Genomic DNA, 57,671 nt, shown 5'->3' with positions numbered 1-57,671 from the left:
GTCGCCGGCAAACTGGCTTTCTGGGGCCCGAAAATGGGCGCCGATGTGCCAGCGAAAACCATCGTGCCGGGCGTGCTCAAGGGCGACAGCCTGATGCTCGAAGGGCAGAAATTGCAGGTGGTCGGCCTCGACGGCAAACAGCCGGATCGCAGTTTTGTGTGGATTCCGTCGCTCAAAGCCGTGGTCGGTGGTGTGGTTGTCGCCGAGAACATCCATGTGTGGATGGCCGACACCCAGACCGCGCAATCCCACGCCGACTGGCTGCAAACCCTGCACTCGATCGAAACCCTCAAACCGGACACCGTGGTGCCAGGTCATTACCTCGGCAACAGCAGCCGTTCGCTGGCCAGCGTGAAATTCACCGCCGACTACATTAAGACGTTCGACGCTGAAACCGCCAAGGCCAAAGATTCCGCCGCACTGATCACCGCGATGAAAAAACGCTACCCGAAACTGGGTGAAGAAAGCTCGCTGGAGCTGAGCGCGAAAGTCGCCAAGGGCGAAATGCAGTGGTAAGCCGATTCTGAAAAACGCAGCACTCTCAAGCCAACTGGAGAATGTCATGAGCAAGATCGCAATCATTGGTGCCACCGGCCGCGCCGGTAGCCAATTGCTGGAAGAAGCCCTGCGTCGAGGCCATAGCGTCACCGCTATCGCCCGCGACACCTCGAAGATCGGCGCCCGTGCCGGTGTGGTCAGCAAGAATGTCGATGTGCTGGATGCCGCAGCGCTGCAAGATGCGGTGGCCGGTCATGATGTGGTGATCACCGCCGCGCATTTCGCCACCGTGCCTGCGGCGGCGATTGTCGGGCCGGTGAAGCAGGCTGGGGTGAAGCGTCTGTTGGTGGTGGGCGGTGCCGGTTCTTTGTTGCTGCCGGACGACACACGGGTGATCGACAGCGCGGGTTTCCCGGCAGAGTACAAAGCTGAAGCCAGTGCTGGTGCGGCGTTTCTAGATGCGTTGCGTCAGGAGCAGGATCTGGACTGGACTGGACCTTCCTGTCGCCGTCGGCAGAGTTTGTCGACGGGGAGCGCACGGGTACTTTCCGCGTCGGTCAGGATCATTTGCTGGTGAGTGCCGAGGGGCGTAGCTGGATTACTTTTGCCGATTACGCGATTGCGCTGTTGGACGAAGTGGAAACGCCGAAGCATTCGCGTCAGCGGTTTACTGTAGGTTACTGATTGACGTAACGCTGAGTGATGGGTCTGGCTTCAGATCTTTCCCCCTCACCCCAGTCCTCTCCCGGAGGGAGAGGGAACCGAGTTGTCTGGCGTTGTACATCGATCTGAGTGATCGAGTCGATTATGGATTCAACACAGTAGTTTCACGTCGGCGTATTTCTATAGCATCCCCCAATCAGTCCCCTCTCCCTCTGGGAGAGGGTTAGGGTGAGGGGAAAAAGCCTCACCGCAAATGCGCCTGCTCAACCAACCAGATCATCAACTCTTCAAGCGGCGGCGATGCTTCAATCCCCGGTGGCAACACCACGTAATACGCCAACCCCGTCTTCACTTTCAACTCAAACGGCATCACCAGCCGCCCCGCGCGCAAGTCATCACCAATCAACGACCAATCCCCGATCGCCACTCCCGTCCCATGCGACGCCATCGACATCGCCTGATCCAGCGTCTCGAAATGCTGGCCGCTGCCGATGTTGTTCAGCCTTAGCTCAGCGGTGTTGAGCCAAACCGACCAATCGTGAATGTCGTGCGTCGGGTGCAGCAACAGATGCTGTTGCAGATCCGCCGGCGTATGCAGCGCCGGTGAACCCTTGAGCAACAGCGGCGAACACACTGGCGTCAGTTGCTCGTCGAACAAGTGCAGTGCGCCCGGCGAGTTGTCCGGGGGCGGGCCGTAGATCACTGCCGCGTCGAACTGCTCACGCTGAAAGTCCACGCCGTGTTGCAGCGAGGCGGTGAGTTTCACCGGCACGTCCGGGCGTTCTTTTTGCCATTGCAGCAAGCGCGGCAGGAGCCAGCGCATCACGCAGCTCGGTGCTTTGAGTTGCAGGGTTTGCCGCTGCAGGCCGATTTGCTCGGTCGCTTCGCTGATCAGGCCGAAGACTTTTTCCACACGCGGTAGCCATTCACGTCCTTCGGCAGTCAGCGCCAGGCCACGGGCCAGGCGGATGAACAGCGGATAACCGAGATGCGCTTCCAGCCCGGCGATCTGCCGGCTCACTGCACCCTGAGTGATGTGCAACTGCTCGGCGGCGCGAGTGAAGTTGCAGCACTGCGCGGTGATCAGAAACGTGTGCAGAGCGGGGAGGGGAGGCAGGCGTTTCATGGGGAACCAAGGTATGACGTGAGGACATGGCTAGTATGACTTTTAATCGATTGTTGCGGCTACCTGTCGACCGTTCAATGAGCCCATTCCCGGAATCATTGTGGGAGCGAGCTTGCTCGCGAATACGGTTTTCAATTCAGCATTGATCTAGCTGATACACCGCTTTCGCGAGCAAGCTCGCTCCCACATTTGATTCGGCGTATCGATCAAATATGAAGGGCAATCGACATGGCGACGTGTGGCGAAGTACTGGTCAAGTTACTCGAAGGTTATGGGGTCGAGCAGGTGTTCGGCATTCCCGGGGTGCATACCGTGGAGCTGTATCGCGGGCTGGCGCGTTCGAGCATTCGCCACGTCACCCCTCGGCATGAGCAGGGCGCCGGATTCATGGCCGACGGTTACGCGCGCACCCGCGGCAAACCGGGTGTGTGCTTCATCATCACCGGCCCGGGCATGACCAACATCACCACCGCCATGGGCCAGGCCTACGCCGATTCGATCCCGATGCTGGTGATCTCCAGTGTGCAATCGCGCAGTCAGTTGGGCGGCGGTCGCGGCAAGCTGCATGAGTTGCCGAATCAGAGCGCATTGGTCGCAGGTGTCGCGGCGTTCTCGCACACTTTGATGTCCGCCGCTGAATTGCCGGGGGTGTTGGCACGTGCTTTTGCGTTGTTCCAGGCCGGCCGTCCGCGTCCGGCTCACATCGAAATTCCGTTGGATGTGCTGGTCGAAAATGCCGATGAATTGCTCGCCTGCGTACCGGTCAATATCGACCGCGCCGGTGCCGCGCCCGGTGCGGTCAAGCGCATGAGCGAATTGCTCGCCGCTGCCAAACGTCCGCTGATTCTGGCTGGCGGCGGTGCCATCGACGCAGCGCCCGAGCTGACCAGACTCGCCGAACTGATCGACGCTCCAGTGGCACTGACGATCAACGCGAAAGGCATGCTGCCGGGCAACCACCCGCTGCTCATCGGTTCGACCCAAACACTGGTCGCCACCCGCGCGCTGGTTGCAGATGCTGACGTGGTTCTGGCCATCGGCACCGAGCTGGCCGAGACCGATTACGACGTCACGTTCGCTGGCGGTTTCGAGATTCCCGGCAAACTGTTGCGCATCGATATCGACGCCGATCAGACCGTGCGCAACTACCCGCCGCACCTGGCGCTGGTGGCCGATGCGCGGAACGCCGCGCAAGCCTTGCTGGATGCGCTGTCGCAGGAAAAACTCGACGAGCGCAGCAGCGATTGGGGCCCGGCCCGCGTCGGCAAACTGCGCGCTGGACTGGCCGCGAGCTGGGATGCACCGACCCTCGCGCAAACCCGTTTCCTCGACACCGTGCTCGATGAATTGCCGAACGCGGTGTTCGTCGGCGACTCCACGCAACCGGTGTACACCGGCAACCTGACGTTCAACCCGGATCACCCGCGCCGCTGGTTCAATGCCTCGACCGGTTACGGCACGCTCGGCTACGCCTTGCCGGCCGCGATCGGTGCGTGGCTTGGTGGCCAACACGACAAAGGTGCGCGTCCTCCAGTGGTCTGCCTGATCGGCGATGGCGGGCTGCAATTCACCCTGCCGGAACTGGCCAGCGCCGTCGAAGCGCGGGTGCCGGTGATCGTCCTGCTGTGGAATAACCAAGGCTACGAAGAGATCAAGAAATACATGGTCAATCGTGCCATCGAGCCGGTCGGCGTGGATATCTACACCCCGGATTTTGTCGCTGTGGCGAAGGGCCTCGGCTGCGCGGCTGAAGCGATCAGCAGCATCGAACAACTGCGCACTGCGTTGCGTAGTGCAAGCGATCGTCAGGGCCCGACCCTGATTGAAATCGATCAGAGCCAATGGATGCAGGCGGTGGCGCAATGATCAGTTTTCCAACCACTCTCGACGGCCTTTACATCAACGGCCAATGGTCGGCCGGCCGCGAACATCTGCGGGTGATCAACCCGGCCACCGAAGCGTTACTGACCACGGTCAATGGCGGTGACGAGCACGCCGTCGACCAAGCTGTTGCGGCCGCCAGCGAAGCCTTCAAAAGCTGGTCGCAAACCAGCGGCGCCGAGCGCGGCGCGATTCTGCGCAACATCGCCAATGGGGTGCGCAACGGTCGCGAGCACTTGATGAAACTGCAATCGAGCAACAACGGTAAACCGCAATTCGAAGCGGCGATCGACGTCGACGACGTGATCGCCACATTCGAGTATTACGCCGAACTCGCCGAAGGCCTCGACGCCCAGCAGGACGGAAACGTGCCGCTGCCCAGCGATGATTTCAGCGCACGCCTGCGCCGCGAGCCGTGCGGTGTGGTCGGGCTGATCGTGCCGTGGAATTTCCCGATGGTCACCACGGCATGGAAGCTTGCACCCGCGCTGGCGGCCGGTTGCTGCGTGGTGCTCAAACCTTCGGAAGTCACGCCGCTGCCGGAGCTGGAACTGGCGGCGATCATTGCGGAATCGGGTCTGCCAAACGGTGTGTTCAACCTCGTCTGCGGCACCGGGCTGGCGGTCGGTGCGCCATTGTCGGCGGATCCGCGTATCGCCAAGATCTCCTTTACCGGCAGCAATGCGGTTGGCGTGGAAGTGATGCAGCGCGCAGCGGAAACGGTGAAAGGCGTGAGTCTGGAGTTGGGCGGCAAATCTTCGCTGCTGGTGTTGGCGGATGCTGATCTCGATCTGGCGGTTGAGCTGGCCTGCGGCGGCGCATTTTTCAACGCCGGGCAGATGTGTTCGGCGACCAGTCGTGTGCTGGTTGCGGATGAGCTGGAAGAGCAATTCCTCCGCCGTCTGCAGAAACGTGCGCAGGCCATTCGTGTGGCCGATCCGTTCGATGCGGAGGTGGAAATGGGTGCGCTGGTCAATCAGGCGCAGTACCAGCGAGTGCTTGGGCACATTGACCGTGGACTCAGCGCGGGTGCGCGTTTGCTTTGCGGCGGCAATCGTCCGGCGAATCTGCCGCGCGGCTATTTCTTGCAGCCGACCGTATTCACCGACGTACCGCTGGACAGCGCGCTGTGGTGTGAAGAGATTTTCGGGCCGGTATTATGTGTGCGCAGTTTCAGTAGCGAAGCCGAGGCGATTGCGCTGGCCAATGACACGCCGTTTGGTTTGGTGGCGAGCGTGGTGACGGCCGATGCCGCTGCGGCAGACCGCGTGGCCAATGCCTTGCAGGCGGGGATGGTGTGGATCAACGCGCCGCAGGTGATTTTCCCGCAGGCGGCGTGGGGTGGGTACAAGCAGAGCAGCATTGGTCGCGAGCTGGGGCCATGGGGCCTAGCCGCGTTTCAGGAAATCAAGCATGTGATCCGCGCGGTGTAAAAGCCGACCCTCACCCCAGCCCTCTCCCAGAGGGAGAGTGAGCCGATCGCGGTGTCTGGCGATGTCCATCGACCTGAAAAATCCGGTCGATTATGGATTGGTCAAAGTACTTTGAAAGCCGACCCTCACCCCAGCCCTCTCCCGGAGGGAGAGGGGGCCGATCGAGGTGTCTGGCGGTATCCACCGACCTGAAAAATCCGGTCGATTATGGATTGGTCAAAGTACTTTGAAAGCCGACCCTCACCCCAGCCCTCTCCCGGAGGGAGAGGGAGCCGACCGAGGTGTCTGGCGCTATCCATCGACCTGAGAGATCGAGTCGATTATGGATTCGGTGAAGCATTTTCAGGTCGGTGTATTTCCTGAATATCCCCCAATCAGTCCCCTCTCCCTCCGGGAGAGGGCTAGGGTGAGGGGCTTCTAACGGTCACACCGAAAGCCGCAACCGCGCCAGATCCCTTAACGGCGGTGCACCGAACAACCGACTATATTCGCGACTAAACTGCGACGGACTTTCATACCCCACCCGATACCCCGCCGCCGACGCTTCCAACCCTTCGGCGAGCATCAAGCGCCGCGCCTCTTGCAAGCGCAACTGCTTCTGATATTGCAAAGGACTCATCGCCGTCATCGCTTTGAAACGGTGATGCAGAGTCGAAACGCTGAGGTTCACTTCTCTGGCCAGATCATCAATGCGCAATGGCTGTTCAAAGTTGCCGTTCAACCATTTGATCGCCTGACTGATGCGATGACTCTGGCTGTTGGCAATCGCGATCTCATACAGGCGATGACCCTGCGGACTGCGCAGCAGGCGATAGAGAATCTCCCGGCGAATCAGCGGCGCAAGCATGGCGATGTCTTTCGGCGCATCGAGCAAACGTGCCAGACGCAGCACCGCATCAAGCATCGAACTGTCGATCTGCTCGACATACAAACCACGCCCGGTCGGCCGGGTCGGCACGCCCATGGGGCCGGCGTCAGCGATCAGCGCGGTGATTTCTGTCGGGTCAATATCCAGACGCACGGCGAGGATCGGCTCTTCCGGCGAAACGTTAACCACGCGCCCGCTCAGCGGCATCGAAACCGAGACCACCAGATAATTCAGCGGGTCGTAATTGAAGTACTCATCGGCCAGCCGCACCTCTTTGCGTCCCTGCGCCATGATGCACAGCGCCGGTTGCGCGAGCACCGGGGCAAAGTCGTGGGATTTTGTGTGGCGCGACATGAACAGCGAGCCGATGGCGGTCTCGTAGCTGCCATCGTCAGTGGTGTTGCGGCGGATGATCGCCGCCAGTTCCGCACGCTGTTTTTCCATGTCAACGCTGGGTTCGGCTTGAAAACGATCGAATGACGTCATGCACGGCATCCTCGGCAGGGGAGGTGGAATGGAGCAGAGCATATGTTTGTGCAAGCGCCAGCGGTAGACACATCCTGCGAAATGCTTGCCTGATTCTGCCCCGGGGTGTTTCCGCGCCTGCCGCGATCCAACCCTGTAGGAGCTGCCGAAGGCTGCGATCTGTTGATCTTCAAGGCAAAATCAAAGGATCCCAGCCTTCGGCAGCTCCTACACAAAACGCGTATGACAGACGTGTGACGCAGTTTTACAGGTTGTTACAGGTTCTGGATGCAGTCTCGCAGGATTGTGCAACGCGGCGGCAGGAATCGACTAACGGCGGCGGGCGTCAGGCCCTTAACCTTTGATCCTGTCGCAGCCCGTCCCCGGCTGCCACGCGACTCCCTGGGAGGGTTGAACATGTCCAAGCAGATTCCCGTCAGTCATATGGCCTTCGTTCGAGCGCGCGCCGGGCGTTCGGCGGAACTCGGTGTACGCCTGAGCGCGTTGATCGAGCCGTCCCGCGCCGCCCCCGGTTGCCTGAGCTTTGCCTTGCAGCATTCGCAGTGTGATCCCGAGTTGTGGCTGGTCTGCGGGTTCTGGAGCAGCCAGCAAATGATGACCAACTATTTCAACAGCCCGTCGATGGAAATCTTCGCCGAGCTGGTGCAGGAACTGGTGGTCAACAGCCTCGACTTCCACACCTTCAAGGACGTATCGGCGGCACAAGCCCTCGGTCAATGCCCGGCACCGGTACACAAACTCGTCGGTTGAGGGTTTAATGTCCGGCTTGTTTGTCTGAGCCGGGATATGTGACATGGCACGTAGAGAGTTCGAACACTTCGAAGCAGTTTCCGCAGTCGTCCCCGTCGAGTTGGGCGGCAACAAGGGCTATCACGCGGCAATCGGGGTCAAGGCCCTGGTCGATGGCGGTGCACCACGCTTTCACAAACTGCTGAATGATCAGGTTTTCCCCGGCGCCATTGCTGCCGATGAAGCGGCCATCAATGAGCTGGATAACCTCAAGGGCGTCACTGAAGACGCCGAGTTGATCTGGTAACGCGTTACTTGTTTGCGCCCGGACGCCACATCTTGAACAGGGCCTCAGGCCCCAGCTGGAAATAATCCGCTGGCCCGCCGCCGCGCAGAATCGGTTCTGCTGCGGCGGTGTCGTAGATGCCGTCCTTCAACAGCCACTTGGCGATGTGCACGGCGACCACTTCGCCGAGGATCAGCCAGCTCGGCACCGTCTCGCCATCGGCACGCTGCAACTGAATGATCTGCGTGACCTTGCACTCGAAGGACACCGGGCTTTCGGCGACCCGTGGCACCGAAATCACTTTGGACGCGACCGTCGTCAATCCCGCCAATTCAAATTCGTTGACCTCAGGCGCGACCATCGCGCAGCTCTGATTCATGTGCTCGGCCAGCGGGCGGGTGGCGAGGTTCCAGACGAATTCACCGGTCTGCTCGATGTTGTTCAGGCTGTCTTTGCGCCCGACGCTGGAAAAACCAATGATTGGCGGAATGTAGTTGAAGGCGTTGAAGAAGCTGTATGGCGCCAGGTTCAACCGGCCGTTGGCATCCCGCGAGGAAATCCAGCCGATCGGGCGTGGGCCGACGATGGCGTTGAACGGATCGTGGGGCAGACCGTGGCCGTTGGCGGGTTCGTAGAAGTGGATGTCATCGGGCATGGCGGGTGGTCCTGGAGAGTGCTGGGTCAGGTGCCCAATAGTGCAAGCAGACGCTGCATATTTCCAGCCAGACACCGATATTCCAAACTATGAAATTCCCCTGTGGGAGCGAGCCTGCTCGCGAAAGCGTCGGGTCAGTCGCATTGATATCGCCTGACATGACGTCTTCGCGAGCAGGCTCGCTCCCACAGGGTTTGATGTGAACTCAGGAAATTGTCATGCCCCAGAAATGACTAAGCCCGGCCGAAGCCGGGCTGTGAGAGGACTGCTGATACTTAGCTGATGGCAGCGGCAGTACCGGTTTTATCGAAGCCGTCAGCCGCGACGGTTTTACCCAGGTTGGTTTTGTCGAAACCATCGGCAGCGACAGCTTTGCCAATGTTGGTTTTATCAAAACCGTCAGCGGCATAAGTGCCAGAGTGGCTGGTTTCGATGGCGGCGCTGGCGCCGTTGATGAAGTCTGCGGATTTGGTGCGATCCGAGCCGTCGGCAGCAAAGGTGTTGGCGGCCAGTACGGACAGGGTCAGGGCGAGGATCAGTTTGGTTTTCATGTCGTTTACTCCAGATTCGTTGGCGGTGTGTCTTGCATGGGTTTAATGCTACGCCAACTAAATTGATTAAAAAGCGCAAATTAATGCTAAAAACAATCGATTAAATTGATATTAAGGGCGGCGCAGAATATTCGCTTTCGTCGTCGCAGCGAGCGTCGCGCAGGTCATCGATCAGGTGATTGGAGAATGAGCGGGCAGCATTAATTAGCGATTAATCGCTTGGCGGCGGATGTGAGGAATTTTCATGCAGGTCTGGATCAAGTGGTGACCCCAATCGGGAGCAGGCTCACTCCTACAGAGGGAAAACATTCCAAATGTAGGAGTGAGCCTGCTCGCGATAGGGCCAGAACAGCCACCATTGCAGTGGCTGTGAACACCCGATCAGTCAGTGACGATGCGCGAATGCTTCTGGGTGTCCTTCATGGTGATGTACACCAGCAACGACACTGCGATGCACGCCGTCACATACCAGTAGTAACCGGTTTCCATGCCGATGCTCTTGAACCACAGCGCAATGTATTCAGCGGTGCCGCCGAAGATCGACACGGTCAGTGCGTACGGCAGGCCGACGCCCAGGGCGCGGATTTCAGTGGGGAACAATTCAGCTTTCACCACGGCGTTGATCGAGGTGTAGCCGCTGACGATGATCAGTGCCGCCATGATCAGGAAGAATGCGCCCCACCAGGTCTGAATGGTGTGCAGGGTCATCAGGATCGGCACGGTGAAGATCGTCCCCAGCACACCAAAGGCGATCAGGATCGGACGCCGACCGATCTTGTCCGAGAGGCCGCCGATGATCGGTTGCAGGCACATGAACAGGAACAGTGTGGCGGCAGAAATGGTGGTCGAGTCGGAGATGCTCATGCCGACGGTGTTCACCAGGTATTTCTGCATGTAAGTGGTGTAGGTGTAGAACGCCAGGGTGCCGCCCATGGTCAGACCGACCACGGTCAACAGCTCTTTGGGATGGCGCATCAAGGTGCGCATGGCGCTTTCCTTGGACTTTTCTTTCTTGGTGAACGACTCGGTTTCTTCCATGCCGCGACGCAGGTACAGCGCCACGACTGCACACAGCGCGCCGATGGCGAACGGAATACGCCAGCCCCACGCGTACAACTGTTCAGTGGTCAGCACGTTCTGCAGCACGATCAATACACCCAGCGCGATGAGCTGGCCGGAGATCAGGGTCACGTACTGGAAGCTGGAGAAGAAGCCGCGACGTTCCTTGGTCGCCATCTCCGAGAGATAGGTCGCCGAAGTGCCGTATTCGCCACCGACCGACAGGCCTTGCAGCAAGCGAGCGAACACCAGCAGGATCGGCGCACCGATGCCGATGGTTTCGTAGTTCGGGCTGAGGGCGATCAGCAGCGAGCCGAAGCACATCAGATAGACCGAGGCCATCAGGGCTTTTTTACGTCCGACCTTGTCGGCGTACATGCCCATCAGCCAGCCACCGATCGGACGCATCAGAAAGCCGACGGCGAAAATCGCGGCGGTGTTCATCAATTGGGCGGTGGTGGAACCGGCAGGGAAGAAAGTTTTCGCGAAGTACAGGGAGAAGGCGGCATACACGTACCAGTCGTACCATTCGACCATGTTGCCGACGGAACCGCTGAAGATCGATTTGATCCGGCTGGCGGTGGTTCTTTCTTTGGCCGGCACGGCAGCCGACCCAAGAGGCAGGGCGTTGGAGTTATCCATTGAAGGATCCTTCGTTTAATTGTTTTTGTGGAGCGCGTTGGAACGCAGCCTGCGAGGGCTATAGCAGGAGGTGTGCCAACGGGGGGAGGGCCGGTTTAGAGGGGGTGGTGGGATTGGGTGAGCGGATTTGTGCCGATGGAATGGATTGTGTGAGCGGATTTCCGCTCATTGGGGCAGAGATCAAAAGCCCCTCACCCTAGCCCTCTCCCGGAGGGAGAGGGGACAAATCGAGGTGCTTTTGATAGTTACGCCGACCTGAGATATCGAGTCGAACTCAGGTTTTGAAAAGCATGGAGATCGGCTCCCTTCCCCCTCGCCCCCTGGGGGAGAGGGCTGGGGTGACCGAGTGGATTGTTCGAGTTACACCGACCTGAGATATCGAGTCGAACTCAGGTTTTGAAAAGCATGGAGATCGGCTCCCTTTCCCCCTCGCCCCCTTGGGGGAGAGGGCTGGGGTGAGGGGGAAAAGATCTCAGCCACACAGAAAATCCCAAGCCCGACTCACTCGCTCAGAAACATCTCCCGACTCAACCCATGCCGCTGCAGCTTTTCATTGAACGTGCGGCGCGGCAGTTGCAGTTCTTCAAGCACCGCTTTCACATCGCCCTTGTGCCGGGTCAGCGCTGCACGCAAACACTGCGCTTCAAACGCCTCCTGCTGCGCCGCCAGCGATTGGCCCGGATCGATCCCCGGCGCCGGCTCATCCAGCCCCAGCACCTGGCGCTCGGCGACGTTCGCCAGTTCGCGCACATTGCCCGGCCAGTCGTGGCTGAGCAGATGACTCAACTGCGCGCCGCTCAAGGGTGGGAAGGTACGGCCCAAGCGTTCAGCGGCATTGTGGGCGAAGGTTTCGAACAGCAATGGAATGTCTTCGCGACGATCACGCAATGGCGGCAAACGCAGTTCGGCGACGTTCAGACGATAGGCCAGATCCTCGCGAAAACGTCCGGCCCGGGCTTCATCGAGCAGATCCGGTTTGGTCGCCGCGACAATCCGCAGGTCAACGCGGATGCTCTGGTTCGAGCCCAACCGCTCAAGCTTCTGCTCCTGCAACACCCGCAGCAGTTTCACCTGTTGCGCCAGCGGCATGCTTTCGATTTCATCGAGAAACAGCGTGCCGCCATCGGCGTATTCCAGCTTGCCGATGCGCTTGCCCGAGGCGCCGGTAAACGCGCCGCTCTCGTGGCCGAACAACTCGGCCTCGAACAGCTGCTCAGGAATTGCCGCACAGTTCAGCGCCACAAACGGCTTGGCCGCGCGCGGGCCGAAATCATGCAGGCAACGGGCGACCAATTCCTTGCCGCTGCCGGTTTCGCCACGGATCAGCACATTGACCGGCAGCGTCGCCAGATCCAGTACTTGCCGGCGCAACGTCTGCAAACCACGGGACACGCCGAGCAACGTCGCATCAAGTTTGGCGCGGTTGTCGGCCTGCTCGTGCAGGGCGCGGTTTTCCAGAATCAGCCGGCGTTTGTCCAGCGCCCGACGCAAGCTGCCGAGCAGGGTTTCCGGGCTGAACGGTTTTTCCAGAAAGTCGTAGGCACCGTCGCGCATCGCCTCGACGGCCATCGGTACATCGCCATGGCCGGTAAGCAGAATCACCGGCAGATCGGCATCGCGTTTCTGCACTTCGGCCAATAACGCCAGCCCGCCCATGCCGGGCATGCGCACGTCGCTGAGGATCACCCCGGCAAAGTGCGCGGGCAGGGCGGCGAGGCATTCCTCGGCGCGGCTGAACAACTGCACCTCGAAGCCCGACAGGCTCAGCCACTGTTCGACGGCACTGCGGATGCTGCTTTCGTCATCGACTACCATCACCGAGTTGAGCATCAGATGTGTGCCTCCAGATCGATTGGCAAAGTCAGGCTGAACACGGCGCCGCTGTCGCCATTTTCGGCGCTCAGACGTCCGCCGGATTCATGCACGATAGCGAAGGATACCGCCAGCCCGAGGCCCAGGCCGTCACCCACCGGTTTAGTGGTGAAGAACGGGTCGAAGACCTGGCCCAAATGCTCTTCGGCAATGCCGCCGCCATTGTCGCTGACGCTCAGGCGCCACAGTTGTTCATCGGCTTCCAGACGGATTTCCAACCGTTTGCATTGCTTGCCCTGCATCGCATCGAGGGCGTTGCGCAGCAGGTTGATCAGCACCTGTTCGAGGCGAATCGCATCACCGCGCACCCACGCCGGACGCGTCAGGTGTAGCACCAGACTGACCTGTTCGTCGCGCAGCCGTGCATCGAGCAACTGCAAGGATTGATCGACCACCGTCGCCAGATCCAGCCGCTCACGCAAGCCGCTGGGGCTTTTGCGCGCGAAGGTCTTGAGGTGGCCGGTGAGGGCGGCCATGCGCGTGAGCATTTCATCCACCGGTTTCAACGCTTTATAGGCATCGTCGACACGGCCATGCTCGAGCAGCAGGCGCAGGGTCGCCAGTTGCATGCGCTGAGCGGTCAGCGGCTGATTGATTTCGTGGGCCAGCGCCGCGGACATCTGGCCGAGCGCGGCGAGTTTGGCCGATTGCACCAGACCGTCCTGCGCAGTGCGCAAGTCGCGGGTGCGTTCTTCCACCAACTGTTCAAGCTCTTCGCGGTTGCGCTGGCGGATTTTCGACAGGCGCCAGCGCTGGTTGAGAAACAGCAACAGAAACACCAGCGCCAGCCACACCCCGGCGGCGGCCAGCCCGGCATTGCGCAGATCTTCGAACGCCACTTGCGGATGACGCAGCAGGTGCAGGGTCCAGCCTTCGGTGCTCAGTGGCAGCGATTCCCACAGATAATCGGCCGTGCCTTGCGGGCCTTCGACGCGACGCAGATCGCTGTTGTCATCGAAGCGGCGCAGCGATAAATGAGTCAAGGGCTGCAGCGATTGCTTGTCGTACTGCCGGGTGGCTTTGATCTCATCCATGTCGCGGGCGCTCAACGGCCGCAGCGCGCGATAACGCCAGCCGGGCTGGTTGGCGATGAAGATGATTCCGCGCGCATCGCTGACCAGCAGCGTGTCATTGCCCTGACTCCATTCGCGTTCCAGCTCGGGGAATTCCAGCTTGACCACCATTGCGCCAAGGAACTCGTCGTTATCACCAAGTACGGCGCTTGAGAGGAAGTAGCCGGGAATCCCGCTGGTCACGCCCACTGCATAAAAGCGCCCGGTGCCCTGGGTGCGGGTCTGGCTGAAGTAGGGACGGAAACCGTAATTGTGGCCGACGTAACTGCTGGGCAGGCGCCAGTTGCTTGCCGCCACGGCGAGGCCCGTGTGGTCGAGCAGTTCAAGGGTCGAGGATTGCGCTGCGCCGTTGATCTTTTCCAGCTTGAGATTCAGCGCCGACTGCTCTTGGGCATCGACCGGCCCGGCCAGCGCCGAACGCAATTGCGGGTCCAGCGCGAGCACGGCGGGCAGGGCGCGGTAGCGGTCGATCAGGGTGTGCAGGGAGTTGGCGTACAACGCCAGTTGCTGGTTGGCACGGGCGGCGTCTTCCTCCAGCGCCTGACGTTCGGCGTGGCGGATCGCAAGCGTAGCGGCAAGCGCCGTGCCGGCAATGATCAGCAGGGTATACAACGACAGACGCAGGATACGGGAAGTCGGCAGCATGCTGGGCGCAGGAATAAGGACGGGCAGGCACCTTACCATGAGCACTGTTCAGGCCAGGAGTCGCGTCGTCACCTTTTCATACGGCAGTAAAAGTCGTCGAATTGGAATGAAGTACGGTCCTCAGGTTTCGAAGCCTTTTTATTCGCTGTCCAGTTTCGTTTTCAATGCGATCAATGCGTTTAGCGGTGTCAGTAGGACCTAGGATCTTGACCGTTTCGATTAAACGTTCCGAGCGATACTGCAGCATATTAATCGTGTCGGTAATGTCGGCATCCAGTGCAGTCACCTCATCCTCGGTAAGATCATTTGCGCTGGTTGCTATTTCATTCAAGAGATCGAGGGTGTCCGGAATCACCTTGATGGCCGGCCCGACGTAGGGGATCTTGCCAGCGCCTGCCAGCGCCAATTCCTTGCCAGCCGCGATGCCGCCTTGTTTGATCTCTTGCCGTCCTTCGGGTTTGAGCGGATTGTAATCGGCGATAGCTTTAAAGTTAACCACGGGCCCTTGTTCGGCCTGTGTTTGCTTTAACAGCCTGGTTCCTTTCAATCGATCCGGTTGCAAGCTGATGGAGGTGTTCAAACCGGTTTTTCTGCCGATCGCTTTCGTCGTTTTACTCACGGTTTTTCCGACTACGAAACCTAGAACCCCGCCAATCAGCATTCCCAGAGGGCCGCCAGGGATTCCCAGTGCTACCCCGGCTGCGCTCATGCCTATGCCAACCGCGTTGGATGTGCCCTTTTCCGCAAGAAAAAAACCTGTTCGTTTCGCGGTTGATACCCTGCTGTTGGGCTCAGAACGATGATTGAGTATTTGCGTGGTGACATCCCTGACAGCCAGATCGACGGCTGAAAGCAGCTCGCTATGGAAGGCCAGTTGCTTCTGCATACGCTCTGTGGGCGTGTTTCCGGTAATAAATGCCAGAACGCCTCCGCTTGACGGTTGGGCTACTTCCGTTTCGTTGCCTGTCCGGTCGAAGTAAGTCATGGGATTGTTGCGCACAAACCCATACAGGTTCAGCCCATCCACATCTCCTGCCGGGTCGGCACTGACCCAACGCTGCAGCCACGGCGCGTAATAGCGGGCGCCGTAGTAGTACAACCCGCTGACATCCATCTCCTTGCCCGAATAGCGGATGAACTTGTAGCTGACCTCGATCTCCGAAGGCGCGGTCATCCATGCCGTGGCGCCGAACGGGTAGAAACCTTCCTCGCTGATCAGCTGCGCCTGCTGATCCAGCTCCATCACGCAGGAGCCGAGGTGATCTTCGAGGCTGTAGCGCAGTTGATCAGTGGCGATGCCGTTGGGTTTTTTCTCTGCCCAATGCAGGCAGCGGGCGTTGCCCAGAGTGATGACGTGCAGTTCTTCGCCGTTGTCGCGGGTGCGGATTTCAAGCCCCGGCAGGTAGCGCACCTGATGGAAATGTTCGGCGTTGGCAGCGAAGGTTTCGTGGCGTTTGAACACGCGCACGCCCTGACTGTAGCGGTAGTGCTCGGCATCATTGAGGCCGCTCTCGCGCTGGATCAGGGTCACATTCTCCAGCTCATCGCGGGCGTTCCATTGCAGCGGTTGTCCTGGTTGTACGGTCAGTTGATTGCCATGAAGATCGAACAGGTCGTCGAATACAGGTGTCGGATGGCCTGTTTTCCAACGCACGCCACGATTGCTCTTCGGGTCGATGAACATTTTCTGGGTGGAGTTGTTACCGTCTCGCACATGACACAGCTCGATCAGATTGCCACCGTTATCGTACTGGTAAGTCTGGGTGTAATTGAGGCGATTGTTCGGCTCGATCGCTTGCGGCAGGCCGGGAATATCTGACGGCGGCGCGTCGTCGTAGCCGGTGGCGCTGGTCAGCCGATAGAGCGAGTCGTAAGTGAAGTCGCGGTGGCCGTCGACGAGTTGGTTGGCGAAATATCGCGGCTGAAAAGCGTGGTCTTCGATGCGAGTGATGTTACCGACGCGGTCGTAGAAGTACTCGAGGTCTTGCAGGGTACCGCTGCCGTCCTTGTGGCTGGACTGGGTGTGCAAACGACCGTCCGCCGGGTCATACGTCCACGTGCTGAGTATGTGATTGCCAGCCAGTTGCTCGACGATCTGGTCATGGGCGTTGTACTGCGCGTCGAGCAACACCGGCTGCCAGTCAGACGTTTTGCTGATCAGCAGTTCCGCTTGTTTGAGTTGCCCGGCCAGACCGTAGCGCGAGCGCCGCCGATGGCCGCCGGCGTCGACCTGTTCCAGCAGCGCACCGAGCGGGCTGAACACTTGGTGGCTGGTAAACGGTTCTCCGTCGTGGAAGGTACGGGTTTCGCACATCGGCGGGCCGGTCAGGGAAAAACTGTCAGTAAGCAGCGAACCGGCACGATCTTTTTGCTCCAGCAACTGGCCGCGCTGGTTGAGCCCCGCCTCGGTCGAGGCGTCGGCGTAGATAAAAACATCCACGTTGGGTTTGCCATTTTCCTCGACGGCGACCACTCGCAGCTGTTGATCGAAGATCGTCTGCCAATAGCTGCCGCGCTGGTCCCAGCGTCGCAACGGTTCACCGGCCAGTCCCGGTAGGGTCAGGCGCCAGCCGGCGTCGACGCTGTCGATTTTCAACGGCTCGCCATTTAGTGAATAGACGGTGGCTAGGTTCGCAGTGGGCAGACGCGGATCCTGCTGCGCCACCAGACGGCCGGCCATATCGTGTTGCTGACGTGACACGAGTGCTTTTGGTGTGTCGTCGGCCAGAGTGCGCAAGTAATTGATCTGACGGATCGGGGAGCCCCGGCTATCGATCACCGCCACCGTTGGAGTGCGCCTATGAACGGGGTCGTATTTCATGTGAATTTGTGTTTGGTGAAGGGCCGGAAAAATTTCTGAAATCTCGACGCTGGTTTCGCTTGTTCGCGCAAAAATCTGTTGTCTGTCAGCATGTCCTCTTTGTACCACTTCAAGGTGGTCTGGCTGCTTTCGATATATCCCAGGATCGCACTGGTCTGCTCTCGCAAGGTATTGAGCCGAATGGTCTTGGCAGCCATCAAGCGGCTTTTGTCAGGTATCACGTCAGCCGAATTGATCGTGTTTTGTCCTACGCGTCTGAAAGCTTTCTCAATGTCGGCCATTCGCGAAGTGAGTGCTTGTTGCCAGTCGGCGAGCATCGTTTCGATTTTTTCAATCTTGACCGGATCCAGACCCTGTTTAATGTCCTCCACCTCCTGCACCCGCGCACCGATATTAAGTGTCGCGCCTACGCCTGGAAGATATGCTCCGACGCCGCGGGCCAGTAAGGTGTTGGCTGCGTCGGCCGGCGTGAAACTCGATGAACGCTCTGTGATGCCGACTTTTTGATCAATGGCTGCGACGCTCATTGCCGAAGTTTGGGGAATCAATGGGGCTGTCAAATTTGCAAAGGACGTGTATTTGCTGGCGATCGCCTCGCCGATATCGCCGCTGACGTGCATGGCAATCATCTCGGACAAGTAGCCGATGGCGGCGGGCATGCCGGCGGTAAGTGTCGAGCCGGCGAACCCGCCGCCGAAATAACCAGCGAAGAAGCCGGCAGTGCCTATCAGTGATTCTGCAACAACATTCGCCAGCAGGTCAGTCCCGTACTGTCCACTTGATACTTTCAGCATCCGGTCAAGCGTTGTGGCGGAGTAATCACCGAGAATGGTCACGAAGTTTGAGAAATTGACGATATCGAATTTCTCTTGGCTGTTGCCGTGCACATCCACAAAAGTTAACGGGTTGTTCCCGACGAATCCGTAAAGATTCAGCCCATCTACATCCCCCGCCGGATCGGCACTGACCCAACGCTGCAGCCACGGCGCGTAATAGCGGGCGCCGTAGTAGTACAACCCGCTGACATCCATCTCCTTGCCCGAATAGCGGATGAACTTGTAGCTGACCTCGATCTCCGAAGGCGCGGTCATCCATGCCGTGGCGCCGAACGGGTAGAAACCTTCCTCGCTGATCAGCTGCGCCTGCTGATCCAGCTCCATCACGCAGGAGCCGAGGTGATCTTCGAGGCTGTAGCGCAGTTGATCAGTGGCGATGCCGTTGGGTTTTTTCTCTGCCCAATGCAGGCAGCGGGCGTTGCCCAGAGTGATGACGTGCAGTTCTTCGCCGTTGTCGCGGGTGCGGATTTCAAGCCCCGGCAGGTAGCGCACCTGATGGAAATGTTCGGCGTTGGCAGCGAAGGTTTCGTGGCGTTTGAACACGCGCACGCCCTGACTGTAGCGGTAGTGCTCGGCATCATTGAGGCCGCTCTCGCGCTGGACCAGGGTCACACTCTCCAGCTCATCGCGGGCGTTCCATTGCAGCGGTTGTCCTGGTTGTACGGTCAGTTGATTGCCATGAAGATCGAACAGATCGTCGAATACAGGTGTCGGATTGCCTGTTTTCCAAAGCACGCCACGATTGCTCTTCGGGTCGATGAACATTTGCTGGGTGGAGTTGTTACCGTCTCGCACATGACACAGCTCGATCAGATTGCCACCGTTATCGTACTGGTACGTCTGGGTGTAATTGAGGCGATTGTTCGGCTCGATCGCTTGCGGCAGGCCGGGAATATCTGACGGCGGCGCGTCGTCGTAGCCAGTGGCGCTGGTCAGCCGATAGAGCGAGTCGTAAGTGAAGTCGCGGTGGCCGTCGATCCGCTGATTGGCAAAGTAGCGCGGCTGAAAAGCGTGGTCTGCGATGCGGGTGATATTGCCGACGCGGTCGTAGAAGTATTCGAGGTTTTGCAGGACACCGCCGCCGTCCTTGTGGCTGGACTGGGTGTGCAGACGACCGTGCGCCGGGTCATACGTCCACGTACTTCGCACACGATTACCGGCCAGCTGTTCGACGATCTGGTCGTTGGCGTTGTACTGCGCGTCCAGCAACACCGCTTGCCAGTCAGACCCATCCTTGATCAGCAGTTCCGTTTGTTTGAGTTGCCCGGCCAGGCCGTAGTGCGAGCGTCGCCGATGGCCGCCGGCGTCAGTCTGTTCCAGCAACGCGCCGAGCGGGCTGAACACCTGTTCGCTGGTGAACCGTTCACCGTCGTGGAACGTGCGGGTTTCCTTCAGCGGCTGGCCGGCCAGGGAAAAACTGTCGGTGAGCAGCGAACCGGAACGATCTCTCTGCTCCAGCAACTGGCCACGCTGGTTGAACTGCGTCTTGGCCGAGGCGTCGGCGTAGATAAAAACATCCACGTTGGGTTTGCCATTTTCCTCGACGGCGACCACCCGCAGTTGCTGATCGAAGATCGTGTGCCAATAGCTGCCGCGCTGGTCCCAGCGTCGCAACGGTTCACCGGCCAGCCCCGGCAGGGTCAGGCGCCAGCCGGCGTCGACGCTGTCTGACTTCAATAGCGATCCGTTCAGGCTGTAAACCGTGCTCAGGCAAGGTGCCGACAGACGCGGGTCCCATTGCTCGACCAGACGCCCGGCGGAGTCATGCTGCTGACGGGTTACCAGAGCTTCGGGGATGTCGGCCGTCACAATGCGCAAGTACCCGACCTGCCGCACCGGCAGGCCACGCGCATCGCTCACGGCCAGTGCGGGTGTTCGGCGATGCACGTTGGCAGTCACGACCGTGGCGCCTGCGTTGGAGATGACGACTCGGCGGTGTCGTTGAAATCTTCGGAGATTTGAAACCACGGGTAGTAGGACACTCGGGAAAAGTGGCCCTTGGCATTGATCACTCGAACCTGCCGGTCCTTGACGTCATAGAAAAACTTGTCGTGATGACCCAGTTTGCGCAGGGACTGATCGTTGACGTAAATATAGGTGTCGGCGAAAAACGCCCGGAACTGACGAACCGGCAAGCCCTTGTTGTTGTATTCGACCCGCTCGCTGATACGCCAGCGCGGGTCGGCATCGACCTCTTTGATCTGACCATCCTCGATGATCAGCGAGCCGTCGGCATCCACGGCATAGGCCTTGCCCGGGTCAACTTTTTGCTGGGTTTGCAACGCCCGGCCAAAGCCGTCGACGCAGGCTTTGATGATCTGGATTTGCACCGCCGGGTCGCCGGGGTAGCGGTCAGCACTGAGGATCACGCTGTGGACCGGTTCGCGATGCACGGCTGCGATGGCGGCTTGCAGTGCCTGTTCATCAGGCGTCAAGGCGCTACTGCGCTGGGCCAGTTGTCGGCGTGCGCTGGCCCTGATATGCCCGCTGGGCAGCAGATAACCTTGGGCAATCCATGCCATGGCGACGTGAGTGTCGTTGGCAATCTGCCCCATCCAGCTGAACAGATCCTTGCGCAGGGTACTCGCAGCTTCTTGCACGGCATCGGCCGGGTGGGCAATCGCGGTAGCCGGGCTCCGGTCCTCGGGAGATTTGTATAAGCAGAGTGGCTGGAACCCCGCCTTCGTCCCGTTCTCGGTGCCATGAAAGCTGGTGGCCAGTGGCTGTTTGGAGGGATCGCTGATCGCTTCGTGAATGTTGTCGTTGGCATCGATGATTTTCAGCGGTTGCAGCGCGTGGTAGTCGTACTCAATGTGCGTGGTGCAGCCATCCGGCAGTTCCACGAGGGTGACGAACAGCGCATAAACGTCGTATTCGGCCCGGGTGAAGCCATGGCTGAGAGTCTCGCGATAGCGGCATACCTTGTAGAAACCGTCGAGGCCGGCGTATTCGGCGTAGCCGAAATTCGCCGACCACAGGTCCTGTTCTGTACTGCCCAAAGGATTTACCCAGAACAGAAACGGCATCGGTGTGTAACCGATTTTCGCCAGTTCAGTGCGCACGTTGAAATTCGACAGAACGCTGTAAGCGTCCAGCGCCGTCTTGTCCAGTTGTGCCACTTCCAGTGGGCCGACCAGGGCTTCGAAGCCGGCAATGCCATCGTCCAGCAGTTTGCCGTCGGCACTCACGTAACGCTGCACGGACTGCGTGGTCAGCACTCGTTCGGCATTCCAGTACGCCGAATCCTCATGTTCCATCAGGCACTCATAGGACACCTGCGCAGGGGTAAGCCCGGTGGGAAGTGTGCCCTTGGACGACAAGACCAATGCATTGCCACGCTGTTGATAGGGCAAACCAAGACGCCAATGCTGCGGATCCTCGTCCAGATCGATAAACGCAAAACGGCTTTCATTCAGGTAGAACGATCGTTGCGCCGGGTCATGGGCGTCGTACCACCACTGCCGTTCATCAGGATCGTCGAACGGTGGCGTATCCGTTTCGGTGAGCCGCCGGGCGTAGCTCACTGTGATTGCATGCGTCGCTTGGCCGTAAAGGTTGTAGCGCAGGCTCAGTTCATGGCTGCACAGGGGGTCAGCGACGAAACCGTCGTACTGGTAGCTGATCTTTTCCACCACCAGCGGCAGCAAGACTGCGGCGGCGTAAGCGCCTTGCTCACGTACCTCACGCACCCGATAGCGTATCTCTTCGACCGCGTAAGGCGTGGCGATCCCGGGGCCACCCTCACCAGTATCGGCATAAGTCTCAATGCGTGTGACCGAGCCGACCAGCGCCCGCGAGATCTGGTAGCGAGTGTCTGCGTCAGGAGAATCCAGCTGTTCCTCGAAATCGTCCGCCTCGTGATATCGGCTGAACAGCGTATCGCCCAGCGCCTCCGCTTGTGCGTCATGCTTGAAATAGTCATCACGCGACCGGTCCATCGATTGCCCGGTATGAAACCAGGTGAAGACCCGCATCGGCTCGCTGAAGCCTTCGCCCTCATCGTCGCTGGCGCTCTCACTGTCGGTTTGCTGCAATAAGCCGAAACCGCGGAACTCGCGCTCGCGGCTGTCGTAGAAACCTTCCCACCAGGTGAAAAGCTGCGTCAGGCAGTTGCCGGTGATTTCATCCAGTTGCTGCTGTTTTTTGACCACCGCCACCGGGAACGGCAGGTGGCAAGCCGGAAAACGTCTCAGAGTGGGCAAGCGGCGTTTCTCATCCAGCCATTCCTGCGCCGAACTGCGGTAGACCACGCTGGCACTGCAACCCATATTGTTGTTGCTGCTGGTCAGCAGATACGGCTTGGCCGGAACGAAATCGTAGCGCCAATGCTGCGGCTGCATGTGCGTCACCGTCAGGATCAAACTGGCGCAGCCCAGGCCTTGCAGGTCGGCGAAACTTACCTGACAGAGACGGTCGTAGCGCACGCCGTCGGGCCACGGCACGCTGATCGGTGTTTGTTCCAGACCATTGCCGCCGCGATTCAGGTAGATCTCGAAGAACTCCGATTGCAGATAAATCAGCGACGCGGCTCCGGAGCCGTCGAGGTCGGCAAGGCGCACCCGTGACGAGTCGAATTGTTCATAGCTGAACGGCAATTCGCTGATCTTGCGACCTCTGCCAAACCGGCCGTGGCCCAGGTTCGGCCAGCAGCGAATTTCGTCGTGACGTATCCGGCACAACTCGGGCATATCGCTGCCCATCAGGTTGCCCAACAGCACCAGTTCCGTGCGGGAGTTGCTAAGCAGTGGCAAGCGGTCGTCGTCGGGCTCGTGCGGCACCTCTTCAGGCGCCGCGAAGCCTTGTTCGCGCTCATTGGCATACAATCGCACCGAGTCCGGCCCGATCAATGCCAGGCTACTCAGGCCATCTCCACTCAAGTCGCCGAGTGTCGAGAGAGCGTTGAAAAACTCCGGTGGGAATTTGCCGAAGGGGACGAAGTCGGCAAACGTGCGTTGTTCTGTCAGGGTGCGAAAACCACTGATGCCCGGTTGCGCGGTGACCCAGTCGAGCCGACCGTCACCCGTCAGGTCGGTCAGCAGTTGCTGTACCGGACGGTTGCGATCAGCAAGCGGAATCTTGTCCAGCGCGATCCATGGCCCATAGCTAATTTCATCGGTTCCTTTCGTCGCGCGCCGTGGTTCACGGTAGTACCAACTCTGGTCATAGCGGCAGAGAAACCCCGGCACACCTTCGCCATAAAGATCGACGCACTGGTAAAAACCTCCGTCCTCGATACCCGGCTGCGTATCAAGTTCAAGGAAGCGACGTGGGGTTTTATTGATGTCGAAAGGGGTGTAATCGAACTCGACTGGTGGTGTGTTTTCGACGATGCCGTAGGTATCGAATGCCTGATAGTGCGCTGCGCTGATCTGGCTGTAGGTCCATTGTTCGTCTTCCTGCGCCTGGCGATACTCCAGTAGCAGCCGGTTCACCAGTTTCGGTTTGTCTGTCGATTGCTCGGAGAACTGATGAAACAGCAACGCCTGTTGGCAGAGTCTGCGAGTGCCCAGTTCAAAACCCTGACCATGAGTTGAAAAACGATCCGGGCGGACCGTCCAGGGTTTCAGGGGATCTTCGTCGTACGCAGGGATATCGGTCAGTGACGTGCTGCGTTCGCCGTAATCGAACAGCAGATGAAAGTGCCAGTCCAGTTCGGTGGGATTGTCCGTGCTCCAGCTGTACAGATCGCTGCTGGCGGTGAAGTTGCCATAACACACACGGCGCAGATACCGCTGGGCGCGGTAGTCATGCAGCGGGTCGGGATCCTGATCGTCGGCCTTGTAATCGAAACAGATGTGTTCGCCGCGCGCGTTCATGCTTTCGCAGAGCAGCCATGTGGCGATGTGTCCGGGGGCGTCAGGATCGGCAATTCGTGTGGCTTCGGTTTTGCCGTAAAGGTGCAGCGAGCCGTCGGCGCCGTGTATCAGCCAGAATACCGGTGGATCGGCTTCTCGGGTCTGCCGCTGCCAGCGCTCGCGCAGGGCGAAGTCGCTCTCGACTTGAGGCCAATAACGCACAACTCTGTGCGGGCCAATGTCTATGCCGTTGTAGACGCTTTCCTCACGGAACTTCAGTTCACCGTGCTCATCGAGCTCCGGCATCCACACTTCGCCATCGACACCGACGATCTCGTCATGATCGGTATAGCGCGGCACACCTTTTTGGGTGCGGCGGCTGATCTGACCCGCGCCGGCCAAGTGCCAGAAAAGCCCGAATGAACCGTTGCCACTCTGACTGCTGTAACTCAGCGAAAACTGCGGGTCCCAGCCTCGCCCGGCGGACGTCGGAATCGGCAGTTCGAACGAAGCCGCACCGGTCGGCCCCACGGCGCCCCAGCTTTTGCCGATGGTGGCAATCGAAGCGCTTTTGGCGATGGAGGGAGTGGTGATGCTCAGCTCTTGTTGATCAGGCATGGTCGAATCCATTGCGCGCGGGGTGGCGTGAATGGACTGACGCTAACAAGATTCGCGTTGAAATGAACCTGTCAGATCTGACAGGTGCGCAAGATCATTTTCTATGCATCGACGGGTTTTTTATCGCGACTGGTTTGCACATGCAAAAACGGCCGGGTCATCACTGCGGATGAACCGGCCGTTTTCATGGAGGTGAAGGGCTTACTGCACTTCTACCGCCAGGCTTTCGCTGATCTTCTGTTGCCAGATCGCAGGACCGGTGATGTGTACCGACTCACCTTTGCTGTCCACCGCAACGGTGACCGGCATGTCCTTGACCTCGAACTCGTAGATCGCTTCCATGCCCAGTTCGGCAAACGCCAGCACCTTGGACTTCTTGATCGCCTGAGCGACCAGGTAAGCAGCGCCGCCGACGGCCATCAGGTACACGGCTTTGTTGTCCTTGATCGCTTCGATCGCAGTCGGGCCGCGCTCGGATTTGCCGATCATGCCCAACAGGCCGGTTTGCTCGAGGATCTGCCGGGTGAACTTGTCCATCCGCGTTGCGGTGGTCGGGCCAGCCGGGCCAACCACTTCGTCACCGACCGGATCAACCGGGCCAACGTAGTAGATGAAGCGACCCTTCAGGTCTACCGGCAGGGTTTCACCCTTGTTGAGCATCTCGACCATGCGCTTGTGCGCCGCGTCGCGACCGGTGAGCATCTTGCCGTTGAGCAGGACGGTTTCGCCCGGCTTCCAGCTCTGTACGTCTTCCGGGGTCAGGGTGTCGAGGTTGACGCGACGAGCCGACGGGCCGGCTTCCCAGACGATTTCCGGGTAGGCGTCCAGCGGTGGTGCTTCCAGCGAGGCCGGGCCTGTACCGTCGAGCACGAAGTGCGCGTGACGGGTGGCGGCGCAGTTCGGGATCATGCACACCGGCAGCGAAGCGGCGTGGGTCGGGTAGTCCATGATTTTCACGTCGAGCACGGTGGTCAGACCACCGAGGCCCTGGGCGCCGATGCCCAACTGGTTGACCTTCTCGAACAGCTCCAGACGCATTTCTTCGATGCGGTTCTGTGGGCCACGGGCCTTCAGTTCGTGAATGTCGATGGATTCCATCAACACTTCCTTGGCCATGACCGCGGCTTTCTCGGCGGTGCCGCCGATGCCGATGCCGAGCATGCCCGGTGGGCACCAGCCGGCGCCCATGGTCGGAACGGTCTTGAGTACCCAGTCAACGATCGAGTCGGACGGGTTGAGCATGGCCATTTTCGACTTGTTCTCGGAACCGCCGCCCTTGGCCGCCACGTCCACTTCCACGGTGTTGCCCGGGACGATGGAGTAGTGAATCACGGCAGGGGTGTTGTCCTTGGTGTTTTTCCGAGCGCCCGCCGGGTCGGCGAGGATCGAGGCACGCAGGACGTTTTCCGGCAGGTTGTAGGCGCGACGCACGCCTTCGTTGATCATGTCGTCCAGGCCCATGGTGGCGCCATCCCAACGCACGTCCATGCCGACGCGCACGAACACGGTAACGATACCGGTGTCCTGGCAGATCGGGCGGTGGCCGGTGGCGCACATGCGCGAGTTGATCAGGATCTGTGCCATCGAGTCACGGGCCGCTGGCGATTCTTCGCGCAGGTAGGCTTCGTGCATCGCCTGGATGAAATCCACGGGGTGGTAATAGGAAATGAACTGCAGGGCGTCGGCAACGCTCTGAATCAGGTCGTCTTGCTTGATCACGGTCATGAGTCGCGCTCCTCTAAAAGACGGGAACATTCAATAAGGTGCCTGCGGCTTGGGTGCATCGGTCGGTCGCAAGCACCTTTCAAGGCACGCCGGGGCTGCTGGCGCGACGCTAAAAAGGCGCGGCAGTATACCGCGCCTCGGTGGGGCATACACGCGTCGGCAGTCATTCGTTGGTCGCATGGGTGGGCGAATATCGGACAGCGGGTTTGCACTTCAAAACCTACCCCCTCACCCCAGCCCTCTCCCCCAAAGGGGGCGAGGGGGAAAGGGAGCTGATCTTTATGTTGTTCAAAAACTAAGTCCGGCTCAGAAAGGGATCTGATGTTCATGCTGTTCAAACCTGAGTTCGGCTCAGGAAGGGAGCCGATCTTCATGCTGTTCAAACCTGAACTCGACTCCGGAAAGGGGGGGCGATGTTGATGCTGTTCAAACCTGAGTTCGGCTCGGTATTTCAGGTCGGCGTATCGCCAACAATCGACTCGGTCAGTCCCCTCTCCCTCTGGGAGAGGGCTAGGGTGAGGGGCTTTTGGCGGTATAAGCAGGCCACACTTTTGACGTCAAATTTCGAGCCCGAAAATCGGTGGTCATTTATCGACTACGCCTCTAAAGTGGCAGCCGGTCTGTAGAGTAGGACACTCGGTCAGCCTCCTATCGCACGGTGAGTCAACGATTGACCCATAACGCCATTCAACGTCTTTTGCTCAAACGCTTTGCCCTTGCTGCGGCCACCTATGGATTGGCTTTGCTGCTGCTGTGGCTGGCGTTTTTCACCGGTCATTACGACCAGTCACTGAGCTCCGTGGCCATCGGCAGTGCGCTGGTGGTGATCAGTCAGTCGGTGCTGTTCGCGCTGTTCTGGAGCGGGCGCAATCTGCGTTTTGCCGATCCCAGCCTGACCGAAGCACAAGTGCTGCTCGGTCTCGGCTGGCAGACCTGGCTGATCGCCCATCTGGATGAAGCTCGCGGCGCCTTTTTGGTGTTCTACGTGTTGATCCTGCTCTTCGGCCTGTTCCATCTCAGTCGGCGGGCGTTTGTCCGTTGCGCACTGTTGGTGTTTTTCAGTTTCTGCGCGATCACGCTGTGGGACGGTTACCACTTCCGCTTGCGCGAGCCTGCGCTCGCGGCTTTGCAGGTGTGCATTCTGGCGATGGTGCTGGCGTGGCTGGTGCTCTATGCGCGTTTCGTCCAGGTGTCGCGACAACGCCAGCGGCAAAGACGGTTTGCCCTGCAGGCGCATCAGGACACCCTGCGCGGGATGATGCGTCAGCTGGAAGACCTGGTCGCCACCGATGAGCTGACCGGGCTGTTCAATCGTCGGCATTTTCTGCGTCTGGCCTCGCGTGAGCTCAATGCAATGGACGACGACGTCGTGCACGGCCTGGCACTGATCGACCTCGACCACTTCAAACGCATCAACGACCTGCACGGTCACGCGGCGGGCGATCAGGTGTTGCAGGCGTTTGCCGGCGTTGCTCAAGCATGCCTGCGCGACGGCGATGTATTGGCGCGTTATGGTGGTGAGGAATTCGTCGTGTTGCTGCCCGATTGCGACGCCGAACGGCTGACCGCCTGCTGCGAGCGTCTGCGTATTGCCTTCACCGACGTCGAACTGGTGGGCCTGAATGTGCGCAACCTCAGCCTGTCGGCCGGCATGACGCTGTTGGCGTTGGGCGATGATCTGGACGACGCCTTGCAGCGCGCCGATCAGGCCTTGTATCGAGCCAAGCGTGACGGGCGCAATCGTTGTGCGGCCGCGTGGGAGAACGTTGATGCCTGAACTACGCGTCGGTGAACGACAATGGTCGGTGGCCCCGGGCAGCAATCTGCTCGACGCCCTCAATCAGCATGGCGTCGCCGTGCCTTACAGCTGCCGCGCCGGCAGTTGCCACGCGTGTCTGGTGCAATGCGTGCAAGGCCTGCCCGCTGACAATCGCCCCGACGCCTTGAGCGTCGGGCAGCGTCAGGAGGGCTGGCGCCTGGCCTGTCAGTGTCAAGTCGTCGAAGACTTGCAGGTGCATACGTTCGATCCGGTCACCGACGGTAGCCCGGCGGTGGTCGAAGCGCTGGACTGGCTCAGCGACAGCGTGCTGCGCTTGCGTTTGACCCCGCAGCGGCCGTTGCGCTATAGCGCCGGGCAACATCTGGTGCTGTGGATCGGGCACATTGCGCGGCCGTACTCGCTGGCGAGCCTGCCGCAAGAAGACCGTTTTCTCGAATTCCACCTCGATTGCCGCCAGCCCGGCGAATTCAGTGATGCCGCGCGAAAATTGCAGATCGGCGATCCGATCCGTCTCGGCGAACTGCGTGGCGGCGCCTTGCATTACGACCCCGACTGGCACAGCCGGCCGCTGTGGCTGCTGGCCGCCGGCACCGGTCTGGGCCCGCTGTTCGGCGTACTGCGTGAAGCTTTGCGCCAGGATCACCAAGGGGCCATTCGTGTCATTCACGTGGCCCATGACGCCGAGCAGCACTATCTGGCCAAACCTCTGGCCGCGCTGGCCGCACAGCGGGAAAACCTCAGCGTCGAGCTGTGGACAGCGGCCGAGTCAGCCGCCGCTTTGGCGCAACTGCGCCTTGTTTCCCGGCAAACCCTGGCCTTAGTCTGCGGCTCGACGGCCACTGTCGACGCTTTCGCAAGGCGTCTGTACCTGGCCGGATTGCCGCGCAATCAACTGCTGGCCGACGTGTTTTTGAGCCGTGGTTGAGCGCTGAAATTCAGACGCGAGACACGCCATGACCGAAGCCATCCTGCTGGAACGCGAACGCGGTTTATTGACCCTGCGCCTCAACCGCCCGGACAAGAAGAACGCCCTGACTCGGGCCATGTACAGCCGCCTCGCTGAGGCGTTGAAACAGGCTGACAACGACTCTGAAATCAACGCCGTGCTGATCACCGGCAGCGCCGAATGCTTCACCGCCGGCAACGACATCGCCGACTTTATCCAGCAACCGCCGAGCGATCTCGACAGCCCGGTGTTTCACTTCATGCTCAATCTGCTTGAATGCCGCAAACCAGTGATTGCCGCTGTGGCCGGCGCAGCGGTGGGCATCGGCACCACGTTGTTACTGCACTGTGATCTGGTTTACGTGGCCCGCGATGCGCGTTTGCGCATGCCGTTCGTTAATCTCGGTTTATGCCCGGAGTTTGGCTCCAGCCTGATCCTGCCGCGTTTGCTCGGGCAGGCCAAAGCGGCGGAGCTTCTGTTACTGGGCGAAGGCTTTACCGGTGAACAGGCTGCGCAGTGGGGGATTGCCACCGAAGCATTGGGTAGCGGCGCTGCGGCGCTCAGCAAGGCGCGGGAAATGGCGCTGCGTTTCGATGAGTTACCGGCCGAAGCGGTGCGCATCAGCAAGCAATTGATGAAGGCGCCGGATCGCGAGTTGATTCGTGAGGTGATCGAGGAGGAGGGCGTCCTGTTCACCCAGCGCCTTCGTTCGCCAGAAGCATTGGCGGCGTTGACCGGGTTTATCAAACGGCATTGAAAAGCCAACCCTCATCGGAACGCCGCCCGCCCAGCCCTCTCCCAGAGGGAGAGGGCTGGGGTGAGGTTAATGCGTTATCCATCGACTTGAAAGAACCGGTCGGATTCAGCGCTGAGCTATCAGGTCGGTGCAATTCTGCAATATCCCTCAATCGGTTCCCTCTCCCTCTGGGAGAGGGCTAGGGTGAGGGGCTTTCGATTCAACGCAGACAACAAAAAGCCCCGGCACTCACATGCCGGGGCTCTTGTTTTTCAGCGCGTCACTCAGACCTGCGGGTCGCCAACGTGCAGGATCTTCATGCCGTTGGTGCCGCCGGTGGTGTGGTAGCTGTCGCCCTTGGTCAGGATGACCCAGTCGCCTTTTTCCACAACGCCGCGCTTGACCAGCTCGTCGATCGCCTTTTGGCTGACTTCGTGCGGTTCCAGCGAAGCCGGGTCGAACGGTACGGTGTACACGCCACGGAACATCGCTGCGCGCGCCTGAGTTTCACGGTGCGGCGAGAACGCATAGATCGGCACCGAGGAACGGATGCGCGACATGATCAGCGGGGTGTAGCCACTTTCGGTCAGGGCGATGATCGCTTTGACGCCCGGGAAGTGGTTGGCGGTGTACATGGTCGCCAGCGCGATGCTTTCGTCGCAGCGGGTGAATTCCTTGCCGATACGGTGGCTGGAGGTTTTGCCGGTCGGGTGCTTTTCAGCGCCGACGCAGATGCGCGCCATCGCCTGCACGGCTTCCAGCGGGTACTGGCCAGCGGCGGATTCGGCCGAGAGCATCACGGCGTCGGTGTAGTCGAGCACGGCGTTGGCCACGTCGGACACTTCGGCGCGGGTCGGCATCGGGTTCTGGATCATTGACTCCATCATCTGGGTCGCCACGATTACAGCCTTGTTGTGGCGGCGTGCGTGCAGAATGATTTTCTTCTGAATACCCACCAACTCGGCGTCGCCGATTTCCACACCGAGGTCACCACGGGCAACCATCACCGCGTCGGACGCCTTGATCAGGCCGTCGAGGGTTTCGTCGTCGGCCACGGCTTCGGCACGTTCGATCTTCGCCACCAGCCAGGCGGTGCCGCCGGCTTCGTCGCGCAGTTGACGGGCGTATTCCATGTCGGCAGCGTCACGTGGGAAGGACACCGCGAGGTAGTCGACTTCCATTTCGGCGGCGAGCTTGATGTCGGCCTTGTCTTTTTCAGTCAGGGCTGGTGCGGTCAGGCCGCCACCGCGACGGTTGATGCCTTTGTGGTCGGACAGCGGGCCGCCGATGGTCACGGTGCAATGCAATTCTGTTGCGGTGGCGGTATCAACGCGCATCACCACACGGCCGTCGTCGAGCAGCAGCTCGTCGCCCACGCCGCAGTCCTTGACCAGGTCCGGGTAGTCGATGCCGACCACTTGCTGGTTACCTTCGGTCAGAGGATGGCTGGTGGAGAAGGTGAACTGGTCACCGATCTTCAGCTCGATCTTCTTGTTGGCGAATTTGGCGATACGGATTTTCGGGCCTTGCAGGTCACCGAGCAGGGCGACGAAGCGACCGTGCTTGGCAGCGAGGTCACGCACCAGCTTCGCGCGAGCCTTGTGCTCGTCGGGGGTGCCGTGGGAGAAGTTCAGACGGGCAACGTCCAGACCAGCCAGAATCAGCTGTTCGAGAACTTCCGGCGAGTTACTGGCCGGGCCAAGGGTAGCGACGATTTTGGTACGACGGACGGACATGCAAAGACTCCTGAGTTCAAGCGCTAGCGAAGGCTACTATGCTCGAAGGGTGTAGTCATTGTTCGTTTGCACTACTTAATGGTTTCTTTATTGAACCGGCAACTTTGGGACAAACGCGCCTGAAGATTTCTCGGCAAGGGTCGATAAAGAGCACAAGACAGGAGAACCCTCATGCGATTCGTACCCATTGCCGCCCTTGCCCTCAGCGTCCTCGCCGTCACGGGCTGCACCCGTTGGTCGATGAACCATCATTTGAACAACGCCTACAGCGCCTATGACCGCGGCAACTGCGAGCAGGTCATGCTCGAACTGTCCAAGGTCGAACGCGCCAGCCGCGCCCGCCCGTACGTATGGCCGGAAGTGTCGATGATGCGCGGCCAGTGCCTGGAACGGCAGAAAATGTTTGTCGACGCGGCGCAGACCTATCAGTTCATCATCGCCTCGTACCCGAACAGCGAATACGCCTACCGCGCCCGCGCGCGTCTGGAAACCTTGCAGAGCCTGGGTCATTACCCGACACGCAGTGCCGCTGCGGTGGTGCGCCCGACCCGTTTCTGATGACAGTTGTCATACAAAATCTGGCCGTGTGTACAAGCTGAGCTATAGTCGAATAACCTGGGTTTAGAGCCGAATCTGTAAACCCGGAGCAACACCTGCGACTGGCAAGTGGTCAGGTGACGGCGACGTAGCGACCGTCACACCGGAAGCGGGGAGAGCGGGCCTGCGACACAGGCACGTTCCGAAGCAAAGGTGCGGCTCTGTGACGGAGCCTTGCATGGCGAACTGCGCATGTTTACCGAACGGATCGAACGGCATCAGTTGCCGTATTTCCTCAGAGTGTTCAACAGCGTTACCGATAAACCCATCGGTTTTCTCGGTAACGTGTCCGCAGACGGGCTGATGCTGATCAGCCAGTTGCCGATGATGGTCGGGGTGGATTTTCAATTACGTCTGAAAATCCCCGCCACCGATGGCTGCCAACAGGTGATCGACTTCACCGCGTGCTGCGTGTGGTGCCATGAAGACGCCACGCCGCTGCATTATGACGCCGGCTTCGTTCTGCAACGCGCCCCGCCGGAATTTGGTGAGCTGGTGCAGGCATTGCAGCGTTATTTCAGTTTTCAGCCGTTGCCGGCCTCTGCCTGATTCAAACCCGCTAAAGCTTCGCGAGCAAGCTCGTTCCCACAGCGATTGCATTTCAACTGATGCAGTGCGGCCACGTGGGAGCGAGCCTTCAATCACCCGCTCGTTATCCAGCACCTTCTCCACCAGCAACAAACCCATCTCACTCAATTGACAGATCGCCAGCACCAGATGCCGCGGCTTATCGTCCAGGCAATCGGCCAAGTCGAGCAGCAGGATGCTGACCGAAGAAAGGTTTCGTAGGTTTAAGTGCCCATCGCTGAGCGGGTATGGGAATACCCGACTGGATGACGCTCGTACCGCTGGTCGGGACTGTCAGAGTTGACAGGTGCGCCCTCTTGCAATCGTCGATTAACTGGTATCGGAAAGTTCTGGTACTCATTAGGGCTCCATCATGGACAGTGAATCGAACGACGACAATAAAGCCACAGGCGGTCAGCCTAATATAGAAACGACAGAAGTTTCGGGGTATTCGGAAGTTGAAGTTTCGGGTGCTCTTTTAGTAATAAGAGCATTTCGCGAGCCACAATTAAAAGCAGTATTTGATATCGGTGCCGACTATGTCGCACCGGTGCTCGGTCCCATAAAAGAAATAGAAGTGCATGCTTATGATCAATTTAGTAATCATTATTACGCTATCACTCGAAGAGCGCACGATGGGCATTTTATTACCGATCCAGTAACATTCGAATCTGGCAGTTGGCGAAGAAAAGGGCCTAACGCACTTCATTATCGGTATAGACAGCTCTTCGGGTGGAGTGAATGGTACGATACTGGCTGGTTCTATCTTACGGATCGCCCCGTTATCTATCGTCCGACTACTGTATATACATCAAGCTTTGTGACAATCAGGGGAGGCGCTGAACCGTACTCGAACGTACTCTTGTCTACGCAGAATGGCGTAGTATGGGGTGACGTCAGCATTCCCGCTTCTGGGGGGTTTTCGATTGGTTCTAAAAAACTGGATCAATCAAATTACAGCATGTCTGCAGTTTGCTATGTGCCAGGTTATCGGTTTGGTGTGTATTCGGATATTTATGATTTTTCGGTAATTTTACCTCCCGTTATTTCGGGAATCACTCCCCCTAACAGTAGCCATCCAGTTATTTTCGGTAGTACTGGTTTGCCAGGCGCTACTATCGACGTGCGAATAAGGGATACCGATATCTATCTGTTTAAAGATGCATTGGTCGACAACAGCGGCAACTGGCGCGCGACCAGCACTTACACTTTTCAAGCGATAGGCAGTTATCCCCTTGTCGCTTGTCAGCGTTTACGCGGTACCGTCACCGATGCGGGCCCCGTTTTGATTTATTCTTATCGTCTCCCACCCATCATCCTCGGTCCAGCGCCGTTGCAAGGGCAGTCCTTCATTCTGGAAGGAAATCGCGGTCTGGAGCAGGCTCAATTGAAGGTATACCGGGATCAGGAGAACAGTCCGGTTTATGGCACGGGGATGGTGACGGAAATTAGCGGTAGCTGGACAGTACAGGTCAGCAAGATCCCGCCCGGGCCGATCAGCCTGGTTGTCGAACAATACGTCCCAGCCTATACAGTCCGCAGTGAGGCCCGCCTCTTTAAAATTCGCCCTCCAAAACTGGAACAACCCACGATTGTCTTTCCAAACGACACCTCAGTGAAGTTCTCTGGCAAAGGCCACTACGACCCGGCCCGCCCGACGCGGATTCAATTCATCGTCGAGAGCGGCCAGGGTACTGCTCCCCCTGTTGCCATCGTAAAAGCGGATTGCACTTGGGAAACCACCGCGACGGGCTGGGAGCTGGGCATTCGCACGCTCGTGATCACTCAACAGATTGCCGATAGCCCCAGTGGCTGGATCGACTCGCTGCCCTGCAAATTCACGGTCAACAAGGTGTTGCCCGATATCACCGACGTGCAATACACCCAGGACTACCAGCCGACGTTCACTGGGCAAGGCTTCAATGGGGCCACGGTGCAGTTGCGCAAACCCAATAGCGGCGATTTTGAGGCGCCCCCCGCAGATGTTGCGGGCGGCCAATGGTCAAGCACGGCGTCTACAGTTTGGGGACCCTCATTCGAGCGTCAAGTCCACATCAAACAATATCTGGGGGATCAGTCGTCACCCACTTGGTTCGTTCTCAAAGTCATCATTCCCCCGTTAGCTCCCGGTGTGGATGCCCCACCCGAAGAGGGACTCACGCCGACTTTCAGCGGTAGTTGCTGGCCTGACGCGGTGGTGAAAATCAAGTTCAGTGATAGTGAGGCCATTTTTGACGCGACGGTTAGCGGAGATATCTGGAGCTTTAAACGCCCCGATCCGTTCACTGGAGGTGTGACTTACACCATCGAAGCAATCCAGGCTGTCGCCGGACAGCCATCGGAACCTGCATGCAGAACCTTTTCGGTGTACCGGGAGCTACTTCAACCTGTCATTAAAACCCCCCTGCCAGATGAGGAAACCGATAGCGACCTGACGGTTACCGGTGACAACGGTTTGTCTGGCGCGTCGATGCAGTTGTGGGATGCCCGGGACAATAAGTCCTTGGGCAGCCCCGTCATTTTGGTTGAGGACGGTCTTTGGTCCATCGCTCTCTCCGGACTGGCAGTTGACAGGTGGTACATCAGCGCTCAGCAGACGCTCAACAATCGGCCGTCAGAACACAGTGATGTCCGCGAATTCAACGTTGTGGTCATGCCTCCCGAATTCTGCAATCCGCTACCGGACAGCGATCTGCCGCGTACTTCTACGCTTTCGGGCAAGGGCCGGCCGGGGGCACTGGTCACCGTTTGGAGCGAGGGGCTCGCTGAGCCATTGTTGCGTGATGTCCTGATCGGTCCGAACGGTTTCTGGGACGGCAGCGTTACGTTGGCAGTGGGCGATAAGGTCATCTGGGCTAACCAGACCTTCGAGGGCAAAACGTCAAAACCGAGCCCTGAGGTGTCGTGCAGGTTCGTGCCCCATGCGGTACTGCCTGAATCACCCACTCCGCAAGAACACCTTGGCAATGCAGTGACAGTGTCCGGGTTCGCTGTTCCTGGCGACCAGATCACGCTGATGCGGGGGGCGACAGAATTGGGGCAAACGCCGGTACTTGCCGACGGGAGCTGGTCAATCACCGCAACGCTGGAGCCACCTGACGGGGCTGTCACGTTGAGCACAGTGGCCTCGTGCGGTGAATTTCCTTCAGCTCCGAGCGAATGGGTGAGTCAGGTCGGTCTTTATCTACCCGCGTTCACGAAGCCTGAGGCCGGCCATTGGGTTTCACCCATGGTCACGTTCACAGGATTGGGTAATCCGGGAGTGGGAAAACTGATGGCTTGGTACAACCCCGATGTGGTGCTTGCTGCCTCCGTTACGGTCACTGCGGCTGGCTGGATGGCCCGGCCGCCGGAGCCGCTCGCAGGAGGGGCTCAATGGTGTCGGTTCGAGCAAACGTTCAGCACCGGTACGCCGATATCGGACTGCTCCGAAAGCGGACGTTTCGATGTGGGGGGCGAGACGTCAGGTGATTCCTGATGGGTATATCCGACGAACGGCCATAAAACCTGTCATTTATGACAGTAGACGGGGGCTGTTCCGGGGCGCTGAATAGCGTGTATCAACCCCTGTCGTCAAGGCTTTGCACCACCGTGCATTGATTGTTCGAGGACTGCCTGTATGGCCAAGAAACCCATCGTGAAACGCCCCAGCCTGGATCTGTTCGAGCAGGTATTTGGCAAGCAACAGAATCTCGAGAATCTTTCCGAGCTGAGATCGTATCTGGAACGTGGTGATTCCATTTTTCCATTGGTGGAAAAGGGGCCCGAGCGTTTGGCCCGTGACTTCACGATCGATATTGAGGACGCACGCAAGTTTCTGCGTCGGGCCAACGCCCTGGCGTCGTACTTGCGCCGTCAGTTTCTCGAGCAATCGTTGACTGGCCAGCTGAAGCCTCTACCGCGCGATCCGGTTGGTTTTGCAACGGGGCCCAGCTACGAGCGGTTATTTCCCACAGATTTTGAGAAATTCGCACCGGTCGGTGCTCTGGAAGATGCCACGGGAGTGACGGCCTATATGGTCCAGCTCTGGAAATGGATCGGGAACAACATAGAGGAATATGGCGATAATGATCCATTAAACGGCAAGTTTCCAATTCATACGCGTCGGACCGACATCAAAGAATTATCCATTGATGACAATGCGATGCACCAAACGATTTCTGCCGTCGACATCATCGTCAAGGTACTGGAAGCGTTCATCGCCAAGAACATTGGAACGCTGGATCTGGAAGACGCAATGATCCAGCGGCGTTATCCGAATGGTTTGCCGTATTACAAGCATTGGGCAACCATCAATGCGGTCGTCGGTCATCACGGTCTGTCGGTAGGACATTTTGCACGCTGGGTAGATCCGGCTTACCCCAACTTTCTTCAGCCGGACGCCTGGGATGCCGATGCCGGTCGGGCATTGGCACACGCTTCGCGGTTGGGGCCGTTTCAGCGAGCATTGCTGATCCAGGCTCCCGTGGAGGATGCCGACCAAAAAGACTTTTATTCAAAGAACTACGGTACCGATGAGGTGACTTGGCAGAACCTCAACCAAGTGGAGTTTTTCGGTCAGAAAACCAAAATGAATGCCGAAGAAGTCGAGGCCTTCCTGTCGATCCGTCGTTACGCGCCGACACGATCAGATAACGTGAAAATCTACGCGCCTGTCGCTACGCAGGAAAGCGAGCGTTCCGGTTCTGTCTTCATCAACGGAGGCACAGCACCGGCCATCAATGTCAATTACGACAGTGCCTCGATTCTGCATCGATTGAGCGAAGCCCCCGAAAACCCTGGGCGCTACGACCGGATGAATCGCAAGCGGCGTCTGGATCTATGGCTGCGGCTGCCTCCCGAGGAGGTAGATGCACTGCTGGTGGCCGCTTCGACTGCCGAAGGTCGGGAGGATAACTGGATTACTGTTAATGGGGTGCATGCGCTGGGGCTGTTCCAGACCTTGCGTGAAGGATTCGGATGCAAGGCTGCGGATTTCGCGGTGTTTATCGGCAAGCTTTCGATCTATGGACGCGGTCAGGCGCCGTCACAGTTTGATCAGGTGTTCAACAATGGCTTGGGGAACTACCGCGAGCCGTTTCTCCTGGATAACGGCACGTTTCCAGTACGACCGGAGCAGGATGTGCCGAATCTCACGGTCACTCGCATCTGCAGTGCGCTGGAAATCGACCTGCAAACTTACCAGTATCTGGCGCTGGCGATTGCCCGCGCCCATAACCGAACCGACACGCTGCTGCGCAGCCACGACATTCTGTCGGCGTTTTATCGACTGGTGAAATTGCCACGTCTGTTGAACATGACGCCCGTTGAAGGTTTGTTGATGCTCATGGTGCTGGGAGGGGAGGCATGGGCTGACGGTCTGGCGGGCATTCCGGTGATCAAGGAAGTTCGCGATACCGTCCCTGACGTGTTGAACCTTGTTTCGGCACTGGTGGCCTGTCGCTACTGGTGCCAGACCCGCGATTTGCCGGTGTTGTGGATGCTGCAACACGTGGCGGTTCCACAGGTAAGCAACGCAGTGTCCGAGCCTGAGCTGCGGCTTTTCGAGCAAATCCGCAGCTTGCTGAACGAGGCACTGTTGACCCATACCGCGTTCTTGTCAGCCGGTGTGCCAGCGCTGATTGGCAGGGACTGGAGAGACTTGATGTCTTCGTTGACAGACCCCTTGGGTCTGGTGAAGTCCCACGATGGCTCGGAGGCCGAGTATCGGGCATTTGCCCGGGAGGAACTCGACAAGGCAGTCAGGGAAGGGTTGAGAGAAAATGATGTCTCCGTGCGTGCCCCGATCGTCGAGGTCATGCTCACGGTTTTGCTGCAGGCGCGTGATGCGCAGATCTCGGTCGTCAGCGAAAGTATGGCGGTGTTTACCGGGCTGGACGCCGAGGGGGCACTGCGGGTATTGAGCTGGGCGAAATCGACCGTTTATGAGTTGCTGACGAGGATTGTCGAACGCCTGGCCGAGGACATGCTGCTGTCACCCACTTCACGCAACGAGCGTCTTGATCCTCTGTTCACGTTGCTGGCTGACGTGCGTCGGCGCAGTGCTGTCGTGGCAGAACTGGATCTGACCCTCGAAACACTCAACGATCTGCTCGATTACGGAATCACCCACTGGTGGCAGCAAGACGATCTCCATGCCTTCACTCTGGCGACGCTGTATTACCTGACGGTTCTGACGCACGCCTTCGAGATCAGCAAACAGCCGCATACCGAGTTGCTGGAGTATCTGCGGCAGATCAATGAGCTGGGTGATCCCGCTGATTTGTCTAAGGATGCCCTGCGCCTGGTACAAGAGGCATCCGAAGCATGGCTGGCACGGTTTTTCGATTGGAGCGAGCAGGAGGTGCGCGAGTGTCTCGGGCGAATCGACCCGGAGCACCGGCTCTTGAAAGACCTTAAGCAACTGGATTTGCTGATCCGGATGCGGGAGCTGGCCAGTCATACCAAAATGGATGCGTCGACGATCTTCCAGTTGGGGATGTTGCCGGAAACCGTCGAGAAGCCAGCTTACAAAAATGCCGCCGAACACGCCTTGTCGAGTCTGTCTGAAACGGCGGCGCCGGCTCGTCCATCCGACGAGCTTCGTGCGTCGCTGGTCGACATGCGGATCCTGCCGAATAACACCGATGTGATCGCCGGCAGTACTGGCACGATCGTTTTCACTATCACGTTGACAGACCAGGACGGCAAGGCTCTCAGCGGAGTGGTCATTCAGGGGCAGGCCAGCCTCGGCACGCTCGTTATCGGGAAAACCAGTCCCATCGGTGTCGCCACGGCAACGTACACGCCCGGGAAAGTCATGGGTAGCGAACGTCCGCTGTTCCGGGTTTCTCTGACTCCGTGGCAGGAAGGGCCTCTGATCCAGTTGACCGAAGACGTCCTGAAACTGGATTTCCCGCCGCATTTCATGTCCAGAGTGCCGGTGAAGCCCGTACTGGCGGGACAAGCGGTGGAATTGTCCGCCGTGCTCATGGACCGCCACGGCAATCTGGGCAAGAGCAGGCGGGTGCGCTGGACTGCGCTGCCCATTGGCGATGGCCCCTCGCTGCACGTCGAGGCGCAGATCTCGCCTGACTCGGGCCTCACCACTCAGGAAGGTATCGCACGGGCAGTTGTCTCCAGCACTACGGGGGGAACATTCAAGTGCACTGTGACCTCGGACTCCAGCGGCGTGAGTGTGGATTTCGAACCGATCGAATTTGCCGCTGACGTTGTTTCTGAGTGACGTCCGACGTTCGCACAGCCCGTGTGACAGGAGAAAGGATCATGAGCCAAAGCATCATCAACAATTTGCTGGAGCAGCGTCGCACTGCACTGACAGAGTTTTGTCTCGGTTACTTCGGCGAACGCCCTGGCAGGTTCAATATCATCAAAAATGCTGACCACCTGAATGACTTGCTGCGTCTGGATTCGCTCGACAGCCACAAGGTGCCCGGCGCGTTTGGCGCCGAGGCAATCAGTTGTGCGCAGAAATTCATCAATGCCGCCTACCGCAAGCTTGAACCGGGGTATTTGAGAACAGAGTTCCCCGAAGACGATCTGAAACGCTGGGAACTGTACAGAAGTTATTCGGACTGGTCGGCACTGATGCAACTGCTCATCTATCCGGAAAACTACATGACACCTTTCGTGCGGCCACGCACGACTCGTTTGTTCCAGACGCTGATGACCGACCTGAACCAGACACGGCTGAGCAGCGATTCGGTGCTGGTTGCCTTGCGCAACTATCTGAAGTCCTTTGAGGAAACCTGCAATCTGGAAGTCATCAGTGCCTTTTTGCATGGCAGCGCAGCGGTGGATGGGCGCTATTTCTTTGTCGGCCGTGAGCGAGTGGCGCCTTACCGATATTTCTGGCGCGAAGCGCAGATCGAGCTGACGTCGACCTGTACCGATGTCAATCCAGCGGCCTGGGGGGAGTGGGAAGGCATCGATGTGGGGGTTACCAACCGCGTACTGGATATGCGTCCGATATTCTGGGGCGGGCGACCTTGTCTGGTCTGGGCTGAGCTCTCGGACATACTCGGGGAAAAAGGTAAGGAGGGTTACGTCCCCTACAAGTTGAGTATCAACCTCGCTTTCAGATCGCAGAACGGCGACTGGTCGCCCGCAATAAACCTGCAAAGTCATTCGATTGACAATCCGCCGGTAGCTGGCAATCACTTGATTGCCACGGTTCGTGTTTCCGAAAGTCATCCCAATGGCTGTCTGGGTGTTTTGTTCGACAACCCTGCTAACGAAGAAACGCATAGGGTGGTGCTCGATGCGCTGTTTCGGCCTGTCCCCACGGATGATGGCAGCTGGCTGGATATTCTGGCAGAACGCTTTACCACTGCTCTGACCGTCCAGCACTCGATGAGTGAGCATGCCTGGCCGAAGAGGGTCGTTACGGTCCCGGCGGCCGGGACGCTGACGGGCTTCTACGAACTGGAAGCCTTCCTCCTGACTCACTCCACGGGCGATATCCTGGCCGTCAGGGGTGTTTGCAAAGCGAATAACACAGGGGCCGAGGAAAAGGTCGGTTTCGATTTGACCTTGACCGGCAATCCCTCAGGGGAAGATCCACCAAAAACCGAGGGCGAATTCTCGGGGCGCGGCGACTGGGCGACCGAATGGTTGATCTATAAGCGTGCTTTCGGTGGATTCACCAGCACTTTCACCTTCACCTTTGGCGCCACCACTGCATCTACAGGCTATGGTCGAAAACAATTCGCGCTGACAATGACGCAAATCGTCGGTTTCGATCCCGCCGAGCTGGAAAAGAACCGGGGTGACGCGGCGCAGTTTCTGGCTTTCAACAAGCCGGGAACATTGCCGCGGGTGCGCCTTAACTCGCTGTTCGGCCCGCAACTGGTGACCCTCGCCAACGGGTCTCTGGACGCCGTACTCGCCTGGGAAACCCAGTTCCTGCCTGAGCCGGCTTCGGAGGCCGGACCGGTCAATGAACCCAACGGTGCATTCAATGGTGCCAACGGTTTGTATTTCTGGGAGCTGTTTTTTCATCTGATCCACCTGGTGGCTATCCGACTTCGTGAAGAGAACCGTTATCGCGAGGCAGAAACCTGGTGGCGCAGGGTGTTCGATCCGCAAGCCATCGCGCAGCCATCAACGCCGTCGCAACCCTCCGACAAACCGGACTATTGGCGATGCCGGCCGTTGAATAGTCAAGGCAATCTCGGGCCTGAGTGCCTGGCCGCGGATGATCCGTATGCCATCAGCTACGCGGCGCCACGGCATTTTCGGATCCTGACATTCATGGAGTTCGTCAATAACCTGATCGAGGAAGGCGACTGGTATTACCGTCAGCAGACGCGGGACAGTCTGGTGATGGCCAAGGGGTGTTATCAACAGGCCCAAGGCTTGATGGGCGATCCGCCTTCGGCGCGTTCGGTAACTGACTGGAAGACACAAACGCTCGGGGCGCTGATTGCGCAAAGCGGTACTCGCCCGGAACTGGAGGCGTTTGAGAAAACCCATGTGTACTCGCTGGCAAACGTCCCGCCCTCAGCCTCTGCGGCACCGGCGATGGGCCTGTTCGCGACGGAGCCATTCAAGCTGCCAACCAATGAGCGCTTGCTGGCTCGATTCCAACTGCCACGACAGCGTCTGCATAACTTGCGTAATTGGCTGAGCATCGATGGCAAGCCGCTGGTACTGGAACTGTATGACGCGCCGGGTGATCCTGCGCAACTTTTGCGCGATCTGGCTGCAGGCGGCAACGCCGGACCAAGGCCTATGGGCGGGCGGGCTCACGTCAACGCCTATAACTGGCGAATGACATTCGACTTGGCAATGCGCTCTGTGCAAGCGCTGCAGGATTATGGCAGTCAAGTGCTTCGATTCATGGAGCAGCGCGATACTGCGCAACAGACAGAAATGCAGCAAAGGCATCTGCTGGAGCAAGGCGAATCGACGAAAGCCATTCAGGACAAAGCCATCGCGCAGATGAATGCGACGCTGACGGCATTGCGCCAAAGCCGCGAAGCCGTACAGCAGCGCGCCGATGGTTACGCCGCGTGGTATGAGGAAAACATCAGTGCCGAGGAATACAAGGTCATGGATGACCTTCATGGCGCCAAACAGCTCAATCAGGCGTCGGTGGCCGTGCAGGCCGCAGCGGGGGCAATTTCGGCCATACCCAAAGTCTTTGGTATGGCCAATGGCAATGCCTTTCCCGAAGGTGTGGCTCATGCCATCGCCCATGGCTTGCAGATTGCCTCTATGGGCAAGCAGGCGGACGCGGAAAAAAGGGCGGTGACCGAAGGGTATCGCCTGCGTCGCCGCGAATGGGGGTTGCAACGCAACCTGGCACTCGCTGAACTGTCGGCTCTGGACGAGCAGATCAATGCGCAGGTGATTGCGGTGGAGGCTGCGCAGGCAAGTCTGCAATTGGTCTTGCTGACCAATCGCCAGTCCTTGGCGTTGTACGACTTCCTTCAGAGACGCAACACCCACAGTCAACTGTATGACTGGCTGCTGGCACAGCTCAAGGCTCTCTACTACCAGGCTTACGATGCAACCAGCAGTCTGTGTATCAACGCTCAGTCGTCACTCAGTGCGCAAACCGGTAATTACGACTCACAGACAGTTTTGCCTCAGGCATGGTCCGAGAAAAATCATGGTTTATTGGCTGCCGAGCAGCTGCGCGGCTACCTGATGCGCATTGAACGCGACCATTTGCAAAGCTTCGAACGGCGTCTGGAACGGGTCAAGATCGTTTCATTACGCCAGCTATTCGATAATCCCAACGAGTCTCAACCTGATGCTCGCAGCTGGGTCGAGGCACATCAAAAACTGCAGACTAATGGCAGGCTGGCATTCAATGTGAGCGAGTTGAACTTCAATCGCGAGCATCCCGGTGAGTACTGCCGTCTGATCCGATCGGTCGAAGTCGACTGCCCGGCATTGGTCGGGCCCTACCAGAGTCTCGGGTTCACTTTGACCCAGACCGGCAGTCGAACCGTTATCCAGCCAGCGCCGCGGGCGGTGGAGTTTCTGCACAATCCCGAAGGCACGACTGCACCTGCCGGCGTGCTGTTCAATACGCGCTCGGGACAACAGATCGGCATTTCCCAAGGCGTTGCGGATGATGGGCGCGTGATGGAAGACCAGGATTCTGGCCTGCTTCGCGCCTTTGAGTGCACCGGCGCTGTTTCCTCATGGGAGATCTATTGCGCGCGGTGGGGCGAAGAGGCGCAGGCTGATGTGATCGCATCGATGACAGACTTGATTGTGACGATCCGTTACACGACCAAGGTCGGTGAGCCGACATTCAGACTGGCCGTGGAAAACCTGGTCACAGAAGCCGAAGCGATTGCTTTGAAGCACCGTGCCGGAAGGAGTCGTAATCATGTTTAATCCTGGCATTCAGGCAGAGCGCAATCTGGTCATCAATGGCAAATTTACGAAGTGGCTCACAGACTGGAATAAGGGACCGGTCAATCCGTCTTATGTTGTAACCAAGGGTGAGATCTACAATGGTCTCCCCATCAATATTCTGTCTGCCCTCGACGGTTCATCCGTTTTTCAAGACATCGCAGTACCCAAGCGTGCCAGTGCAGAGGTCAGGTATGACATCACCTTCCTTTGCGAAATGGATCACGATAAGGAAGGTCTGCTGGAACTCAGTATCGTGGGGGGCACTGAAACGCAGAAAATCCGCTTGGAAGTGGGGGGGCGACGCGATCGAAATGCCGATCGGCTGCGCGAGGAGAACGGCCAGCCTCTAGAGTTCAAACCGCGCAGTTACTCAGTGCCAGTGACGTTGCCGCTTCTGGATACACACGTCCTGAGGGTCACTGTGACCAGTCCGCCCAACGCCGCGGGTGACTACTTCTCGGCGTTACGCATGACCGATATCGACATTCAATTGCACTTGCCGGCGGCGCAGTTGCAGGCACTGCAACTGGATAAGCAAGTATTGCCGCTCAATCGTGCCTTGCCCCTGTGTTTGGGCGCATTCGGTGAGTCTGAGCATCTCTTCAAATGTGTGCATGCGCAGGATGACGCCTGGCAGAACACGCGGGTGTCCTTGAACAGCGAGGATAATCCGCAGGGTGCGATCGAAGTCGATCCGGATTGGGGCAAGGACAAGCCGCTGAATGACACTTGGAGTCTCTCTTGCCCGGACATCGACGGCGAACTCCCCCATCTTTTCAACCTGCGGGTATTGAACGAGTTCAACGCCCCTGTGCTTGAGATTCCGGTCTCACTGGATCACCACCGTGTGAAGATTCTCGAATCCAGAGAGGCGGCGTATTACGTGGTGCTGGAGTATGGCCAATCGACAAGGGTTGGCGTGCGCATCGGTTCGCATTACACCGATAAGGCACTGTCGGGGCGGACGGTCACCTGGAAGGTCGAAGGCACAACCGTAAAAAGTTTGACACCGACCGACCATGAGGGCTGGAGCTGGTTTGAGTACAAACCGCTTGCGGCAGGCGACTTGCGCATTGAGGCCTCGATCGAAAGTCTCTATTACGCCAGCGGCGTCGTGGCTGAAACCTTTGAGGTCACGGTGCTGGAAACCGACCCGTTGAAGGATGTCCGCACGATCGTCGCAGAAGAACAGAAGCAGCCGTGGGAGCAGCAGGGTTACCCCAACAGAGGGACGATCTATGGGTTGCTGATCGAGTTCCCGGAGGTGCTGCACAACACCGAAGTGACGTTGCACTGGGCTGGCGACGCTCCCGAGCAGTTGGGCGTTACCGTCACCCCGCTGCTGGAAACGGCCGTTCCAGTAGGCCCGGAAGGCATGGTCGAGTTTCAGTTCGATAATAAGGACCAACGTGATGGCGATTTTTCTCTGACGTTGTCTTCTTCGCGGTTGTCCAAACGTTCGCTTGCCAAGCCTATGTCGCTGGCGCGCAATGTTGTCAAACCGGGGGATGTGCGTGAGCCTGACAGAACTTGTGTGGTCGATGAAAACGAAAGCGCGCGGATGTGGGTGCAGGTGCTGCATGACACGACCTTCGGCAACGGTGATCCGGTCGAGGGCGCGCTGGTTTTCTGGCAGGCCCCTGATGTAAATATTACGAGGACGTTTACCGGTGCTGACGGTTGGTCCAGTTTCAGTTATCAACCGCTCTCTGCCGGTGACCACCCCGTCAAGGCCACGATCAAGGCTCACGAAGAGGCGCAGCCCAGCGAAAAAAACTTCGTCGTGAAGGCGATTGAAACCAGCCTCTGGAAACAACATGTGCAGATCTTTCTGGATGAGACACCAGTCGACCTTCAGACCCTTGGATTGATCTGCTACCACGGCCAGACACACACACTGAGGATCGAGCCTGTTTCCGGAAGCCCATGGATCGACACCAAAAGCATCACCCTGGACTGGCGAGAGAAGGATCCGCAGATCGGCCTGAAACCGGCCAACCTTGGAAAAGATCTCCTTCTGCCGGCTGAAGGATTGACTTGGAGCCTCTCTTCCAGTGCAACTGACAATATCAGCGGGCTGTTTGAGTTGCGGTTGAAGGCTGACGGCGTTTCAGATGATCGGGAGCTGTCCGGGCGATTCATCAATCCGGACCTGAAGCAGGAAATGAGCCTCAGGCTGGATCGGGTATCGGCAGTACTCGATGGGCATCAGCTATTTCCCTGCCTGGGGGCGGATCATACCTTTACTGTCTGGCCTAATGCGCTGAGTCCACTGGTGGGCCTGTCGATAGAGCTGCAGTGGTCAGGGACGTCTGCCGACGATTTGGGTGCAACCGTGCGTCCTCCCTGGCGGGAGTCTCAAACGTTAGGCGCAGATGGCGCGTCCTGGGAACTCGACTTCACAGGCAGTCCAATAGCAGGCCACTTTGCCCTTGCATTGAACCTGCCGCTACTGGATTTTGACGCCACGGTCACCGCCACACCGATGGTCTTGGGTGATAACGCTTTAAGGTTTAACTACCTGCTTGAATCCCCCGTGGATCCTGTGGTGGGCATTGATAAAGCCTGGACGTGGGTGAATGTGGTTTCGCGCTTTACCCATAAGCCTGTTGCCGATGTGCCCGTGACGTGGTCCGCAGGGGGGGATCCTGTTGAGGTCAATACGGATATCGAAGGAAACTCCGGTTTCGGTCTGTTGCCCACGAGCGCTGATACTCATGTGGTGCAATCGTGGTTGTGGAGCCCCTACGACAATTTCACAGAAGAAAAAAACGTGACCATTCGGCCGTTGCCAGAGGATCCGTGGTCGCAGGTCACGATGAGCATCGACGGCCAGCCCGGTCAGGTCCTGGGTAGCATCACGGGGTTTCCCCGTCGCAATGGCGTGCACAGTATGGTGACGTTCTTCCCGCAGGAATTGGAGGGGCAAGTCGTCCGCCTGGGGCAAACCGGTACTGCGCCATCGGTACTGGGCAATCGCTATGAGCCGGAGCTGGGCGTGGCGCAGGTTGTCACAGGTGGGCTGGCGAGGTTTGCGTTGCGTGCGGGCGACTTGAAGGACGGCAGCTTTGCTCTGCGACTCTCCGCCGAACGGCTGGCACGGCTGTCGCCGGCCAATGCGATGTCGCAGGGTTCCAGCCTGCAGGTTGTCGAGTTTGGTGAGAGCGTTGGTGCAGGCAGAGTGCTTGACTGGGGAGAGGCGCTTGAATGGCAAGTTGAGCTGAAGTCTTCAATCAGCGCAAAAGCGATTCCGGGGATGACGGTGGCGTGGCATGGGGACGGGGTTGACGGTTTGACTTGCGTCTCTGATTTTTATGGTAGGGCGAAAGTACGCTCTATCCCGACCAGGCCAGGATTGAACGATTGGACTGCGACTGTGGGAGCAGGGGAAAGCGCGCGCTCCATCCACTATCAGTTCAGGCTCAATGAACCGCGTAAAGTCAGTGAGCTGACCCCTCTCCAGCCCGGAAGCGATACAGGGGCTCAAGTGGAGTTTCAAGCCCGCGTCGTATCTGCACTCGACGATCAGCCGCTCGGTGATGTTGAAGTCATGTGGAATTACGCAGATAAATTTCTACCCTCGACGCTCACCAACGCTGAGGGGGAGGCTACGGTGCGCTTTACCTTGGGGGCACCCGGTGTGGCTGCCTTGTGTGCATCGGTGAAGGGCGGGTTAGCGGGATGGGACGTCAGGACGTTAATCGTGAATATCGTCGAGTCACGTTATGCGGCCGTCGAGTCGGTTGTCGCTATACCCAATCCGGTTCCGGTCAATCAGTTGGTGGAGATGACAGCGCAGATCGTCGACAAGCAATCCCGAAAACCCATGCCTTTCAGAAAAATTCTGGTGTCACGCAACAATGCCCCCCTTATTGAGGGGCTTACCGACAGTGAGGGGAAATACACCAGCATGGGCCGGCCTGTGCAGGTACCCCAAGTCATGTCTATGACGGTCAAGGTGGAAAATCCTGACGGCTCTTCGGACACTGGCAGCGTACAGGTCGAGGTGGTGAATTGATCAAAGCGCGGCACTGCGTTTCCAGCTGAGATAGAGCGTCACCAGTTCGGCCCCCAACTCCGCGGGCCGGACATCCACCACCGGAACGCCATGAGCACTCAACCGCTCATGGAGTTCTGCCCGTTCATTCAGGTAGTTCACTGTGCCGCAGTAAGCCAACGCTTCGGGCAGTGTTTGCACCGTGGTCTGGCGTAACGTATCCAGCGTCTCTTCGCGCAGACTGGCGACCAGCACCCGATGTTGTGCGCTCAAGCGTTTGACCGCGCTCAGCAGTTCCTCATCGTCCTCATCGCGCAGGTTGGTCACCAGCACCACCAGTGCCCGGCGTTTCTGGCGGCTCAGCAACTGATTGGCGGCGGCCTGAAAATCGGCGGGGCGTTGCGTGCTGTCGAGGTCATAAACCGTGTTGAGCAGCACGTTCAGTTGGCTGCTGCCTTTGACCGGCGCGAGATGGCGTGGCTGCTCGCAGGCGAAGGTACTCAGGCCTACCGCATCGCCCTGACGCAGCGCGACATAACTGAGTAGCAGACAGGCATTGAGCGCGTGGTCGAAGTGCGACAGTTCATCGTCCTGGCTGCGCATGCGTCGGCCGCAATCGAGCAGGAAAATGATTTGCTGGTCGCGCTCGTCCTGATATTCACGGGCAATCGGTGTGCGTTGGCGCGCGGTGGCTTTCCAGTCGATCTGGCGCAGGCTGTCGCCTTCACGGAATTCGCGCAGTTGGTGAAATTCCAGGCCCTGACCGCGACGTTGCCGCTGACGTACGCCGAGCTGGCTGAGCCAGTTGTCCACCGCCAACAGCTCGCCGCCGTAGAGTCGGGCGAAGTCGGGGTAGACGCGGGTCTGATCGCTGACGTTGAGCAGGCGTTTGCCTGACCATAATCCCAAGGGGCTGGGCAGGTTGACTTCGCAGTGGGCAAAGCTGAAATGACCGCGTTTGAGCGGGCGCAGGCGATAGCCGAGCAGGCTGCGCTGGCCGGGTTGCAATTCAATCGCCAGCGGCAGGTTTTCGAAGCTCAAGCCTTCTGGCGGGTGGTCGAACAGTTCAATGTGCATCGGCTCGTTGAAGGCATGTTCGACTTCCAGACGCACCTCACCCCAACGGCCAAGCGCCAGACTGCCGGGCATCTGCCGGGTGATGCGCGGTGTTGGCAGGCGTCGCAGGCGCAGCGCATCGAGCATCGCCAGGGCCAACAGGGCCAGCAGCAATCCCCAGTTGATCGCTATCAGGCTGGCCGGGATGTCGATTTCCAGTGCGCGCAAAGTGCCCAGCGCAACACCGATGACCAGCAGCAATGCCAGCCAGACCAACAGCAGTTTCGACGGTTTCATGCCTTTACTCCCTTTAGGAGCTGCCGAAGGCTGCGATCTTTTTGGCTCATCGCGAATTTCACAGACGCGGCGCCGGAATCTGGTCGAGCAGTTGCTGGAGCACTTGATCGACCTGCAGGCCTTCGATATCCAGCTCCGGGGCAATGCGTACGCGATGGCGCAGTACCGCCAGTGCGCAGCCCTTGATGTCATCGGGAATCACGAACTCGCCGCCACGCAACAGGGCACGAGCGCGGGCGCAGCGCACCAGGGCAATCGAGGCGCGCGGCCCGGCGCCAAGGGTCAGCCCCGGCCAGGTACGAGTGCCGCGCGCCAGGCGCACGGCGTAATCGAGCACCTGATCGTCCAGAGGCAAATCACTGGCGATGCGTTGCAAGGCTTGCACATCCTTGGCTTGCAGCACGGTGCGCAGCGGTTGCACATCGAGCATGTCGGCGCGGGTCGAGCGGCAGACCTGACGCACCATGTTCAGCTCCTGATCGGCGTCGGGGTAGTCCATGCGCACCTTGAGCATGAACCGGTCGAGTTCGGCTTCCGGCAGGGGATAGGTACCTTCCTGTTCGATCGGATTTTGCGTGGCCAAAACCATGAACGGTTGCGCGATCGGCAGGGCCCGACCTTCGAGCGTGACCTGACGCTCCTGCATCGCTTCGAGCAAGGCGGCCTGGGTTTTCGCCGGGGCGCGGTTGATCTCGTCGGCCAGCAACAGGTTGGTGAACAGCGGACCTTTGCGCAGCTTGAACTGCTCGGTTTGCAGGTCGTACACGGCGTGGCCGGTGACGTCGCTGGGCATCAGGTCCGGGGTGAACTGAATCCGCGCAAACTCGCCACCGAAGCAACGGGCCAATGCGCGCACCAGCAGGGTTTTGCCCAGCCCCGGCACGCCTTCGAGCAGCACGTGGCCACCGGCGATAAGTGCCGTCAGCACGTCGTCGATCACCTGGTTCTGGCCGATCAGGGCTTTGTGCAATTCGCCGCGCACCGCTTGTGCCAACTGGCTGGCACGCTGGCGTTGCTGGGCGGCGTGACTCGCGCTGCCGGGCTCGATCTGTTCAGTCATAGCGTGTTCCTCAGGGTTTGCAGGTGGGCGACCTGGCGGCAGAAATCGGCGCTGGAGACCCGCCGGTTCGGCACCGGGCTCAGGGCCTGGCTGATAGCGCGGGTGGGTTGCCGGGTCAGGCGCGACAATGCCAGCCATTGTTCGGCAACGTTCAATTGATCAAAGCCGGGATGGCGGCGACGGGCGCGGCGCAGCACATCCTGTTGCAGTGCCTGCAGCAACGCTTGCTGGCCGTTATGGCGCAACAGGAAATCGGCGCTGGCGCGCAGGTGCTCCTGCAATTGCCGACGTCCGCTCGGGGCAGGTAACTGAAGCGGGCCGTGGCGTACAGCGACGTGCCAGAGCCAAAGGCCGACCAACGCGAGCAGGGCGACGATGGCTTGCGGGAAGTAGCGCCAGAGCAAGGTCAGCAGGCCATCGTGCTCGGTGTTGTAGATCAACGTGACGTCGGTGTCGGCGCTCAGATACCAGAGCAGCCAGGCGTTGTCGTATTGGCTGATGGTGTTGTTCTTCCACAACTCGGCGTCGGTAACCACGGTGATCGAGCCAAGGCTGTAGGGCAGTTGCATCATGTGCGTGGCCCTGGCGCTGTTGGCCCAGGCTTGCGCAAGATTCTTCGGGTCGTCGAGGTGAAAGTCGGTGTCGAAACCGGCGTAGGCCGGAGCGTCTTCGTCCTCCAGATAAAGTTTGGTCAGTTTCGGAAAGCGCTCTGGCTCAACGTCGGCGGGCAGGTCTTTGAGATCTTTGCTCAGGGATTGATGCAGTTGCACCCGGTCGAGTAACAGGTCGTTACTCTGCTTCGTCTGCTCATCCCACAACGATTCGGCGACGAACACCAGTCGCCCGCCGGCGCGCGTCCAGTTCAATACTTGGTCAACCTGACGCGGGGTCATGCGTGAGCGGTCGTTGAACAACAGCAACGAATGACTGCGTGGGTCAATGTCCGGAAGCACGGCGAGGCTTTCGGCATGGCTGACCGTGAGGCCGCGTTCGCGTAAAAACAGCTCGGCCGCCAGATAGGGATTGGCTTGCGCGGCCGGCGCAGGGCCGTGATCGACTTCTTCCTGATAAGGCTTGGCGTTGAGGTAGAGGAACACGCCCAGCGTCCCGATTAACAGGGCGATCAACGCCGCGACCCACCACAGTGTCCGGCGACTCAACGGGCGGCTCCGGGGCCAAACAAGGCACGCCAGCCATCACACAATTCCTGTTGCAGCGGCGCCGCCGGCACGCGATGCCCGTAGGCCATGCTCTGCCAGTGGGTAGTCAGGTTGCGGCTGAACGCGAGCAGATCGGGGCGCTGCAATTGCTCAACGTGCGCCAGTACCTGGAGTTCGGTATCGGCGGGTTTCAGGCTCAGATCGAAGTCGTGGAGCAGGTGGCTGAGCAGCCCTCGATAGAGCAAGCCCAACGCTGCACGGGGCTGGCTTTGCCACAGTTGTTCGGCATGGGCGGCAATGTCGTCAGGCAAGGTGTCGCGGTTCAAATCCAGACCGAAGGCTTGCTGCGGCAACGCCCGTTTAGTTTTTGAAGGAAGTCTGGGGCGGCGGCTGACAAAGGCTCGGAGAAATTCACGATAACGCCAGATCAGCCAGCCCAGCGCAGCAATGAGCGTGCCCCACAACAGCACTTCAATGATCTTCGCCAGTCCATTCAAGTGTTGCCCGTCGAGCCAGCCCAGCAGAGTTTTCAGCCACTGCGGCGCTTCGCCCGGTTTCTGCGCTTCGGCAGGTTTCGCCGGGTCGTCGCCAAAGCGATAGCGGGTGACGACTTCCTTGTTCTTGAATGGCGGCTGTTCAAGCAGCGCCTTGATACTGTCCCGGGAGGCCTGACTGGTCAGCGGCTGATTCAACAAGCGCGGTGCCTGCGGACTGTCATCAGGCTCGGCCGCCCAGACAGAAGGCACATTCGGCAGCACCAGGCACACTGCCAGCAGCAATCCCAACACACCATTATTCAGACGCTGACGCAAGCGGCGGAATACCAATTCGATGTCCCATGCTTCCAGTTGTGTGCGCCGGTTCAGATAAAGGCTGAAGCCGCAGGCGACGTAGATCGGCTCCCACACCACCAGCACCAGCGCGTAGAAAGCATTGGTCAGGTGTTCGAGCCAGCGCCAGTCTTGATCCGCCGCGAGAATCAGTGACTGCCAGCTCCAATCCGTTTCGATTGGCTCCGGAAGCAACATGTAGAACAGCACCATCAAGCCGATCCACAGCGCGGTTTCCAGATGCACGCCGATGATCGTCAGCCATTGCGCGGCACCGGCGTTGCGTTGCAGCAGCACGTGCAGGCGTTGTTGTCGCGCGTTACCGTCGAGGCCTTCGAGCTGCACCACCGGCAGCAGAAAACTGCGGCTGAAACTCAGGCGGCGCCAGGTCAGACTGGCCAGCAGTTGCGGTTTGAGCAGGCGCGGCCATTCGCGCAAGGCTTGCTTGAGTGTCGGCGTTTCGCCGAACAGTGCTTTCGACAGGATGTACAGCGGCAGGCGTTCGTACGCCGGTTTCAGCCACCAGAAGATAAACACCGCCAGCGACGGCGAATCCCACAGCAGCAGGCTGAGCAGAACGAACAGCGGCAGGGTGATGATCGCCCAACTGGTCATCAGTAGACGCCGGTGTTGCTGACTCATCAGCACGCCGAGGTCCATGGCTTCCCAGGTTGTGCGCGGGCGGATTACCACGGTGGCGTCACTCAGGCGCATGACGGGTCCTTCCAGCGAACAACAGATAAAGCGCGACCAACGCCCAAAGCCCGGCGCCGACCAGATATTTGGTCAGTGGCGTGACACTGGTTTTCGACGACCAATAGGCTTCGATAAACGCGGCAATCAGCAGGAACAACATCACCCCGCACACCAGCAATACGCTCTTGCGCGCGGCCTGTTTCAGCGCTTCGCTGCGGGTCAGCCGTCCGGGCGCGATCAAGGCCCAGCCGAGTTCCAGGCCTGCCGCCCCGGCGAGGGCGATGGCGGTGAGTTCAAAGGCGCCATGGGCGATGACGAATGACCAGAAAGTCTGGCCGAAACCGATCTCGCTCAGGTGCCCGGCGACCGCGCCGATGACCATGCCGTTGTAGAACAGAAAGAACGCACTGCCCACGCCCAGCAACAAGCCGCTGGCGAAGGTCTGAAAGGCAATGCCGATGTTGTGCATCACGTAGTAACCGAACATCACCCAGTCTTCGCTGGCCGCGCGCTCGGCGGTGCGCCCGAGGTGGCCGGCAACCGGGTCGTACATGCCTTGCATTTCACGCACCTGATCGGCGGGGATCAGGTTGTAGATCAGCTCGGGAAACACATACACCAGCATGCCGACGCCCATCAGGCTGCCAAAGAACAGCAGGCTGGCGACCAGCACAAAAGGCCATTCGGCGCGGACCAGTCTGGGGAAATCGGCGAGGATGAAGCTCAGCAGACTGGCGCCGAGTCGGCTGCGATGACGGTACAACTGTTGATGCCCGCGCAGCACTTGTTGTTGCAATGAATCAATGAGGAAACTGCTATAGCCGCGTTCCTGGGCCAATGCCAGATGTTGGCAAAGCCGTCGATACGCCTTGGGGAAACCGCCGACTTGCGAGGTGTCCTTGCCACGCTCAAGGCGTTCGAGGGCCAGCGCAAAACGCTCCCATTCGGCCTTGTGGCGACTTTCGAAAAGGCTTTGCTTCATGTCGGACCCAACAAACCGCGTGCGATGCCGTTGAGCTCAACGACAGCTTTGGGCGCGGAAATATGCAGTGGCTGGGCGAGCAGTGCTGCCAGCTCACTGACCCGCGCTGGCGATAACTCACCTTGGCGCTCGGCAAAACCCAGCACGGCGCGTTGTTCTGCGAGCGTCAGGGGGACGGGCGAGCGCTGTGGTTCGGCTTCAGGCAGTTGTGGGCGTGTCAGCGGGCGCTCGTTGTAGATCACCAGTGTGCCGGCAGCGATGTCGCCGAGGCGTTTGAAGGTCGGGTGTTGCAGGCAACTGAGGGTGCCGAGAAAGTAGCCGAAAGGCAGCAGATCGACAAAACGCAGCAGATTGCGCAGCAGCGAGGCCGACCAGCCAATCGGTGTGCCGTCGTCGTGCACTACGCGCAAGCCCATCCACTGCTTACCCGGTGAGCGGCCCTGACGCAGCACTTCGAACAGCACCATGTACCACCAGCTGATCGCAAACAGCAGCAGCGAACCCAGACCGATGCCGAGCTTGCCGAGAAACGCCAGGGCGATGAACAGCACGCCCATGATCACTCCGCGAATACCCAGATCGACCGCAAAGGCCACGGCGCGCACCATCAACCCGGCGGGACGTAACGGCAGGTCGATGCCTTCCGGCGTTTCGACCTGATGCCGCGTATCCAGCGGCGGGGCCAGCGGTGCTTTCCTTGGCGGTGCTGTGGGCTCGAGCATGGGCTACCTGATGTTCGCCTGTTCGGGGTGCAAGTGAGGCCGATGCTAGCAGCCTCTCGGGGGAAAACGACATAACTATGTATTGCCCAGCGATAGCTGCAAGGTGTTTGAATGTTTCAAGGCTGGCCGCGACGGCGGTCGAGCGCCTAGACTTTGCCGATCTTCAGTTCAGGAACCGCCCGTGACTTCAATCTTCTGGTACGACTACGAAACCACTGGCATCAATCCGCGTAACGACCGCCCGTTGCAGGTGGCGGGGATTCGCACCGACCATGCGCTCAACGAAATCGACGAGCCGGTCAACCTCTACTGCCAGCCCAGCGAAGACATCCTGCCGCATCCGGCGGCTTGCGCGATCACCGGCATCAGCCCGAGCCAGCTCGCCGAAAAGGGTTTGAGCGAAGCTGATTTCATGACTCGCGTGCATGCCCAACTGGCGGCTCCGGGCACCTGTGGCGCCGGTTACAACACCCTGCGCTTTGACGACGAGATGACCCGTTACAGCCTGTATCGCAATTTTTTCGACCCGTACGCCCGGGAGTGGCAGGGTGGCAACAGCCGTTGGGATCTGATTGATGTGGTGCGCGCCGCTTATGCGCTGCGTCCTGACGGCCTGGTCTGGCCGACCGATGACGAAGGTCGGGTGACGCTCAAGCTAGAACGCCTGACAGCGGCGAACAATATCGATCATGGCCACGCCCACGAAGCCTTGTCAGACGTTCGCGCCACCATCGCATTGGCCCGGTTGATCCGCGAGAAACAGCCAAAACTGTATGACTGGCTATTCCAGTTGCGCAGCAAGCAAAAGGTCATGGATCAGATTCGCCTGTTGCAGCCGATGGTGCATGTCTCGGGGCGTTTCTCGGCGGCGCGCAGTTATGTCGGTGTGGTGCTGCCACTGGCCTGGCACCCGAAAAACCGCAATGCCCTGATCGTCTGCGATCTGCACCTCGATCCCCGAGGGTTGCTCGATCTGGACGCGCACACCCTGCGCCAGCGTTTGTACACGCGCCGCGACGACTTGCTGGAAGGTGAGTTGCCGGTGCCGCTCAAGCTGATTCACATCAACCGTTGTCCGGTGGTGGCGCCGCTTGCGGTTTTGCGCGCGCAGGATCAGCAACGTCTGGGGCTGGACATGGCGCTGTATCAACAGCGAGCGCTGCGGCTAACTGACGCACAGAAAGTTTGGAAAGATAAAGTTGCAGAGATTTATGTCAACGAAGATTTCATTCCGAGCGAGGATCCGGAACAACAGTTGTACGACGGATTTATCGGTGACCGCGACCGGCGTCTATGTGAGCAAGTGAGGAGCGCTGACCCGGCACAACTAGCACAAGAGCAATGGCCTTTCGATGACGAACGTCTGCCCGAATTACTCTTTCGATATCGCGCACGTAACTTTCCCGAGACGTTGAATTTCGAAGAGCAAGAGCGCTGGAGAATATTTTGTCAGCAGCGCTTGTCCGCGCCTGAATGTGGCGCACCCAATACCTTGAAATCTTTTACCGAGGCGGCCGAGCAATGGTCGCTTAATGCCACGCCGATGCAGAGTGAAGTGCTCAATGAATGGAAGAATTATGTCCAGGCATTGCGCAAACGTTTGAATCTTTGAAATCGAACATGACCAGGCTTAAATGCCGGGCATAAAAAAACGCCAGCATTCGCTGGCGTTTGTTTTTTCGCGGATCGCTCTGCGAAGGCGTTGCGGCTTAGCCCAGCAGGGTAGCCCAGCCTTCAACCACGTCACCGCCCCACTTGGCTTTCCACTCTTTCAGAGTTTTGTGGTTGCCACCTTTGGTTTCGATGACTTCGCCGTTGTGCGGGTTTTTGTATTGTTTAACTTTGCGAGCACGCTTGGTGCCGGTAGTTTTTACTGCGCCGCCGCGTGGCGCTTTGGTTTTTGCATCCGGATCCAGCAACGCGATGATGTCACGCAGGGATTTGGAGTATTCGCCCATCAGGGTGCGCAGTTTGCCTTCGAATTCCAGCTCGGCTTGCAGTTTGTCGTCTTGGGACAGGTTCTTCAAACGGGCTTGCAGCTCTTTGATAGCTTCTTCGGTGGCGCGATATTCGTTGATCAAGGACATGATTACTACCTTAGTAGAGTGCGGGATGGCAGGGAGACAGTGCCGCAATAATAGTCAGGCTGTTTCATCAAGTAAACATTTAACCGGAGTTTTTATTTAAATTAGTTACGAGAAACTGCTCTCTATTGAATATTCAGTTAAATAGTGTGATCCAGTCATCACAGATATTCACAGTTGTCAGATCAAGCGATGCCACAGGATCACCAGCACGTGGCGGTTATTCCCTCGAAAGCCGTAGCGCCGGGCCTGGGTCGGGGCCGTGCTGATCAATACTGCAGTTTTCCTGCGCAGCCGCTAGAATGGCGGCCTTTGCGAAGTTCTGGAGTTTCCCCCTCATGCGCACTTTTCGGCTGGTGATATCTTGCCCGGACCGCGTTGGCATTGTTGCCAAAGTCAGTAATTTTCTGGCAGCCCACAACGGCTGGATCACCGAAGCGAGCCACCACTCGGACAACCAGGTGGGCTGGTTCTTCATGCGTCACGAAATTCGTGCCGATTCGCTGCCTTTCGGCATTGAAGTTCTGCGCGAGAAGTTTGCGCCGATCGCCGAAGAGTTTTCGATGGACTGGCGCATCACCGACACCGAGCAGAAAAAGCGCGTTGTGCTGATGGCCAGCCGCGAATCCCACTGTCTCGCTGACTTGCTGCACCGCTGGCACAGCGATGAACTGGACTGCGAAATCTCTTGTGTGATTTCCAACCACGATGACCTGCGCAGCATGGTCGAATGGCATGGCATTCCTTACTACCATGTCCCGGTCAATCCGCAGGACAAGCAACCGGC

General features: G+C 58.9%; 35 protein-coding genes and 2 pseudogenes (2 of these 37 cut by a window edge). 17 read left to right on the top strand and 20 right to left on the bottom strand.

Annotation, left to right across the window (positions count from 1 at the left end):
- A protein-coding gene (locus ACRRSD_RS09035; RefSeq protein ID WP_435037854.1) for an MBL fold metallo-hydrolase crosses the window boundary here: on the top strand, window positions 1-516 show its 3' portion. It extends 363 nt beyond the left edge of the window; only the last 516 of its 879 coding nucleotides appear in the window; its start codon lies off the left edge, out of view; it ends in the stop codon at window positions 514-516.
- A 46-nt stretch (window positions 517-562) separates the two neighbouring features.
- Window positions 563-1,182, top strand: a pseudogene (locus ACRRSD_RS09030) (NAD(P)-dependent oxidoreductase).
- A gap of 223 nt (window positions 1,183-1,405) precedes the next feature.
- Here the strand turns inward: ACRRSD_RS09030 and ACRRSD_RS09025 are convergent.
- Entirely contained in the window at window positions 1,406-2,287 is an 882-nt protein-coding gene (locus ACRRSD_RS09025) for a LysR substrate-binding domain-containing protein (RefSeq protein ID WP_435037853.1), read from the bottom strand.
- 228 nt (window positions 2,288-2,515) lie between these two features.
- On the opposite strand from ACRRSD_RS09025, the gene ACRRSD_RS09020 reads away from it, so the two are divergent.
- Together ACRRSD_RS09020 and ACRRSD_RS09015 are read left to right on the top strand one after the other, a co-directional pair.
- Window positions 2,516-4,153, top strand: a complete 1,638-nt coding sequence (locus ACRRSD_RS09020) for a 5-guanidino-2-oxopentanoate decarboxylase (RefSeq protein ID WP_435037852.1) — start codon at window positions 2,516-2,518, stop codon at window positions 4,151-4,153.
- A complete protein-coding gene (locus tag ACRRSD_RS09015; RefSeq protein WP_435038490.1) occupies window positions 4,153-5,601 on the top strand; it encodes an aldehyde dehydrogenase family protein in 1,449 nt (482 codons plus the stop codon). The genes ACRRSD_RS09020 and ACRRSD_RS09015 overlap by 1 nt, the downstream gene beginning before the upstream one ends.
- 424 nt (window positions 5,602-6,025) lie before the next feature.
- Here ACRRSD_RS09015 and ACRRSD_RS09010 read toward each other — a convergent pair whose 3' ends face one another.
- Window positions 6,026-6,955, bottom strand: coding sequence for an AraC family transcriptional regulator N-terminal domain-containing protein (locus ACRRSD_RS09010; protein WP_435037851.1), 930 nt, complete (start codon window positions 6,953-6,955; stop codon window positions 6,026-6,028).
- Window positions 6,956-7,351: 396 nt separating this feature from the next.
- Here ACRRSD_RS09010 and ACRRSD_RS09005 point away from each other — a divergent pair, with 396 nt between their 5' ends.
- Window positions 7,352-7,705: an antibiotic biosynthesis monooxygenase family protein gene (locus tag ACRRSD_RS09005; protein ID WP_095048248.1), complete on the top strand. Its 354-nt coding sequence runs from the start codon at window positions 7,352-7,354 to the stop codon at window positions 7,703-7,705.
- A gap of 43 nt (window positions 7,706-7,748) precedes the next feature.
- Window positions 7,749-7,991: a hypothetical protein gene (locus ACRRSD_RS09000; protein ID WP_435037850.1), complete on the top strand. Its 243-nt coding sequence runs from the start codon at window positions 7,749-7,751 to the stop codon at window positions 7,989-7,991.
- 4 nt (window positions 7,992-7,995) lie between these two features.
- Here ACRRSD_RS09000 and ACRRSD_RS08995 read toward each other — a convergent pair whose 3' ends face one another.
- From ACRRSD_RS08995 to ACRRSD_RS08955, 9 genes are all read right to left on the bottom strand, one after another.
- Complete coding sequence (locus ACRRSD_RS08995; protein WP_435037849.1) at window positions 7,996-8,625, bottom strand: flavin reductase family protein; 630 nt, start codon at window positions 8,623-8,625, stop codon at window positions 7,996-7,998.
- Window positions 8,626-8,900: 275 nt separating this feature from the next.
- Entirely contained in the window at window positions 8,901-9,176 is a 276-nt protein-coding gene (locus ACRRSD_RS08990) for a hypothetical protein (protein WP_077574321.1), read from the bottom strand.
- 381 nt (window positions 9,177-9,557) lie between these two features.
- Window positions 9,558-10,877, bottom strand: coding sequence for an MFS transporter (locus ACRRSD_RS08985; RefSeq protein WP_007912608.1), 1,320 nt, complete (start codon window positions 10,875-10,877; stop codon window positions 9,558-9,560).
- Between the two features lie 501 nt (window positions 10,878-11,378).
- A complete protein-coding gene (locus tag ACRRSD_RS08980; protein WP_435037848.1) occupies window positions 11,379-12,707 on the bottom strand; it encodes a sigma-54-dependent transcriptional regulator in 1,329 nt (442 codons plus the stop codon).
- Window positions 12,707-14,467 (bottom strand): ATP-binding protein, encoded by a 1,761-nt coding sequence (locus ACRRSD_RS08975; RefSeq protein ID WP_435037847.1) that lies wholly within the window; start codon window positions 14,465-14,467, stop codon window positions 12,707-12,709. The genes ACRRSD_RS08980 and ACRRSD_RS08975 overlap by 1 nt, the downstream gene beginning before the upstream one ends.
- A gap of 76 nt (window positions 14,468-14,543) precedes the next feature.
- Window positions 14,544-17,288 carry an RHS repeat-associated core domain-containing protein gene (locus ACRRSD_RS08970; protein ID WP_435037846.1) on the bottom strand — a complete coding sequence of 915 codons (2,745 nt, stop codon included), beginning with the start codon at window positions 17,286-17,288 and terminating at the stop codon, window positions 14,544-14,546.
- Window positions 17,285-20,023 carry an RHS repeat-associated core domain-containing protein gene (locus tag ACRRSD_RS08965; RefSeq protein ID WP_435037845.1) on the bottom strand — a complete coding sequence of 913 codons (2,739 nt, stop codon included), beginning with the start codon at window positions 20,021-20,023 and terminating at the stop codon, window positions 17,285-17,287. The genes ACRRSD_RS08970 and ACRRSD_RS08965 overlap by 4 nt, the downstream gene beginning before the upstream one ends.
- The gene (locus tag ACRRSD_RS08960) at window positions 20,020-24,537 is read right to left on the bottom strand and encodes a SpvB/TcaC N-terminal domain-containing protein (protein ID WP_435037844.1); all 4,518 of its coding nucleotides are present in this window, start codon (window positions 24,535-24,537) and stop codon (window positions 20,020-20,022) included. The genes ACRRSD_RS08965 and ACRRSD_RS08960 overlap by 4 nt, the downstream gene beginning before the upstream one ends.
- A 201-nt stretch (window positions 24,538-24,738) precedes the next feature.
- On the bottom strand, window positions 24,739-26,262 hold the full coding sequence (locus tag ACRRSD_RS08955; protein WP_122589657.1) for a fumarate hydratase: 1,524 nt from the start codon (window positions 26,260-26,262) through the stop codon (window positions 24,739-24,741).
- Window positions 26,263-26,932: 670 nt separating this feature from the next.
- Between ACRRSD_RS08955 and ACRRSD_RS08950 the strand changes: the two genes are divergently transcribed.
- The 3 genes from ACRRSD_RS08950 to ACRRSD_RS08940 are packed head-to-tail and all read left to right on the top strand — an operon-like array spanning window position 26,933 to window position 29,745.
- Window positions 26,933-28,039: a diguanylate cyclase domain-containing protein gene (locus ACRRSD_RS08950; protein ID WP_435037843.1), complete on the top strand. Its 1,107-nt coding sequence runs from the start codon at window positions 26,933-26,935 to the stop codon at window positions 28,037-28,039.
- Window positions 28,032-28,967, top strand: coding sequence for an iron-sulfur-binding ferredoxin reductase (locus tag ACRRSD_RS08945; protein ID WP_435037842.1), 936 nt, complete (start codon window positions 28,032-28,034; stop codon window positions 28,965-28,967). The genes ACRRSD_RS08950 and ACRRSD_RS08945 overlap by 8 nt, the downstream gene beginning before the upstream one ends.
- A 28-nt stretch (window positions 28,968-28,995) precedes the next feature.
- On the top strand, window positions 28,996-29,745 hold the full coding sequence (locus ACRRSD_RS08940; protein ID WP_435037841.1) for an enoyl-CoA hydratase-related protein: 750 nt from the start codon (window positions 28,996-28,998) through the stop codon (window positions 29,743-29,745).
- Between the two features lie 263 nt (window positions 29,746-30,008).
- Here the strand turns inward: ACRRSD_RS08940 and pyk are convergent, their stop codons facing one another.
- Entirely contained in the window at window positions 30,009-31,460 is a 1,452-nt protein-coding gene (gene pyk / locus ACRRSD_RS08935; protein WP_007916243.1) for a pyruvate kinase, read from the bottom strand.
- A 171-nt stretch (window positions 31,461-31,631) separates the two neighbouring features.
- On the opposite strand from pyk, the gene ACRRSD_RS08930 reads away from it, so the two are divergent.
- Both ACRRSD_RS08930 and ACRRSD_RS08925 read left to right on the top strand, forming a co-directional pair.
- A complete protein-coding gene (locus ACRRSD_RS08930; protein WP_007951249.1) occupies window positions 31,632-32,018 on the top strand; it encodes a tetratricopeptide repeat protein in 387 nt (128 codons plus the stop codon).
- Window positions 32,019-32,249: 231 nt separating this feature from the next.
- Window positions 32,250-32,606, top strand: coding sequence for a PilZ domain-containing protein (locus tag ACRRSD_RS08925; protein WP_435037840.1), 357 nt, complete (start codon window positions 32,250-32,252; stop codon window positions 32,604-32,606).
- Between the two features lie 90 nt (window positions 32,607-32,696).
- Here ACRRSD_RS08925 and ACRRSD_RS08920 read toward each other — a convergent pair.
- Window positions 32,697-32,848 (bottom strand): annotated as a pseudogene (locus ACRRSD_RS08920) (DUF6124 family protein); the annotation flags it as partial.
- 149 nt (window positions 32,849-32,997) lie between these two features.
- Between ACRRSD_RS08920 and ACRRSD_RS08915 the strand changes: the two are divergent.
- From ACRRSD_RS08915 to ACRRSD_RS08900, 4 genes are all read left to right on the top strand, one after another.
- Entirely contained in the window at window positions 32,998-36,102 is a 3,105-nt protein-coding gene (locus ACRRSD_RS08915) for a hypothetical protein (protein ID WP_435037839.1), read from the top strand.
- A 141-nt stretch (window positions 36,103-36,243) separates the two neighbouring features.
- The gene (locus ACRRSD_RS08910) at window positions 36,244-39,849 is read left to right on the top strand and encodes a Tc toxin subunit A (protein ID WP_435037838.1); all 3,606 of its coding nucleotides are present in this window, start codon (window positions 36,244-36,246) and stop codon (window positions 39,847-39,849) included.
- Window positions 39,850-39,890: 41 nt separating this feature from the next.
- Window positions 39,891-43,979, top strand: coding sequence for a neuraminidase-like domain-containing protein (locus ACRRSD_RS08905; RefSeq protein WP_435037837.1), 4,089 nt, complete (start codon window positions 39,891-39,893; stop codon window positions 43,977-43,979).
- Complete coding sequence (locus ACRRSD_RS08900) at window positions 43,972-48,018, top strand: Ig-like domain-containing protein (protein WP_435037836.1); 4,047 nt, start codon at window positions 43,972-43,974, stop codon at window positions 48,016-48,018. The genes ACRRSD_RS08905 and ACRRSD_RS08900 overlap by 8 nt, the downstream gene beginning before the upstream one ends.
- Here the strand turns inward: ACRRSD_RS08900 and ACRRSD_RS08895 are convergent, their stop codons facing one another.
- The 6 genes from ACRRSD_RS08895 to ACRRSD_RS08870 are packed head-to-tail and all read right to left on the bottom strand — an operon-like array spanning window position 48,019 to window position 54,800.
- Window positions 48,019-49,350, bottom strand: coding sequence for a DUF58 domain-containing protein (locus tag ACRRSD_RS08895; protein WP_435037835.1), 1,332 nt, complete (start codon window positions 49,348-49,350; stop codon window positions 48,019-48,021).
- A 58-nt stretch (window positions 49,351-49,408) separates the two neighbouring features.
- A complete protein-coding gene (locus tag ACRRSD_RS08890; RefSeq protein ID WP_435037834.1) occupies window positions 49,409-50,410 on the bottom strand; it encodes an AAA family ATPase in 1,002 nt (333 codons plus the stop codon).
- Entirely contained in the window at window positions 50,407-51,570 is a 1,164-nt protein-coding gene (locus tag ACRRSD_RS08885) for a DUF4350 domain-containing protein (protein ID WP_435037833.1), read from the bottom strand. Before ACRRSD_RS08885 ends, ACRRSD_RS08890 begins: the two co-directional genes overlap by 4 nt.
- A complete protein-coding gene (locus ACRRSD_RS08880) occupies window positions 51,567-53,114 on the bottom strand; it encodes a DUF4129 domain-containing protein (RefSeq protein WP_435037832.1) in 1,548 nt (515 codons plus the stop codon). The genes ACRRSD_RS08885 and ACRRSD_RS08880 overlap by 4 nt, the downstream gene beginning before the upstream one ends.
- Window positions 53,101-54,078 (bottom strand): stage II sporulation protein M, encoded by a 978-nt coding sequence (locus ACRRSD_RS08875; protein WP_435037831.1) that lies wholly within the window; start codon window positions 54,076-54,078, stop codon window positions 53,101-53,103. The genes ACRRSD_RS08880 and ACRRSD_RS08875 overlap by 14 nt, the downstream gene beginning before the upstream one ends.
- Window positions 54,075-54,800, bottom strand: coding sequence for an RDD family protein (locus tag ACRRSD_RS08870; RefSeq protein ID WP_435037830.1), 726 nt, complete (start codon window positions 54,798-54,800; stop codon window positions 54,075-54,077). Before ACRRSD_RS08870 ends, ACRRSD_RS08875 begins: the two co-directional genes overlap by 4 nt.
- Window positions 54,801-54,981: 181 nt before the next feature.
- Between ACRRSD_RS08870 and sbcB the strand changes: the two genes are divergently transcribed.
- The gene (gene sbcB, locus ACRRSD_RS08865; RefSeq protein WP_435037829.1) at window positions 54,982-56,412 is read left to right on the top strand and encodes an exodeoxyribonuclease I; all 1,431 of its coding nucleotides are present in this window, start codon (window positions 54,982-54,984) and stop codon (window positions 56,410-56,412) included.
- Window positions 56,413-56,509: 97 nt separating this feature from the next.
- Here the strand turns inward: sbcB and mvaT are convergent, their stop codons facing one another.
- Window positions 56,510-56,887, bottom strand: coding sequence for a histone-like nucleoid-structuring protein MvaT (mvaT, locus tag ACRRSD_RS08860; RefSeq protein ID WP_038366705.1), 378 nt, complete (start codon window positions 56,885-56,887; stop codon window positions 56,510-56,512).
- A gap of 335 nt (window positions 56,888-57,222) precedes the next feature.
- Between mvaT and purU the strand changes: the two genes are divergently transcribed.
- Window positions 57,223-57,671: the 5' portion of a formyltetrahydrofolate deformylase gene (gene purU / locus ACRRSD_RS08855; protein WP_007912774.1), read on the top strand. It continues 400 nt past the right edge of the window; the window shows 449 of its 849 coding nt (coding positions 1-449); it begins with the start codon at window positions 57,223-57,225; its stop codon lies off the right edge, out of view.

Source organism: Pseudomonas neuropathica (genome assembly GCF_051174785.1).
Lineage (GTDB): Bacteria > Pseudomonadota > Gammaproteobacteria > Pseudomonadales > Pseudomonadaceae > Aquipseudomonas > Aquipseudomonas neuropathica_A.
Note: the sequence above shows the minus strand (reverse complement) of the source record. Positions and strands in the feature narration are given on the sequence as shown.

Coding starts and splice junctions, on each gene's coding strand:
- ACRRSD_RS09025 (WP_435037853.1), bottom strand. CDS start 2,287: ATGAAACGCCTGCCTCCCCTCCCCGCTCTGCACACGTTTCTGATCACC.
- ACRRSD_RS09020 (WP_435037852.1), top strand. CDS start 2,516: ATGGCGACGTGTGGCGAAGTACTGGTCAAGTTACTCGAAGGTTATGGG.
- ACRRSD_RS09010 (WP_435037851.1), bottom strand. CDS start 6,955: ATGACGTCATTCGATCGTTTTCAAGCCGAACCCAGCGTTGACATGGAA.
- ACRRSD_RS09005 (WP_095048248.1), top strand. CDS start 7,352: ATGTCCAAGCAGATTCCCGTCAGTCATATGGCCTTCGTTCGAGCGCGC.
- ACRRSD_RS09000 (WP_435037850.1), top strand. CDS start 7,749: ATGGCACGTAGAGAGTTCGAACACTTCGAAGCAGTTTCCGCAGTCGTC.
- ACRRSD_RS08995 (WP_435037849.1), bottom strand. CDS start 8,625: ATGCCCGATGACATCCACTTCTACGAACCCGCCAACGGCCACGGTCTG.
- ACRRSD_RS08990 (WP_077574321.1), bottom strand. CDS start 9,176: ATGAAAACCAAACTGATCCTCGCCCTGACCCTGTCCGTACTGGCCGCC.
- ACRRSD_RS08985 (WP_007912608.1), bottom strand. CDS start 10,877: ATGGATAACTCCAACGCCCTGCCTCTTGGGTCGGCTGCCGTGCCGGCC.
- ACRRSD_RS08980 (WP_435037848.1), bottom strand. CDS start 12,707: ATGCTCAACTCGGTGATGGTAGTCGATGACGAAAGCAGCATCCGCAGT.
- ACRRSD_RS08975 (WP_435037847.1), bottom strand. CDS start 14,467: ATGCTGCCGACTTCCCGTATCCTGCGTCTGTCGTTGTATACCCTGCTG.
- ACRRSD_RS08970 (WP_435037846.1), bottom strand. CDS start 17,288: ATGAAATACGACCCCGTTCATAGGCGCACTCCAACGGTGGCGGTGATC.
- ACRRSD_RS08960 (WP_435037844.1), bottom strand. CDS start 24,537: ATGCCTGATCAACAAGAGCTGAGCATCACCACTCCCTCCATCGCCAAA.
- ACRRSD_RS08955 (WP_122589657.1), bottom strand. CDS start 26,262: ATGACCGTGATCAAGCAAGACGACCTGATTCAGAGCGTTGCCGACGCC.
- ACRRSD_RS08945 (WP_435037842.1), top strand. CDS start 28,032: ATGCCTGAACTACGCGTCGGTGAACGACAATGGTCGGTGGCCCCGGGC.
- ACRRSD_RS08940 (WP_435037841.1), top strand. CDS start 28,996: ATGACCGAAGCCATCCTGCTGGAACGCGAACGCGGTTTATTGACCCTG.
- pyk (WP_007916243.1), bottom strand. CDS start 31,460: ATGTCCGTCCGTCGTACCAAAATCGTCGCTACCCTTGGCCCGGCCAGT.
- ACRRSD_RS08930 (WP_007951249.1), top strand. CDS start 31,632: ATGCGATTCGTACCCATTGCCGCCCTTGCCCTCAGCGTCCTCGCCGTC.
- ACRRSD_RS08925 (WP_435037840.1), top strand. CDS start 32,250: ATGTTTACCGAACGGATCGAACGGCATCAGTTGCCGTATTTCCTCAGA.
- ACRRSD_RS08915 (WP_435037839.1), top strand. CDS start 32,998: ATGGACAGTGAATCGAACGACGACAATAAAGCCACAGGCGGTCAGCCT.
- ACRRSD_RS08910 (WP_435037838.1), top strand. CDS start 36,244: ATGGCCAAGAAACCCATCGTGAAACGCCCCAGCCTGGATCTGTTCGAG.
- ACRRSD_RS08905 (WP_435037837.1), top strand. CDS start 39,891: ATGAGCCAAAGCATCATCAACAATTTGCTGGAGCAGCGTCGCACTGCA.
- ACRRSD_RS08900 (WP_435037836.1), top strand. CDS start 43,972: ATGTTTAATCCTGGCATTCAGGCAGAGCGCAATCTGGTCATCAATGGC.
- ACRRSD_RS08895 (WP_435037835.1), bottom strand. CDS start 49,350: ATGAAACCGTCGAAACTGCTGTTGGTCTGGCTGGCATTGCTGCTGGTC.
- ACRRSD_RS08890 (WP_435037834.1), bottom strand. CDS start 50,410: ATGACTGAACAGATCGAGCCCGGCAGCGCGAGTCACGCCGCCCAGCAA.
- ACRRSD_RS08880 (WP_435037832.1), bottom strand. CDS start 53,114: ATGCGCCTGAGTGACGCCACCGTGGTAATCCGCCCGCGCACAACCTGG.
- ACRRSD_RS08875 (WP_435037831.1), bottom strand. CDS start 54,078: ATGAAGCAAAGCCTTTTCGAAAGTCGCCACAAGGCCGAATGGGAGCGT.
- ACRRSD_RS08870 (WP_435037830.1), bottom strand. CDS start 54,800: ATGCTCGAGCCCACAGCACCGCCAAGGAAAGCACCGCTGGCCCCGCCG.
- mvaT (WP_038366705.1), bottom strand. CDS start 56,887: ATGTCCTTGATCAACGAATATCGCGCCACCGAAGAAGCTATCAAAGAG.